Raw genomic sequence first — 56,086 nt, forward strand, 5'->3', positions numbered from 1 at the left:
TCGTCTCCGGTGGCCGGGCCCTGGGTTCACACGACAAGTTCATGGAAATCATGACGCCGCTGGCCGACAAGCTCGGCGCCGCCATGGGGGCTTCGCGCGCCGCCGTGGACGCGGGCTACGCGCCGAATGACTGGCAAGTCGGCCAGACCGGCAAGATCGTCGCGCCCCAGTTGTATGTGGCGGTCGGCATCAGCGGCGCCATCCAGCATCTGGCCGGCATGAAGGACTCCAAGGTCATCGTGGCGATCAACAAGGACCCGGAGGCGCCGATCTTCTCGGTGGCCGACTACGGGCTGGAAGCGGATCTGTTCGTGGCCGTGCCTGAACTGGTTGCAGCCCTGTAAGCCAGGCATCAATAGGGCATCGCTTGCGATGCCCTTTTTTTTCGCGCCACGTTTGAACAATTCGACCCGCGCACTTTCCCTCACCCTTTCGGAGACTCGACATGAGCTACGTTGCCCCCCTCAATGACATGCTTTTCAATATCAAATATCTCGCTGATATTGAGCAGGTGGCGCAGCTGCCAGGCTTCGAAGACGCCGGTTTCGAGACGGCGCAAGCCGTGCTGGAAGAAGCCGCCAAGTTCACACAAGGCGTGTTGAGTCCACTGAACTGGGAGGGCGACAAGAACCCCTCCAGCTGGAAAGATGGCGTCGTGACCGCCACCCCGGGTTTCAAGGAGGCTTTCCAGCAGTTTGCGCAAGGGGGTTGGCAAGGCCTGCAACACCCGGTCGACTTTGGCGGCCAAGGTTTGCCCAAGACCATTGGCTCGGCAGTCGGCGAAATGCAAAACTCGGCCAACATGAGTTTTGCCCTGTGCCCCTTGCTGACCGACGGCGCCATTGAAGCGCTGCTGACGGCCGGCTCCGACGCGCTCAAAGCCACTTACCTTGAAAACCTGGTGAGCGGCAAGTGGACCGGCACCATGAACCTGACCGAGCCCCAGGCCGGCAGCGACCTGGCCGCCGTGCGCAGCCGGGCAGAGCCCCAGGCGGACGGCAGTTACAAGGTGTTTGGCACCAAGATATTCATCACCTGGGGCGAGCACGACATGGCCGAGAACATCGTCCATCTGGTGCTGGCCCGCGTCACCGGTGCGCCGGAAGGCGTGAAGGGCATCAGCCTGTTTGTCGTGCCCAAGTTCATGGTCAACCCCGATGGCACCCTGGGCGCTCGCAACGACGTGCATTGCGTCAGCATCGAGCACAAGATGGGCATCAAGGCCAGCCCGACCGCCGTGCTGCAGTTTGGCGACCATGGCGGCGCTGCGGGCTATCTGGTGGGCGAAGAAAACCGCGGCCTGGAATACATGTTCATCATGATGAACGCCGCCCGCTTTGGTGTCGGCGTGCAAGGCATTGCGATTGCTGAGCGGGCTTACCAAAAGGCCGCGAGCTTCGCCAAGGAGCGCGTGCAAAGCCGCCCGGTGGATGGGTCTTTTTCCAGCAGCGCCGCCATCATTCACCACCCTGACGTCAAGCGCATGCTGATGACCATGCGCGCCTACGTCCAGGGTTGCCGCGCCATGGCCACGGTGGCCGCCGCCGCTTACGACGCGTCACACCATCATGCTGACGCGGACGTGCGCAAGCAAAACCTGGCGTTTTATGAATTCATGGTGCCGCTGATCAAGGGCTACAGCACCGAAATGAGCCTGGAAGTCACCTCGCTCGGCGTGCAGGTGCACGGCGGCATGGGCTATATCGAAGAAACCGGGGCGGCCCAGTATTACCGCGACGCCAAGATTCTCACGATTTATGAGGGCACCACCGCCATCCAGGCCAATGACCTGGTCGGGCGCAAGACGGCGCGTGACGGCGGGCAAACCGCCAAGGCACTGGCAGCGCAGATTGAGGCGACCGAGGCCCAGCTGATCCACAGCGGCAGCGCCGACGCCGTGGCCGTGGCCAAGCGCCTCAAGGCGGCACGCGAAGCCTTCCTCGATGTGGTGAACTTTGTGGCGGCCAACACCAAGTCCCAGCCCAACGCCGTGTTTGCCGGCAGCGTGCCTTACCTCATGCTGGGCGGCAATCTGATGGCCGGCTGGCAGCTGGCCCGCTCGCTGCTGGTGGCGCAGGAAGAGCTGGCCCAAGGCGTGGATGTACCGTTCATGAAAGCCAAGATCAGCACGGCACGCTTTTATGCCGACCATCTGCTGACCAAGGCGCCTGGCATGCGCGACGCCATTGTGGAAGGCGCCGAGAGCGTGACCGCGCTGGCGCTGGATGCCTTCTGATTTGCTATTTATCTAATAGCTACTGTCGCCCGGTTGACAAGGGCTAGAGGCCTATTTGGCTAATAATAATCAGATACATATCGGAGACTCCATGTCCAAGCTGCCCGCGCCTCTTAACAACCTGCCTTTTCCCGTCATCGGCTCGCCACTGTTCATCATCAGCAACCCCACGCTGGTGATCGCCCAGTGCATTGCCGGGGTGGTGGGCGCCATGCCTTCGCTCAACGCCCGCCCGGCGGCGCAGCTGGAAGACTGGTTGATAGAAATCACCGAGGCGCTGGCCGCGTACAACAAGGCCAACCCGGACAAGCCGGCTGCGCCCTTCGCCATCAACCAGATCGTGCACAAAAGCAACGACCGGCTGGAACATGACATGGCCATGTGCGCCAAGTACAAAGTGCCGATCATCATCACCAGCTTGGGTGCGCGCGAAGACATCAATGCCGCCGCGCATTCCTATGGGGGCGTGGTGCTGCATGACGTCATCAACAACAAGCACGCCCACAAGGCGATCGAGAAGGGCGCCGACGGATTGATCGCCGTGGCTGCGGGGGCCGGAGGCCACGCCGGCGTGAAGAGCCCGTTCGCGTTGATCCAGGAAATTCGCCAATGGTTTGACGGGCCGCTGGTCTTGAGCGGTTCCATTTCCTCCGGCGACGCCGTGCTGGCCGCGCAGGCCATGGGCGCTGACTTTGCGTACATTGGCTCCGCCTTCATCGCCACCGAAGAAGCGCGGGCGGCCGAGGCCTACAAGCAGGCGATTGTGGACAGCAACTCGGACGACATCGTCTATAGCAACCTCTTCACCGGCGTGCACGGCAACTACCTGGCGCCCAGCATCCGCAACGCGGGCATGGACCCGGACAATCTGCCGGTCAGCGACCCCAGCAAAATGAATTTCGGCGGCGACAAGTCCAAAGCCTGGAAAGACATCTGGGGCTGCGGCCAGGGCATTGGCGCGGTCGACAAGGTTCAGAGCACGGCCGACTTCGTGGCCCAGCTCAAGCGCGAGTACGCCAGCGCACGGCAACGATTGTTAGCAAAAAATTATGCCTAATTGAGCTGTAGCCCGCGTGGAATATGCGCAGGCAGCTATCTATATGATAGTTAAAGCAGATCTGGAAAAAGCACGGGTGACTGGTCCGGCATCCACGGGGCATATTTCGCCATGACCTGCTGGTAGGCCGGCGAGTGTTCAAACGCCGCGAGCCAGGCCTGCAGTGCTGGCCAGGCTTGGGCGGCAAACCAGACCGGGTCGGTGTGGGCGAACTGGCGTACAAAAGGGGCGATGGCCATGTCGGCCAGGCTCTCGGACTTGCCCGTCAAATGGGCGTGCGCCAGCAGCCGGCTATTGAGCGCGCTTAAATAATGAGCGCCTTGCTCCCGGGGGACAGACGCGTCGCTGAGACCAAAGCGATTGGGGTATTTGTAGCGGTCCAGATGGAACTTGAATTCACCGTCACATGGGGCGATGAGGGCCAGGATCTGCTCCAGCGCCACGCCTTTGGTGCCCAGCCACTGCCGGGGATCATGGCGGCGCAAGGCCCACAGCATGATGTCCAGGCTCTGGTCGATGACTTGTCCATGGGTGTCAATCAGCACCGGCACGGTGCCCTTGGCGGAGGCTTGCAGCAGGGCCGCCGGCTTGTGGGCCAGCACTACTTCCCGCAATTCGCAGACCTGACCGCTGACCGCTAGGGCCAAGCGCGCACGCATCGCATAGGGACAGCGGCGAAAGGAATAAAGAACAGGGTAGGGCGAAGACGTCATAGCGGGGGTGTCTGCTTCAGGGCGTGATGCCCAAGCCGGTGTGCCACAGCCTATGAAGATTTCGGCAGCGGCAGCCGCGCGCCAATGTGGTCTTGATCCCGGGCCTTGGCCAGCTCCCACTGGCGCTGGCGTTCGCGCGCGCTGTTTTTTTGCGTTTCGCGGGTCGTGGCATGGCATTTGGGGCAGCTCACGCCGGCCTCAAACAGAGGCGACGCGAGGTTGGCATCATCCAGCGGTTGCCGGCAGGCGCGGCACAGACCGTGCTGCCCAGGGATCAAGCCGTGGCCCACCGACACGCGCTCGTCAAACACAAAACACTGGCCCTGCCAGAGACTCTGTGTCTCCGGCACCGTCTCCAGGTATTTCAGGATGCCGCCTTCGAGGTGATAAACCTCGTCAAAGCCTTGCGCACGCAGATAGGCCGTGGATTTTTCGCAACGGATGCCGCCCGTGCAAAACATGGCCACCTTGGGCTTTTTGCCAGAAACGGGGTTCAGGGCCGGCGCTTGCTGCACCCAGTCGGGCAGCTTCGCAAAACTCTTGATGTCCGGGTTCACGGCACCGACAAACGTGCCGATGCCGACCTCGTAATCGTTGCGTGTGTCGATCACCACCACCCCGGGGTCGCTGATCAGCGCGTTCCAGTCTTCCGGTTTGACATAGGTGCCCGCCATCAGGGTCGGGCTGATGCCCGGCACGCCCAAGGTGACGATCTCACGCTTGAGGCGCACCTTCATCCGGTAAAACGGCGATTTGCTGGACCAGGCCTCCTTGTGTTGCAGGTCGGCCAGGCGCGGATCACGCCGCAGGTAGGCCAGTACGGCCCGCACGCCTTCCGCCGGCCCGGCGATCGTGCTGTTGATGCCCTCGGTTGCCAGCAGAATAATGCCTTTAACTTCGTTCTCTTCGCAACAGGCCAGCAAGGGCGCTTTGAGCGCCTCGAAGTCGGGCAGTTCAACGAACTTGTAAAAGGCGGCGGTCAGGAATTCAGTCATTTTGATATTTGTGCACGGCGCGCCAGGCTGTCGGCAGGCCACATCTGCGAGGCCTTGTAGTACGCCTCAACTGCCGGAATGTCCGGCCCGAGCACGACCCAGGGCTGCTTGGAGGCCGTGAAGATGTGGATGTCGGGTGGTAGACGGTCGGGTTCATCAAGCGTTCCTACGCGAACAAAGCGAATCGCGTCACCAGCGCCAGCGTAATTGCTCCAGACAGCGATTCGGCATTGAGGACAGCGCGAAATCTTCTGCCCTTTGCCACTGAGGGACGGCGTGTTGACGATCTCAACGTCGCCTTGCAACAGCTGAACGCGATCAGCTTCGATCATCGCGTTCAGCGCGAACGAGGCCCCAGTTTCCCGCTGGCACCAACGGCAATGGCAGCAATGCACGAACAGGGGCTTTGTGCTCATTCGGAAGCGTACAAAACGGCAAGTGCAAGTGCCGTCGTAGATCGTAGATTCCGGCGTATTCATGGCGCTATTTTCGCTTCACTTGTGAGTTGTTGTGCCATCAAACGACTGCACCAAACAGTGCACCCACACCTGCAGTGATCGCCATCGCCAGCGCACCCCAGAAGCTGACCCGCCAGGCACCCAACAAAACGCCGGCGCCACCGACCCGGGCGGCCAGGGCGCCCAACAAGGCGAGGAAGAGCAGTGAAGTGCCGGACACCCAGGCAATCAGACCCATCTCCGGCGCCAAGGCTGTGACGGCCAGCGGCAGTGCCGCCCCAATCGCGAAACTGGCGGCCGATGCCAGCGCGGCCTGGACCGGCCGCGCACTGAGCGTCTCGGAGATGCCGAGCTCATCGCGTGCATGGGCACCGAGGGCGTCATGTTTCATCAGTTGTTCGGCCACCTGCTGCGCCAGGTCGGGCTCAAGCCCGCGTGCCATGTAGATGGTGGCCAACTCACGCCGTTCCGCAGCCGGGTCAAATGCGAGTTCGGCGCGCTCACGCGACAGGTCGGCGGATTCGGTATCGGCCTGCGAATGGACCGAGACATATTCGCCTGCCGCCATCGACATGGCACCCGCCACCAGCCCCGCGATGCCGGTCACCAAAATGCTGCCGTGGCTGGCACTGGCAGCCGCTACGCCGACGACCAGACTGGCGGTTGAGACAAGGCCGTCGTTGGCGCCTAGCACGGCGGCGCGCAGCCAGCCGACGCGGTCAGTGCGGTGACGTTCAGTATGGCGGCGTGGTATTTTCATGGTGCAGTGCTGTCCTGGGGCAAGGTGGTTTAAGCGCTCCCGTGATTATCGGTTTGTGACGAGCATCCTCGGTGCGCGGGCGCACAGACGGTGAATGCCTTATGTTTTAGTCTTTGGCCTTACGCAAAGGAGTCAGCATGACCACTATTTCACTATTGTTTCGCAATCTTGCCCTTGTCGCAGCGGGCACCCTGATAGGCGCCACCGTTACGCTGGCGGCCAGCGCCGGCGCCTTGACCGAAGCCCAGGCGCGCTATCGGCAAGACATGGCGGTGTGCAACAGTGGTCAGTCCAACCAGGACGCAGCCACCTGCCGCCGGGAAGCACAAAATGCCCTGGCCGAAGCCAAGCGCAACGGCCTGAACGCGGCGCGCCCAGACGAGCAACAACAGAACGCGCTGCGACGCTGTAGCGTCCACCAAGGTGACGATCGCACCGATTGCGAAGCGCGCATGCGCGGCGAGGGCCGTGTCGAAGGCAGTGCCGCCAGTGGAGGTGTCTTGCGCGAACGCGAAACGGTCGTGCCGGGCAAATAAGGTCTGGGATTTCGCTGATGTGGCCGCCTAATCAAACCCGTCTTTCTTCAACTGATCGAGAGCCCAACCTTTGTCAGTGGTGAAGAAGAACATTTTCCAGACACCATTCTCCTTTCTCCATCGACTGATAGCCGGTTCGTCCTCAAACACGACCCGGTAGTTGCCGTTGGTCTTGGGCAAGTAGGAGGTGACCACACGCATGGCAACGGTGGCCGTGCCGTCCGCCATGGGCCGAATCCGGATAACGGTCAAGCTCAGGTCTGAGTCCAGAAAGTTGGAGTTGAACAAGGTCACCGCGCTATCCCGACCTTTTTGACGACCATAGGAATCCCAGGCCTGGGTGACCCACGCGTCCTCAGTCAGGAAAGACGACCACGCCTTGGTGTCGTGAAGATTCCAGGTTCCCTCGAAGTCGCGCAGCACATCTTGCAGTTCCACTTCCGTCGCGACGGAAGACGGTTGCGCATGAACCCCAATCGCTGAGGTCAGTATCGAGACGACCCCAAGAAGAAGCGTGCGGCGCGTGTTCATGCTGTGCCGTCCTGTGGTGCTGGCCAACGCAATGCAATGCTCAAAAACAGAGCTTTACTCTCTTCACCGAGGTTCAATCTGATCATGAAATCCTCCTGAAAATGGCTTGCAGCCGATTTATTGATCGAGTAGACTGGTTATTTATACAGTTATAAGTTAACCATGAAACCCGACCTCTCTCCGTTGCAATTCACCCGCCTGACGGAACAATTGCGGGAGCGCATTCGGTGTTTTTACTATAGCGTCAGTGCCAGGAATGTGGGCCTTGAAGGGTTGCGTTTTCTCAATTACGGTTACCGATCTTGCACATGCAAATGCGGGCCGTTTTCGTATGATCGAAACCACAATTCCCGTCCACGCGATTAAGGGCCGGGGTGCGGCCACGCGCATGGCGCATCGCTTTGAATCGGTCGAGCGCGTTGCGTTTGATGATGGTTGGGGCACGCTGCAGGCCTCCACGCCCGATGGGCCTGTGCCCTTGGTCACGGAGGTCACTTTTGAAGACATCAAGAGTGCCATCAGCCGAAACGACTCGCCCGACATTCACTTTGACTACGGTCTGAATCCGTACCGGGGTTGCGAGCACGGCTGCGTTTACTGCTATGCGCGGCCCACGCACAGCTATCTGAACCTCTCGCCCGGTCTGGACTTTGAGTCCAAAATCATCGCCAAGCGCAATCTGGCTGAAGTGCTGGCGCGCGAGTTGTCCGCACGCAGCTATGTGCCCCGGCTGATTGCCCTGGGCACGGTGACCGACGGCTACCAGCCGGTTGAGCGCGAGTTGCGCATCACCCGCAAGGTGCTGGAGATCATGGCGCGCTGCCACCAGCCGTTGGCCATCGTGACCAAAGGCAGTGGCGTGGAGCGCGATCTGGACCTGCTGGCTCCCATGGCGGCGCGCAACCTGGCGGCGGTTTACATCACCATCACTTCGCTGGATGCTGAGCTGACGCGCAAGCTGGAGCCTCGCGCGGCCGCGCCGCACCGGCGTTTGCGCACCATCCGCGCGCTGGCCGAGGCGGGTGTGCCGGTGGGGGTGAGTGTGGCGCCGCAAATTCCGTTCCTCAATGAGGACATGGAGCAGGTGCTGGCGGCGGCGTTCGAGGCGGGCGCACGCAGCGCTTTTTATACCGTTCTGCGTCTGCCGTGGGAAGTGAATCCCCTGTTTCAGCAATGGCTGGCGCTGCACTACCCGCAGCGCGCTGCCCGGGTGATGGCGCGCATACACGAGATGCGCGGCGGCAAGGACTACGACAGCAGCTACGCCACGCGCATGAAGGGCCACGGCCTGTGGGCAGAGCTGATTCACCAGCGCTTTGAGAAAACCTGCGCCAGGCTGGGTTTGAACCGGGAACGGCTTGAACTGGACGTGAACCAGTTTCGCGGTTCACTGCTGTCCGGGCAGGCCGATCTGTTTTGAGGCGGCTCAGGTGGGCCAAGTCGACCCATGTTCCGGCACCATCGCGCGCCAGCCCAACTCGTGCTTGATGCGCTTGCGCAGTTCGTCTGACGGCCCCAACTCGCCGTGAACCACATAGACCTGGTTGGGTGCCTCGGGCATGGTGCGTAACCACGCCAAAATCTGATTCGCGTCGGCATGGGCTGAGGCCGACTGCAATTGAACAACTTCGGCTTTGACATCTACATCGCGCCCGTGAATACGCATAGATTTGGCGCCACTGGCCAGCGTGGCACCGCGCGTGCCCGGGGCCTGGAAGCCGGTCAGGATGATCATGTTGCGGTGATTGCCCGCGTAAAGGGCGAGATGGTGCAATACGCGCCCGCCGGTGGCCATGCCGCTGGCTGACAGAATCACCATCGGGCCATGCCGATTGGCCAGGGCACGTGACTCGTCAGTGCTGCTGACCATGGTGGCCGTGTGCGTCAAGGCGTGCGCATCCTTGCTGCTCAAGCGGTGTTCGCCCTGGTGGTGTTCAAACAAATGGGTCGTGCTCACCGCCATGGGACTGTCCAGAAAAACCGGCAGTGACGTGGGCAGCTCTCCACGAACTTTCAGCAGGTGAATGGCGTGGAGCAAGGCCTGCGCCCGGCCAACGGCAAACACGGGCACAACGGCCACACCGCCACGCTTGGCCAGTTTTTTCAAAGCCGGCCCGAGTTCGGCGAGCACGTCTTCCTTCGGATGCTCCCGGTCGCCGTAGGTGGACTCGATCAATACCGTGTCCGCCACCGGGGCCTTGGCCGGGGGATTCATGATGAGGTCATCGGGGCGACCCAGGTCCCCTGAGAACAGAATGCGCCGACCCGCTACCTCCAGCAGCACGCTGGCCGCCCCCAGGATATGCCCGGCCGGAGAAAAGGTGGCCCGCCAGCCCGGAATAGGCTGAAATGTCTTGTCGAAGTCCTTCGCCTTGATCAACGGCAGGCAATCCAGTGCGTCCTGGCGTGTATACAACGGCAGGGCGGGCGCGTGTTTGGAAAATCCGTGACGGTTGGCGAACTCAGCATCCTCTTCCTGGATATGGCCACTGTCTGGCAGCAGGATGCGGCACAGGTCGCGCGTGCCGCTGGTGGCGTACACAGGGCCCGAGAAGCCCTGTTTGGCCAGCAAAGGCAAATAGCCGCTGTGGTCGAGATGGGCGTGGGTCAGCAGCACCGCATCAATCTGGTCAGGCGCTATCGGCAACGGGGTCCAGTTGCGCAGGCGAAGCAGTTTGTAGCCCTGAAACAGGCCGCAGTCCACCAGCAGACTCTCATTGCCATGGCGCACCAGGTATTTGGAGCCGGTGACGGTGCCCGTGCCGCCCAGAAAAGTGATGTTGACACTCATACGCTTTGCTCCCGGTGGGTTGATGCCATGACGCCACTATGCACAAAAAAATGCCGCGAAAGAAGCAAATCTTTCACGGCATTTTTTGAGGTGGCCCTTATTCAGGCGCTACATGATTTTCATCAACTGAAGAAACTCTTTAACCGATTGGTCCAGGTTTCCCCGCTGGGAGAATGCTTGCTACCGCCTTTTTTCAGGGATTCGTCGAGTTCACGCAGCAGTTTGCGCTGATGTTCGCTGAGCTTGACCGGTGTTTCCACCACGATGTGGCAGTACAGATCGCCCGGGTAGCTGGCGCGCACCCCTTTGATGCCTTTGCCTCGCAGCCTGAATTGTTTGCCGGTTTGTGTGCCTTCCGGTATGTCAATGGCAGCCTTGCCGGCCAGCGTCGGCACATCGATTTCGCCACCCAGGGAGGCGGTGACGAAGCTGATGGGCACCGAGCAATGTATGTCATCCCCATCGCGCTCAAAAATATCGTGCTTTTTGAGGCGAATTTCGATGTACAGATCACCCGCCGGGCCGCCATTGGTGCCAGGCTCGCCGTTGCCGGCGCTGCGGATGCGCATGCCGCCATCGATGCCTGCCGGAATTTTGACTTCCAGCGTTTTCTGCTTCTTGATCTTGCCTTGCCCGTGGCATGTCATACACGGTTCCGGAATGACCTTGCCGGTGCCCCGGCAGGTGGGACAGGTTTGCTGCACACTGAAAAAGCCCTGACGCATCTGCACCGAGCCGGTGCCCGTGCAGGTGCCGCAGGTCTTGGCTTGCGTGCCGGGTTTGGCGCCGCTGCCATGGCAGATGTCGCACGCGTCCCAACTGGGGATGCGAATCTGGGCATCCTTGCCCTTGGCCGCTTCTTCCAGCGTCACTTCCATGGCGTAGCTCAGGTCGCTGCCACGAAAGACCTGACGTCCACCTCCGGGTCGTCCACGTTGCTGACCAAACATGTCGCCAAAAATATCGCCGAAGGCCTCAGCAAATCCGCCATAGCCTTCACCGCCAGGACCGGCCGCGCCACGCATATTCGGGTCGACACCGGCAAAGCCGTGCTGGTCGTAGGCCGTACGTTTTTGAGGGTCCGACAGCATTTCATAGGCTTCCTTGGACTCCTTGAATTTTTCCTCGGCCACCTTGGAAGCGTCGCCCTGATTGCGGTCAGGGTGGTGCTTCATCGCGTGTTTGCGATATGCCTTTTTGATTTCCTCGTCCGAGGCGTTCTTGGGCACGCCCAGAACTTCGTAGTAATCTCTTTTAGCCATTTTCTTTCAGTGCCCGGTTTCAATACAAACGCCGCGTTGAACATTTGAGTGTTCAACGCGGCGCGTATCAACAGTGTTCAGCGCAAGTGCTTAACCCTTTTTGACTTCTTTCACTTCCGCATCAACGATGTTGTCGTCCTCGGCCTGCGTGGACGTGTCCTGTGCGCCAGCGGCACCGGCGTCGCCACCGGCTCCCGCTTCTGCGGCCTGCTTGGCTTGCATGTCGGCATACATCTTCTCGCCCAGTTTCTGGCTAACAGTCATCAGAGCCGTGCTTTTTTCGTCAATGGAGGCCTTGTCGTCGCCTTTGAGCGCGGTTTCAAGATCCCTGATCGCGGTTTCGATTTTTTCCTTTTCACCCGCGTCGAGCTTGTCGCCGTATTCGGTCAGGCTCTTCTTCACGCTGTGCAGGCTGGCATCGGCCTGGTTCTTGGCTTGCACGAGTTCAAGCTTCTTCTTGTCCTCAGCGGCATTGAGCTCGGCATCTTTCACCATTTGCTGGATCTCGGCTTCGGTCAAGCCCGTGTTCGCCTTGATGGTGATCTTGTTCTCTTTGCCGGTGCCCTTGTCCTTGGCGCCCACATGCAGAATACCGTTGGCGTCGATGTCGAACGACACTTCGATCTGCGGTGTGCCACGGGCAGAGGGTGGAATGCCTTCCAGGTTGAACTCACCCAGCATCTTGTTGCCAGCAGCGATCTCGCGTTCGCCCTGGAACACCTTGATGGTCACGGCCGGCTGATTGTCTTCAGCAGTCGAGAAGGTCTGGGCAAACTTGGTCGGGATGGTGGTGTTCTTGGTGATCATCTTGGTCATGACACCGCCCATGGTTTCGATACCCAGGCTCAGTGGCGTCACGTCGAGCAACAAGACGTCCTTGCGGTCACCGGACAAGACCTGGCCCTGGATGGCAGCGCCCACGGCGACGGCTTCGTCCGGGTTCACATCCTTGCGTGGCTCTTTGCCGAACAATTCCTTGACCTTTTCTTGCACTTTGGGCATGCGGGTCATGCCGCCGACCAGAATCACGTCATCAATATCAGCGACGTTCACACCGGCGTCCTTGATGGCGGTGCGGCACGGTGCAATGGTGCGTTCGATCAACTCTTCCACCAGGGCTTCGAGCTTGGCGCGCGTGAGCTTGATGCTCAAGTGCTTCGGACCGGAAGCATCGGCGGTCACGTAGGGCAGGTTGATGTCGGTTTGTGCGCTGCTGGAGAGCTCAATCTTGGCTTTCTCGGCTGCCTCTTTCAGGCGCTGCAGGGCGAGCACGTCTTTGCCCAGGTCAACGCCTTGTTCCTTCTTGAACTCGGCAATGATGAAGTCGATGATGCGCTGGTCAAAGTCTTCACCGCCCAGGAAGGTGTCACCGTTGGTGGACAGCACTTCAAACTGCTTTTCGCCGTCGACGTCGGCGATCTCGATGATGGATACGTCAAATGTGCCGCCACCCAAGTCATAAACCGCGATCTTGCGGTCACCTTTATGCGTTTTGTCCAGGCCGAAGGCCAGGGCCGCAGCCGTCGGCTCATTGATGATGCGCTTGACATCCAGGCCGGCAATGCGGCCGGCATCTTTGGTGGCCTGGCGCTGTGCGTCGTTGAAATAAGCCGGCACCGTGATGACGGCTTCGGTCACTTCTTCGCCGAGGTAGTCTTCGGCGGTCTTCTTCATCTTGCGCAGCACGTCGGCGCTGACCTGTTGAGGCGCCATCCGCGTACCACGGACTTCCACCCAGGCGTCGCCATTGTCGGCGGCGGCAATCTTATAGGGCATCAAATCGATGTCTTTCTGGACTTCCTTCTCGGCGAACTTGCGGCCAATCAAGCGTTTCACGGCATACAGCGTGTTCTTGGAATTGGTCACGGCCTGACGCTTGGCCGAGGCGCCGACCAGTACTTCGCCGTCTTCCAGGTAGGCAATGATGGACGGCGTGGTGCGCGCACCTTCAGAGTTCTCGATGACTTTGGGCGTGTTGCCCTCCATGATGGACACGCAGCTGTTGGTGGTGCCCAGATCGATACCGATGATTCTTCCCATGATGTACTCCAGTTTTTAGATGTTGTTAACTTGCGGATAACTCGAAAATATTCAAGTCGCAAGAGTGGTTATTTCGGCGCGGCTACCGTGACGAGTGCCGGACGCAGCACACGGTCGGCAATGGAGTAGCCCTTTTGCAGCACGGTCACGACGGTGTTGGCTTCGTTTTCTGACGGCACCACACTGATCGCCTGATGTTGATGGGGGTCAAACTTGGTCCCGGAAGCCGGGTTGATGGCAATCACCTTGTTGCGTTCCAGTGCTGCGAGCAACTGGCGCAGTGTGGCTTGGGCCCCTTCGCGAATTTGTTCGGAGGTGGCGTCCTTGATGATCAGGCCGGCCTCCAGGCTGTCCGCCACGGGCAGCAGGCTTTCGGCAAAACTTTCAACCGCGAACTTGCGGGCCTTGGAGATTTCTTCTTCGGCACGGCGGCGAGCATTGTCAGCCTCGGCTTTGGCGCGCAGAAACTGGTCCGCCAGATCGGCGCTTTTGGCCTGCAATTCAGCCAGATCGGCCTGCGCCCGCGACAAGGCGTCGGACTCGTAGCCGGATTGAGCGGCGACCATGTCTTCGGTGCTTTGGAAGTCGTTTGGCGTTGGATTGTTTTGGGTTTGATTGGATTCAGACATGCGGATAAGCCAATTTTCAGATACTAAGCCCATGAAATGGGGGTGTGCGCAGCCAATTCAAGAGCCAACAAGGGTGAACAAGTGGGGCGCATAGGCGCCCCGCAGCGCAAAAATCAGTTGGAAACGCCCAGCAATTCAACGTCAAACTTCAAGGTGGCGTTGGGTGGAATCACGCCACCGGCGCCACGTGCGCCATAGCCCAGCTCGGCCGGGATAATGAGGGTGCGCGCGCCGCCGATCAGCATGCCCGCCACGCCTTCGTCCCAGCCGCGAATGACCATGCCGGCACCGAGAGAGAAGACAAATGGGTCGCCACGGTCTTTGCTGGAATCGAACTTGACACCTTGAACGCCGTCGTTGTACAGCCAGCCGGTGTAGTGAACGGTCACGCTCTTGCCCTTGGTGGCTTCAGCACCCGTGCCGATAACGGTGTCTTCATATTGCAGGCCGGAGGGAGTGGTAGTCATGATGCAATCCTTGTGTGCTATTAAATGGATAGCTGGGTGCGCTCGCTCGATAAGGGCTACACCCAGAAAACCGTAAATTATGCCAGCAGACCATGACATGCAATGTCTGCCAATGGCGTATCAGTGGGTTCAGTGGGGTAAAAAACAGCGATAAAAAAAGACAGGCCTGACCTGTCTTCTCGATGCCGGATCAGCATGTCACCCCTAGTCTGCCAGGGTGAACGCGGGTTACTTAAGCGGGCTTTTTGGCCTGGTTGGCCACCCATTTGGTCGCAAACGCCGGGAGATCGGCCAGTCGTTTGAGCAGGTCCGCACCCAAAGGGGTGACAACGTAGCCTTCACTGCCGTGCGTGACCAAGCCGGATTCGCGCAATTCCTTGATCCGTGTGTTCAGCGTGTTGGGGGTAATGCCGCCAACACTGTCCTGCAACAGTCGAAAGGTCTGGGCATGACCATCCCTCAAGGCCCACAGCACGCGGATGGCGTAACGGGATTCCAATAGCCCAAGCAGTTGGCCTATTGCGGTATTTTCTTTGGAACTCATTAAACGGCTCTCCTCAAAGCGTTGATTGATCGCTGGTGTGTTTTAACTTTTGGGCGGCATCAACTTGAGATGCCATCAGTTTTCCAGCGCGGCACGAAACTATAGCGCAAATTTGTATCTGCTACAAGTTTCATAGCTGGCATAGTACGTCATACGTGTCAATAAGCGGAGAAAATGAGCGTTGGGAGATTGCTGCGGACTATTTGTAGATCTTTTTCAGCAACTGCATCAAGGTCTTGCGCTCTGCGGTATTCAGACGGGACGTCGTCTCGATCTCCAGCTTGGCGGCAGTTTTTTCCGCCTCCCGCATCATTTCCTCCCCGGTGGGGGTCGGGTGCAGGCCCATGGCCCTGCCATCATGGGGATGGGGACGCCGGACAATCAGGGCGCGTTTTTCCATGGCATTCACCATGCCGACCAGGTTGGGCGCCTGGATGCCCAGGGTGCTGCACAACTGGCGGGAGGTGATGCCGGGATTGTGCGTGACCAGCGACAGCACGGAGAAGTCAACCGGCCGCAAGTCATAGACCGCCATGCGTTCCAGGAACACTTCGATGATGACCAGAGCCGCCCGGCGCGAGTTGTAACCCATCAGGCTTTCCAGATAACTGGTGTCAACTTTGTCGACGAAAGGTATTGGCGTCTTGGCGTCCATGGCATTCAGGAATGAAAGGGGAGGAGCATACCCAGGTCATTTACATGCACATGCGCAATCCCAGGCGGGACTCGATGATGTGCTGGCGCATCCCGAATTCCGGCAGAACCCAGTGGCGCAGGGCCTCGGAGGGCTCGGTCCAGCGTGCCGGATTGACGCTTGACGATTCTGGTTGTGACGCAGCACTGATTTGAAGCCAGGCCCAGGCCAGAAGAGTCAGCGCCAGGGCGCGAAGGTAGTCATCGGCTACCCAGTAAGGCAGTTCCTGATCTGCTTTGGCCGCCTCCACCAAGGCACTGGTGAGCTGGTTCAACCCGGCCACCTGCGTGCCCAATTGGGCGTGTGCAGGCACACGGTTGTCCAGTCCCTCGCACAGCGCCAGCAACAGGCTGGACAAGCCGGCACCCCCGTCGGGCAGCACCTTGCGCACCAGCAGGTCGATGGCCTGAATTTCGTTGGTGCCCTCGTAAATCATGCTCACTCGCGCGTCACGCACGATTTGCTCGATGCCCCATTCGCGCACATAGCCATGGCCACCAAACACCTGCAGGCATTCGCTGCTGCCACTAAACGCTTGCGCGGTCCAGGCGGCTTTGAGCACTGGCGTCACCAGGCTGCACCAAAGCTGCGCACTGTGTCGTCGGGTCGCGTCGGGATGCTGTTTTGCGATGTCGAGTTCGATGGCGGTACGGTAGGCCAGCACACGACCACCGTCTATCCAGGCGCGCTGCGTGGCCAGTATGCGGCGCATCGCCGGGTGCTCGGCAATCGGGTCGGGCGTGCTGCTCATCGTCGGCTTGGGCGCGCGCATTTGCCGACGTTCTTTGGCGTAGGCGTCGGCCTTTTGCCAAGCCGCCTCCAGCAGGCCAATGCCTTGCAGGCCGACATGCAGTCGGGCCGCGTTCATCATCACGAACATGGCATTGAGCCCGCGCTGGGGCTCGCCAATCAGCCAGCCGGTGGCCCAGTCAAAGCGCATGACACAGGTCGGGCTGCCGTGCAGGCCCATTTTTTCCTCGATACGTTCGCAGTGAATAGCGTTGCCCGTGCCGTCCGGCAGCACCTTGGGCGCGAGGAACAAGGAGAGGCCTTTGGGTCCGGCCGGCGCATCGGGCAGGCGCGCCAATACCAGATGGACAATGTTGTCGGTCAGGTCGTGTTCGCCGCCCGAGATAAAGATTTTGGTGCCGCTGAGGCGGTAGCTGCCGTCCGTCTGAGGCAGCGCCTTGGTGCGGACCAGCCCCAGGTCGCTGCCGGCGTGGGGTTCGGTCAGGCACATGGTGGCGAGCCATTCGCCGCTGGCCACTTTTTCAAGATATTGAGCCTTCAGTGCCTCGCTGCCGTGGTGCCTGATGCACTCATAAGCGCCATGCAACAGGCCGGGCGCCATGGTCCAGCCGTGGTTGGCCGCGCTGAGCATCTCGAACAGCACGGCTTCGAGCACCGCAGGCAAGCCCTGGCCACCGTCTTCGGGTGCGCACGCCAGCGCTGGCCAGCCGCTCTGCCAAAAGTCCTGGTAGGCATCCTTGAAACCCGGTGGGGTGGTGACTTTGCCGCCCGCAAACTTGCAGCCAATGGTGTCACCGACACCTTGCAGGGGCGCAATTTTCTGGGCCGTGAACTTACCAGCCTCATCCACGACCTGGCGCATCAGTTCTGCATCGGTGTCGGCCAAGGACGGCAGCGCCTGCAACTGTGCAGGAGCTTTGAGCACATCGTGAAGAATGAAGTGGATGTCGTCCAAACGAGGCTGGTAGTTCATGATGAAAAGACTTCTGGCTTAGAACGCGTGGTTCATGCCGACCATCGTTCCGGTCTGCGATCCACCCAAAGCGGGATTGCTACCCGGTGCGCCACCACTGACGGAAATGTTGCTCAGGCTTTCGTTGTTGATCGCGCCGATTTGGGTATACAGAGTCGTGCGTTTCGACAGTTTGTACAGCGCTCGGACCGCCAGCAGGGTGGCGTCAAAGTTGTCGGCATCCTTGTAGCTGAGCTTGGCAACAGTTCCGTCGATCGTCAAAGCCGTCGTGACGGGGTAAGCGGCGCCAAGGTACCAAAGGTCGCTGTTGGGTCGCGTGGCGCTGCCATCGTTCTTGCGGCGAATGACGCCGCCGCCGATTTTAAAATCCGCAAATTTCACATAACCGTTCACCATCAGGCGGGCATCGGATTTGGAACTGCTGGTCAGGCCGGCGGGCAGCACCACATCCGTGGCGTTGGCCGGGGTGCGGCCGTTCAGTACGTCATAAGCCAGTGCGGCGCCCCAGGCCTTGGTGTCGTACTTCACCAGGGCCGACCACTCGCGGCAGGCTTGCGCGTCAGCGCCGCTCTCGCCCGCGCAATTGGTGCCCGCCGGTGAGGGGCCTGCGTTGACGGTGTCACGGCCCAGGCTGTAGGTCGCGCCGACAGTGACGTCGCCGAATTTACCTTTGTACGCAATCGAATTGTCGACGCGGGAATTGGGGATGTAGCTGTCCAGAGAGCCGAGTCCATAGACGGCGGGACCCACAATGTCCGAATCCAGGACGGACCAAAATAACATGGTCCATTGGCGACCCAAGGTGACGGCGCCCCAATCACCACTGAGCCCGACGGTCGACTGGCGACCAAACAAGCGCCCGCCCTGTCCCGAAGCACCAGTGTCCAGGCCCAAGCCCATTTCAAGCGTGAAGATGGCGCTCAAGCCACCGCCGAGATCTTCCTTGCCGCGCATACCCACCCGCGAAGGAAGAATGCCGGTCGTGGACGGCATGCGCGTGATGCCGCCACCCGCTGCGGCCACGTTGCTCACATATTCAATGCCGGTGTCAACCATCCCGTAAAGGGTGACGCTCTGAGCGTGAACTGCGCCTGTGGCGACCAGTCCGGTCAGGGCGATGAGGGAGGAAAATTTCATGCGTATCTCCAAAGTAATAACCGTTAGTTTTATGACAACACCATTCGCAGAATTTCGTCGCCTCGTGGCAACTGAATCTTTCAGCGGACTCGTTAACTCGTGGAATGTGGTTGTTCTCTCGCTGCTGAAATCAGTTCGTAAGGGCGCTGACCGCTTCCACTTTCTTGCGCGCGGCGCCCAGGTAGGTGTCGATCACGCGCGGGTCGGTGGCCAGGTCTGACGCGCGTCCTTCCAGGGCGATTTCGCCCATCTCCAAAACGTAGCCGTAATCGGCGGTCTCCAGCGCGGCGCGGGCGTTCTGCTCCACCAGCAGGGTGGTGACGCCAGTTTTTCGCAAGGCGTCGATGGTGCGGAATATTTCCTTCACCACCAGGGGGGCCAGACCGAGGCTGGGCTCGTCCAGCATCAGCAGCACCGGGCGCGACATCAGCGCCCGACCAACCGCCAGCATCTGCCGTTCGCCACCGGACAGGGTGCCGGCCAACTGCGTGCGCCGTTCCTTCAGGCGCGGGAAGAGCTCGAACACCACATCAATCTGCTCGCGCCATTGCTTGTTGTGCTGCCTGACCTGGCGAAACGCGCCCAGCACCAGGTTGTCTTCCACCGACATGGTGCCAAACAGCTCGCGTCGTTCCGGCACCAGCGATATGCCGCGCATCACGCGCTCTTCGAGCGTGAGCGCACCCACGGCCTCGCCATTGAATTCAATGCTGCCGCGCCCGGGCAGGATGCCCATCAGTGTATTGAGCAGCGTCGATTTGCCGGCACCATTCGGGCCGATCACCGTGATCACGCTGCCTTTTTCTGCCTGCAGGGTGATGCCGTGCAGCACTTCGGCGCGGCCGTAGCCGGCACGAAGATTCTGGACGCGAAGAATGGGTGTTGTCATCTCAAGAGTCCTCAATGTTCGGTGCCGAGATAGGCGGCACGCACTTGCGGGCTTTGCTGGATTTCAACCGGCGTGCCCTCGGTCAAAAGGGTGCCGAATTCCATCACCACCAGGTGGTCGCAGACGTCCATGACCAGGTCCATGTCGTGTTCGACCAGCAGAATGCTCATGCCTTCGCCCTGCAGTTGGCGCAACACACCGGCCAGCGCCTGCTTTTCCTTGTGGCGCAGGCCGGCGGCGGGCTCATCCAACAGCAACAAAGCCGGGTCGCTGCACAGGGCGCGGGCGATTTCCATCAGGCGCTGCGGCCCCATGGCCAGGTTGCCGGCCTGCTCGTGCAGGTAGGCGCCCATGCCAATGCGCTCCAGCTGGGCCTGTGCCTCGCGGAACAACTGGCGTTCTTCCTCGCGATTGAAGCTCGTCATGGCCGACACCACACCTTTTGTACCCCGCAGGTGCGCGCCCAGGGCCACGTTCTCCAGCACCGTCATGTCGGGAATCATCTTGACGTGCTGGAAGGTGCGTGACATGCCCCGGCTGGCAATGTCGCGTGAGCGGTGCCCGCTGATGGGCTCACCCCGGAACATGACCTTGCCGCTGGTGAGCGAGAGCACGCCGGTGATCAGGTTGAAGGTGGTGGATTTGCCGGCGCCATTGGGCCCGATGAGTCCCACGATTTGCCCGGCCTTGATCTGGAAACTGATGTCGTTGACGGCGACCAGGCCGCCAAACGCCTTGCGGATGGCTTGCACGTCCAGCACCAGTTCACCTGCGGCGGGCATGGCCCGTTCCGCCAGCGCCGGGGCGTTGGCCCAGTCCACCGGGCGCTGCGGACGCGGCAGCTTGCGCTCGACCAGGGACCACAGGCCGTTGGGCAGGAACTTGAGCGTGAGCACCAGCACGATGCCGAACACAATCGTTTCGTAGCTGCCGCTGGTGCCGATGAGCTTGGGCAGCAGCACTTGCAACTGGTCTTCCAGCAGCTTGGTCAGCAGGGCACCGGTGATGGCGCCCCAGACATGGCCGATACCGCCCACCACCGTCATGAACAGGTACTCGATGCCCATCTTGAGGCCGAAGGGCGAGGGGTTGACGGAGTGCTGGAAGTGCGCAAACAGCCAGCCCGAGAATGAGGCCAGCAATGCGGCGATCACGAAGATGATGATCTTGTAGCGCAAGGTGTTCACGCCCATGGCCTCGGCCATCTGGGTGCCAGTGCGCAGTGAACGCATGGCGCGTCCCGGACGGGAGTCGAGCAGGTGGAGGATGGCGACCGCCGCCAGCACCACCACGCCCCAGGCCAGCAGGAAAAAGCCGCGGCCCTGGCCGACATCCCAGCCGAACACGGACAGGCTCTGGATGCCCAGCAAGCCGTCGTACTTGCCCAGCGCGTCGAGATTACCCATGAGGTAGTACAGCGACAGGCCCCAGGCGATGGTGGCCAGCGGCAGGTAGTGGCCCGACATGCGCAGCGTGATGCCGGCCACTATCAGGGCCGAGACCCCGGTAATCGCCAGACCGATGAACAGCGTGAGCCAAGGCGACAAGCCGGTATTGAGCGTCAACCAGGCGGTGGCATAGGCACCAATGCCGACAAACGCAGCCTGTCCAAACGAGGTGAGGCCGGCCACGCCGGTCAGCAGCACCAGACCGATGCCGACCAAGCTGTACAAGGCAATGTAGTTGAGCTGGGTGATCCAGAAATCGGGCAATGGCAGCACCGCGATCAGCACGATGACGATGACCAAGGCCAGCAATCCATAACGCCTGGCCAGCATGTCGGTGCCCGCCCGGGGCACCTCGAATGAGGAGAGTGTGGGGGCTTTCATGTCAATGCTCCTCGTCCGAATGGCCGCCCTGCAGCGAACGCCACAGCAGGATTGGCAAAATAAGTGTGAACACGATCACTTCCTTGAAGGCACTGGCCCAAAACGAACCGAAGGACTCCACGATGCCGACGAACAGCGCACCCAGCAAGGCGCCCGGGTAGCTGGACAGGCCGGCGACCACTGCCGCCACGAAACCCTTGAGGCCGATCAGGAAACCGGAGTCGTAAAACACGGTGGTGGTGGGCCCGATCAACAGGCCCGACAAGGCGCCGATCAGGGCCGCCATGGCAAAAGTCAGCTGGCCCGAGGTGTGGGACGAAATCCCCATCAGACGCGCACCCAGGCGGTTGACGGCGGTGGCACGCAATGCCTTCCCGTACAGGGAGCGCTCGAAAAACAGCCACAGCATCACGATCAGCGCCAGTGACGCCATGAAGATGATGATGGTTTGCCCCGACAGCGAGACCGGTCCCAGCGCCAGGCGCAGATCCCAGAACGAGGGGTTGCGAAAGCCCTCGGCGCCGAAAAACAGCAGACCGAGTCCGGTCATGGCAAAGTGCACGCCGACCGAGACGATCAGCAGCACCAGCGGCGTGGCGTCTTCCAGCGACTGGAACGCCACCCGGTAAACCAAAGGCCCGAAAGCGGTGACGATGGCCACGCTCAGCAGGGCTTGCACGGCCAGCGGAAACTGATGCGGCGCCGCCCAGGCCGTGAGGCCGGCCACCACCGCAGGAATGATCAGGGTCTTCAGACCCGCCTTCAAGGCGGCCAGCACCTGGTGCTGACGTTGCCAGGCACTGGCGAAGTCCATCAGACCGGCGATGCCGGCCAGAATCAACAACAGCCAGACCGTGCCGGGAACTTTCCCGGTTTGCAAAATGGCCAGTGTGAGCGCGCCATAGGCGACAAACTCACCTTGCGGAATAAAAATGACCCGCGTGACCGTAAACACCAGCACGGTGGCCAGACCCAACAGGGCGTAAATGGCCCCGTTGGTCAGGCCGTCCAGTAACAAAATACTGGCGATCGAGGTATCCATGATCGAACCTTGGTAGAGAAGAAATGAAAATTGCCAAGCCCGCGGGACCGCCAACCAGGTCGGCTCCGCGTGTCATGCCGACGAAAGAGTTACTCGATTTTCCAGTCGCCGTTGACGACCTTGACAATCACACCGGTCTCGTTGGTGTAACCCCAGTGGTCGTCCTTGGTCCAGTTCATGATGCCGTGGGCAAAGCTGGTGCGGCCCATGGTTTCAATTGCATCGCGCAGCGCAATGCGGAATTCCTTGGTGCCAGGCTTGGCCTTCTTCAGCGCCACGGGAATCGTCTTCTCGAGCACAATGAGGGCGTCGTAGGAATGGCCGGCAAACTGGTTGCGGCTACCGGGGCCATAGGTTGCTTCATATTTCTGCACGAAGTCCAGCGCCAGCTTCTTCGACGGGTGGCTCTCGGGCAATTGTTCTGGCGCGATCACGGGGCCGGACACCACGTAGGCACCTTCCATGTCTTTGCCCCCCACACGCATCAAGTCGCGTGTAGCGGCGGCGTGGGTCTGGTAGATCTTGCCCTTGAAGCCGCGCTCGATCACGGCCTTGTGCGGCATGGCCGCGCCGCTGCCAGAGGCGACGATCAACATGGCATCCGGATTGGCGGCGGTCAGCTTGAGGGCCTGGGCGGTGACGCCGGTGTCGGTGCGGGCAAAGCGCTCGGTGGCCACCACTTTGATGCCGGCTTTTTCGGCGATGGGGGTGAAGTCTTTCAGCCAGCCTTCACCGTAGGCATCGGTGTAGCCTAAAAAGCCGACGGTCTTGACGCCTTGCTTCTTCATGTGCTCGACCACGGCGTGCGACATGACGGCATTCGATTGCGGCAGGCGAAAGCTCCAGGTGTCCTTGCCGGGCGGCAATTGGGCGGGGGAGGCCACGAGTTGCGGGGTCTGGCCCTCCATCGCGACGGCGGCCATGGCGATGGCCACGGGAGTGGCGGCGGAACCCAGGATCAGATCGACTTTCTCGTCGGTGATGAAACGGTTCGCGTTCTTCACGCCGTTGGTCGGGTCGGTCGCGTCATCCAGCACAATGACCTTGAGCTTTTCGCCGCCGATGGACTGGGGCCACAGGGCGAGCTGGTTTTTCATCGGAATGCCCAAGCCGGAGGCCGGGCCGGTCAGCGGCAGGCTGACGCCGATGGTGATGTCGGCTTGCGCCACGCCGGCCGCCAGGACCGCGACGGCGGTGGCGATAAGTGTCTTGATTTTTTTCATGAGTTTGTCTCCAGAGTGGTTGTAATGGCAAGGGAACGAAAAACGGGGTAGGGCGAACGGGGTTGGCGGGTTGCTGGTGTTAGCTGCACAAGGCCTTGATGTCTTGCGGCACCGGGATGGCCTTGATGCGGTCGGGGTTGTCGACCTGGCGCATGCAGAAGGCGCGGGTTTCCGTGCCTTCGCACAGCAGATCGTCGCCGCGCATGACCACATGCTTGTGCATGAAGACCTTGTCGCGCCATTCGATCACGCTGGTGTGAATCTGCAGCGTCTCGCCGTAGGTGGCGGGGCGCAGGAACTTGGTGTTGATCTCCAGCAGCGGCGTGCCGATGATGCCGGTGGTCTTGACCAGTTCGCGCCAGGGCGGCACGCCGCACTTGACAAAGAAGTTCAAGGACGAAGCGTCCATCCACTTGGAGAAATTCGGAAAGAACACGATGCCGGCGGGATCGCAGTCGCCAAACATCACGTTCACTTCAAAGACAACGGTTTTGCTCATGGGGTCAAGGCGTCCGCTCAGCGCGGCGCCATGCGCAGCGCGCCATCGAGGCGAATCACTTCGCCGTTCAGGTGCATGTTGGTGACGATGTGGCTGGCCAGTTGCGCGAACTCTTCCGGCTTGCCCAGGCGCGCCGGGAACGGAATACTGGCGGCCAGCGAGGCCTGCACTGGCTCGGGCAGGGTTTTCATCAGTGGTGTCGCGAACAGGCCGGGGGCGATGGTGCAGACCCGGATGCCGTGCTGCGCCAGATCGCGCGCCATCGGCAGCGTCATGCCGACCACACCGCTCTTGGAGGCGCTGTAAGCTTGCTGGCCGACTTGGCCATCAAAGGCCGCCACCGAGGCCGTGAACACCATCACGCCGCGCTCGCCGTCTTCCAGCGGGTCCAGCTTGGCGCATTCGGCGGCGAACAGGCGGGCGACGTTGTAGGTGCCGATCAGGTTGACGTTGATCACCCGCACAAAGTCTTCCAGCGGCGCCGGCGAGCCGTCCCGGGCGATGATGCGCTTGGCACTGCCGATGCCGGCGATGCTCATCAGCATGCGCGCCGGACCGTGGGCCGCGGCGGCCTGGACGATGGCGGCCTGCAGGCTGTCGGTGTTGGTGATGTCGCACTGGCAGGCGACGGCGCTGCCCGCGCCTTGCGCTGCATTGATGTCACTCGCCACCTTCTCGGCATTCGCGAGATTCACGTCGAGCACGGCTACGCGTGCGCCCAGGCGGGCCAGTTCGCGTGCGGTGGCTTCGCCGAGACCGGAGCCGCCGCCGGTCACGAGAGCGGCTTGTCCTTGAATATTCATGTCAGGCTTTCAGAATACGAATTGCTATTTAATTAATAGCTGCTTGCGCAGATATTACGGGGGCTAGAGGCCTATTTCTTATATAAATACTTCCATAAACCCGTCATTGCGAGCGCAGCGCGGCAATCCATGACTCTTGGATTGCCGCGCTGCGCTCGCAATGACGGCTGGGCCGTGGCCATCAAACCGCCTCCGGGTTTTCCAGCAGCAGGGCGATGCCCTGGCCGCCGCCAATGCAGGCCGAGGCGATGCCCCAGCGCTGATTAGCGCGTTGGAGTTCGCGTGCCAAGGTGAGGGTCAAGCGCACGCCGGTGGTGGCGAGCGGATGGCCCAGCGCGATGGCGCCGCCATTGACGTTGAGTCGGCTCAGGTCCAGGCCCAGCTCGCGGCCCACGGCCAGCGTTTGGGCACCCTGGGCTTCGTTGATTTCGAAGCGGCCAATCTGGTCCAGCGTCAGGCCGCTGCGTTCCAGCAGCAGGCGAATCGCCGGCGCCGGGCCGATGCCCATGATCTCGGGCGGCACGCCCACCACGGCGCAGGCCACCACACGCGCCAGCGGTTTTTTGTTCTGGGCCTGGGTCCACGTTTTTACATACCGACCCGAGGCCACGATCGCGGCCGCTGCGGCATCGACCAGGGCGGCGCTGTTGCCGCCGGTCTGTACGCCGCCGTCATACACCGGCTTGAGCTTGGCCAGCACCTCGGCGGGGGAGAGGCGCGCATGGGTGTCCTGTGCCACTTCCGTGACTTTGCCTTGCAGTTTGATGCCGCGCGCCTTGTAGCCTTCCAGCTCGAACTTTTCGCTGATCACCGGCACGATCTCGCCGGCATGAAAGCCGCTCTCCTGGGCGGCCACCGCCTTGGCAAACGAGCTGGAGGCAAATTCATCGACCTGCTCGCGCGTGACGCCGTATTTCTTCGCCAGGTTCTCGGCGGTCTGGATCATGTTGATGCCGGCGGCCGGGTCTTTCAACGCCTCCCACATGTAGTCCTTGAAGCCGACTGGCGCGCCGAGCTTGAAGCCGGTGCGGTGGTCAAAGGCGGCAATTGGGTTGCGCGTCATGCTCTCGGTGCCTACCACCAGCGCGGCCTCGCAGGCGCCGCTTTGGATCTGTTCGCCGGCCTGGCGGAACAGCTCGAAACCGGTGCCGCAGATGCGCTGCGCCATCAGGGCCGGCACCTCGACCGGCACGCCGGCGTACAGGCCGATGTGGCGCGGCAGGAAGAACTGGTCGAAGTCACCGGGCGCCATATTGCCGGCGATGACCGAGCCGATGTGCTCGGGCGAAACCCCGCTGCGCTCCAGTGCGGCGCGTGCTGCCTTGATGCCCAGATCGGTCGGCGAGATGTGGCCGAGGGCGCCGCAGTAATCGACCATGGGCGTGCGCACGCCGTCGAGCATCCAGATGTCGTTGAAGAGGGAGAAAAATCCTGGGGCGGCCATGGTTCGGGTCCTTCAGAGGGGACGGGGTTTCAGGATGGTGTGCAGGGTGTCGGCATGCAGCGCCTCGACCGTTGCGGCGCGGTGCGTGAGCACGGCGCGCTGGTTGATCGAGCCCTTGTCGGTGACCTCACCGCGGTCGATGGTGGGCGGCTCGGCCAGCAGGCACATGCGCGCGATACGGCCGGCGCTGCCGGTGGCGCTCAGGGCCAGTTCGTCAATCACCTTCTGAAATTGTGCGATCACGGGGGCGCTGGCCAGCACATCGGCCATCGGCGCGTTCGCGTCAAGATCGCTCAAGCTCCGCACCGCCTGGGTCGGGAACACCATGGCGCCGACTTCTTTCAGGTTGATGCCGGTCAGCACCACGTCCTGGATATAGGGCGCACCCGCGGCCACGATCTTGGCCCGCAGCGGCCCCACGCTGACAAAAGTGCCGGTGGCGAGCTTGAAGTCTTCGGCGATGCGGCCGTCGAATTTCAGGCCCTGGTGCACATCGGTTTCGTCAATCCATTTGACGGCATCGCCCGAACAGAAGAATCCTTCCTCGTCGAAGTGCTCGGCGGTTTCTTCGGGTGCGCGCCAGTAGCCTGGCGTGATGTTGGGGCCGCAGTAGCGCACCTCGGTCTTGCCACCCATGTCGACCAGCTTGAGCTCCAGGCCCGGCGTCGGCACGCCCAGGTCGCCAGCTTTGACGTTGGGGTTGGTGACAAAGATCGCGAACGGGCCAGATTCGGTCATGCCCAGGCCGGTGCTCATCACGATGCGCTCGCCCACCTCTTTTTCCTGCGCTTCATACAGACCATCCCAGATGGGCTGGGCCAGCGAGGCGCCGGCATAGAAGAACATCTTCACGCGCGACAGCAGGTTTTTGCGCAGGATGCCGTCGGTCTTCATGGCGCTGGCAATAACCTCGAAACCCGTGGGCACGTTGAAGTACACCGTGGGTGCAATCTCGCGCAGGTTGCGCAGGGTTTCGGCCATGAGCGTCGGTGTTGGCTTGCCATCGTCGATGTACAGCGTGCCGCCGTGGTAGACCACCATGCCGAAATTGTGGTTGCCACCGAAAGTGTGGTTCCAGGGCAGCCAGTCGACCAGCACCAGGGGTTCTTCAGCCAGCACCGGCATCGATTGCGCCATTTGCTGCTGGTTGGCGCACCACATGCGCTGGGTATTGATCACCGCCTTGGGCAGCTTGGTCGAGCCGCTGGTGAAGAGGAACTTCACAATCGTGTCCGGCCCGGTGGCGGCAATGGCCTGATCGACGGCCGGTGAGGCGGGGGTGGCGAGCAGCTCGGCAAACGGCGTGCTCGCACGGCCGTCGAGCTGGCCGTTCGTCAGCACCACTTCGATGTCGGTCCCGACGGCGGTCGTGATGGCTTTGCCGTAACGTGTGGCGTCCGCCGCAAACATCAGTCCGGGTGTGACGGTCTTGAGCACATGGCGCAGTTTGTCGTAGTCCTGGCTGATCAGCGAGTAGGCGGGAGAGGTCGGCACAAAGGGCACCCCCGCCACCACACAGCCGAGTGACAACAAGGCGTGTTCCAGGTCGTTCTCGGACAGGATGACGACCGGACGCTCGGCGCTTAAGTTGCGGTTGATCAGGGCCTGGGCGATGTTGCGGGCACTGGCCCAGGCTTGCGCGTAGCTCACCTTGATCCAGTCGCCCGTGCCGCCGCCGGCCAGTTTTTCGCGGCGCGCCATGAAGAGGCGATCGGGCGCCGTCTCGGCCCAATGTTGCAGGCGATCCGTCATGCGGGCGGGATAGTCCTGCAGCGTCTGCTCGGCGCTCAGGTAGTGCACGCCAGGGGCTCCGTCACGCAGATTGACGCGAGTGACACCAAAGGTCAGGGGACGAAATTTTGGAGCGGTCATGTGGGTCTCTTCGGGTCAGGCCTTTTGCACCTTGGCGGCGCGGCCGTCCAGGAAGGCGCGCACGCGCTCCTTGGCCTCCGGCGCGCTCTGGGCAATCGCGGCCATCATGGCTTCGGTCATATAGCCCTGGTCCGCTGGCTGCTCGGCAATGCGCGGTAGCACGTGGGTCAGGGCGTAGTTGGTCAGCGGCGCGTTTTGCGCGATGCGCGCGGCCAATTCCAAGGCCTTGTCGAATGCCGTGCCTTGGGGCACCAGGTACTGGGCCAGACCGATGCGCTCGCCGTCCTGGGCGTTGAACACGCGACCGGTCAGCATCATGTCGGTCATGCGCGCCGCACCGATCAGGCGCGGGATGCGCACGGCGCCGCCGCCGCCGACGAAGATGCCGCGCGAGCCTTCGGGCAGGGCATAAAAGGTGGTGTCATCCGCAACCCGGATGTGGCAGGCGCTGGCCAGTTCCAGCCCGCCGCCGACCACGGCACCGTGCAAGGCCGCAATGACGGGCACCGGGCCGTACTGCACACACTCCAGTGCAGCGTGCCACATGCGCGAGTGGTGCAGGCCCTGGCCAGCGTCCCGGTCCTGCAGCTCACTCAAATCCAGGCCGGCACAGAAGTGCTCGCCTTCGCCGTCAATGACGGCGGCGCGCACGCCGATCGGCATCTTTTCGAACAGGTCGCGCAGTGCCAGAATGAGGCCGTCGTTGAGGGCGTTGCGCTTGGCGCCGCGGGTCAGACGGATGACGGCGATTTCGTTTTGTTCGCCGCGGAGTTCGAAGTGGAGGTCTTTGTTGCTCATGATTAATTTCTTTCTGTGGGCTCAATTATGGTTATAAGATATAACCAGTTCAAGCGCATTTCCGGCTCTTTTTCTCGGTGTTTACCCTAGGCTCTCAACCACTATCAGGAGACTTTCATGGACCACAAAAACCTCGTTGCCATCGACATTCACACCCACGCCGAAGTGAGTTGCTGGAATCCGTTTGACAACTATGGCGAGGAGTACGACCGCGCCGCGGACAAGTACTTTCGCAACAGTCGCCGCCCCACGATCCAGGAGACGATTGCTTACTATCGGGAACGAAAAATTGGGCTGGTGATGTTCACGGTCGATGCCGAAGCGCAGATGGGGCGCAGGCGAATTCCCAACGAAGAAATTGCCGAGGCGGCCAAGGCCAACTCGGACATGATGATGGCGTTCGCCAGCATCGATCCGCACAAAGGCAAGATGGGTGCACGCGAGGCGCGTCGCCTGATCGAGGAGTTTGGTATCAAGGGCTTCAAGTTCCACCCCACCGTGCAGGGCTACCACCCCTACGACAAGATGGCCTGGCCCATCTACGAGGTGATCAACGAATACAAGCTGCCCGCCATTTTTCATACCGGGCACAGCGGTATCGGCAGCGGCATGCGTTGCGGCGGCGGCTTGCGACTGGCGTACAGCAACCCCATGCATCTGGACGACGTGGCGATTGATTTTCCCGACATGCAAATCGTCATGGCCCACCCCAGTTTCCCGTGGCAGGACGAGGCCCTGAGCGTGGCCACGCACAAGCCCAACGTGTGGATTGACCTGAGCGGCTGGAGTCCCAAGTACTTTCCCAAGCAACTGGTGCAATACGCCAACACCTTGCTGAAAGACCGCATCCTGTTCGGCAGTGACTATCCCTTGATCACGCCCGATCGCTGGATGAAGGATTTCGAGGACGCCGGTTTCAAGCCCGAAGTGATGCCCGGCATCTTGAAAGGCAACGCGGTGCGCCTGCTGGGATTGGGCTGACAGGGCCACACAATGTTCTTGTCACGCTCCATGGGAGCTGCTAAGGTTCTCCACTGACCAGCGGCACCGCTGGCAATCATGGGGGAATTTATGGTTTTCAATTTCGAGCAGGTTCACAACTATTACGAACGCCTGGTGTTTGAGGACGTGGCCCGGATGTTCTCGTCCCATCAAGACTTCACGGCCGACATGCTGGCCGATGTGGCTTGCGTCGCCTTGAACCGCTTGCCGGCCCGTTATGTGCGGCACGATGTGGACATGATGTTCTACCTGACCGAGCATGAACGCCATGCCATCGAGCAAGCCATGGCAGAAGCCTTGAGCTTCGCGTTTACCTTTGTGGGCGAGCGCGCGGCCAAACGCCAGGCACTGGGCTAGATCGCCCGAATTGCAGAATCGCCGCCACCTGCTGCAGCTGCTATGCGCCGGTGCAGGCACTTTGTGCTTGCCGCGCAGCGCGTGGAGTCAGACCCGATTCACCAGCAATCCTTTCACGCTGGGCGTGGCGAGTGGATCACCCCTGCATGATTCGGTCGTGTTGTGGACACGCCTTATCGCTCCGGATTCCTTGAACCTCAGCTTGGGGAGTGATCCGGTCACGGTGCGTTGGGAGGTGGCGCACGACGAGAAATTCACCCGCTTGGTACAAAACGGGCAGGCGTTGGCCAGCCATGAGCTGGCGCATTCGGTGCATGTGGAGGTCGCCGGTCTGGACGCTGACCGCTGGTACTTTTACCGCTTCAGGGTGGGGGAGTTTGTCAGCCCGTTGGGGCGTACGCGCACTTTTCCGAAACCAGAGGCCAGGGTGGGGCGACTTCGGCTGGGCTACGCCTCCTGTCAAAAGTGGGAGGACGGCTACTTCACCGCCTGGCGGCACATGCGCGATGAAAACCTGGACGTGGTGATGTTTCTGGGCGACTATATTTATGAATACCCAGCCAAAAATAGCAAAATCAGAACCCCTTCAGGCGGCTGGGTGCTGAGTCTGGATGACTATCGCCAGCGTTATGCTTTGTACAAAAGTGACGCGGATCTGCAGGCGATGCACGCCGCCTGTCCCTGGCTAATGACCTGGGACGACCACGAGGTACAAAACGACTATGCTGGTCTGCAGACCGGCTACAGCAGTGATTCAGATCCCGCCGAACCGGCCAATTTTCTGGCACGCCGGGCCGCTGCCTACCAAGCCTATTACGAGCACATGCCAATTCGCGCCTCGGTGCTGACGCAAGGACTGGCCGGATTGGTGAATGCTTCACAGAAGGGGGCTGAGATGCGCATCTTCACCCACCTGCAATACGGCCAATTGGCGTCTCTGTATCTGCTGGATGCTCGGCAATACAAAGATCCGCAGGTCTGCAACACCGGCGACGCGCCGGGCTCCAGCCGCTTGAATCCGGCCACCTGCCCGCAATGGATTGACCCCAAACGGAGCTTGCTGGGCGCGCAGCAAGAGCAGTGGCTCAATGACGAATTTTCCAGCACCCGGTCCCGCAACACCGGCTGGAATGTTCTGGGTCAGCAATCGCTGTTTGGCCAGCGTGATTTCAAAGTCGGCCCCGGGCAGACGCTCTGGAATGACGGCTGGGACGGCTATTCTGCCGCCCGCACCCGGCTGACCGATTCATTGCGCAAGAATCAGGTGGCCAACCCGGTGTTGTTGGGTGGCGATGTGCACGAAAACTGGGTAGGCCACGTCAAGGCCGACTACTCCGACCCGGGCAGTGCCAGCGTGGGCGTGGAATTTTGCGGCACCAGCATCACCTCGCGCTCGGGCGGCAACGCCAAAACGGCGGAGCGGCTGGCCGAGAATCCACACTTTTTGTTTGCCGACGCACAACGCAAAGGATATGGCGTGGTGGAGTTAACGCCCAGGCAACTCACCACCACTTTGCGCGTGGTGGACAACGTGACAAGCCGGGATACCAGGATCGAGACGCTGGCAAGCTTTGTCGTACAAAGTGGTCGTCCTCTGATCGAACGGGCCTGACCTCAACGGCGTATGCGCCCTCAGGGGCTCGCTACGGCGCGGCCGGTGCGCTTTTCTCGCATGCGCTCCGCAAGCAGGGTAACCTTGCCTTCACTGTCCTGACCCTCAATGCGCACCGTGAAACCCCATAGGTAGGCCACGTGCTCCAGCACTGCCTTGCTGGATTCATCCAGGGGTCTGCGCTGCTGGGCAAAGTGACGCAGGGTCAGTGACCGGTCGCCACGCAGGTCCACGTTCCATACCTGAATATTGGGTTCGCGGCTGCCCAGGTTGTATTGGTCAGAAAGCTGGCGGCGCAAAGCACGGTAGCCGCTGTCGTCGTGAATCGCCTTGATCTCCAACTTGTCACGGGCGTCGTCATCAAGAACAGAAAAGAGGCGAAACTCGCGCATCAGTTGTGGGGAAAGATACTGGGCCACAAAACTTTCGTCCTTGAAGTTCTGCATCGCAAATTCAAGCGCCTCGCGCCAGTTGGATCCAGCGATGTCAGGGAACCATTCGCGGTCCTCGGGGGTGGGGTGTTCGCAGATGCGTCGAATGTCGCGCCACATGGCAAAACCCAGGGCGTATACGTTGATGCCTGAAAAATGCGGGCTGTTGTACGGGGGCTGGTACACCACATTGGTGTGAGACTGCAGAAACTCCAGCATGAAACCGTCGGACAGAGCCCCTTGATCATAGAGGGTGTTGAGCAGTGTGTAGTGCCAAAAGCATGCCCAGCCTTCGTTCATGACTTGCGTCTGGCGTTGCGGGTAAAAGTATTGCCCGATCTTGCGTACGATCCGGATAATTTCCCTTTGCCACGGCTCCAGCAAGGGCGCGTTCTTCTCAATGAAATAGAGCAGGTTTTCTTCGGGCTCGACAGGAAAGCGTGTTTCCTGCTCTGTCTGGCCAATTTCCATGTGGGGCGGCAAGGTTCGCCACAGGTCATTGACCTGGGCCTGGAGATAGTCCGCACGCTCCATTTGCCGAAGCATTTCCTTTTCCAGTGAGAGCCGCGGCGAGCGCTTGAAACGGTCCACGCCCAAATTCAGCAGCGCGTGGCAGGCGTCAAGCATTCGCTCGACGGCAGGAACACCGTGCTGTTCTTCGCAGCGGGCAATAAACTGTTTGGCGAACACCAGGTAATCCACAATGGCATCGGCGCTGGTCCATTGCTTGAACAGGTGGTTACCCTTGAAGAAGGAATTGTGACCATAGGCCGCGTGGGCGATGACCAAGGCCTGCATGGGCAGGGTGTTTTCCTCCATCAGGTAAGCGATGCAGGGGTCGGAGTTGATGACGATCTCATAGGCCAGACCCATCTGCCCGCGCTTGTAGCGATTTTCGGTGGCCAGGAAATGCTTGCCGAAGGACCAGTGGTTGTAATACACCGGCATGCCGATTGAGGCGTAGGCGTCCATCATCTGCTCGGCGCTGATCACCTCCAGGACGTGGGGATAACAGTCGAGCTGGTAGTCGGCAGCAACGCGGCCAATAGCCTTGTCGTACTGCTCCAGGGCAGTGAAGGTCCATTCAGAACCAAGGGGCAGGCGGACGCTTTGTTTTTGTACCATGTGGAGCCCAGCTAGACCTGTCGTTTGAAAAGATCACGAAACACCGGATAGATGTCGGCGACCGTGGCGATGCGTCGCATGGCAAAGTGGTCTGCGTAAGTGGCCTCCAGCTTCGCGTATTCCTCCCACAGGTTCTGCGGTGGCCCCTCCGTGATTTCGATGTAGGCAAAGTACTGCGTCAGCGGCAACAGCGACTGCTCCAGCAGTTCGCGGCAGCGCGGGGAGTCGTCACTCCAGTTGTCGCCATCAGAGGCTTGGGCGCCGTAAATATTCCACTGGCTGCTCGGGTAGCGGTCGGCAACGATCTTGTGCATGAGATCCAGGGCGCTGGAGACCACCGTGCCGCCCGACTCCCGCGAGGTGAAAAACTCGTCCTCATCAACTTCGCTGGCCACCGTATGGTGGCGGATGAACACGACATCAATGCGCTCGTAATTGCGGGTGAGAAAAAGATAAAGCAGCATGAAAAAACGCTTGGCGATGTTCTTGCGCCCTTCGTCCATGGAGCCTGAGACATCCAGCAAACAGAACATCACCGCCTGCGTGCTGGGTTGGGGCACGCGAATGCGGTTGTTGTAGCGCAGATCGAAGGTGTCCACGAAGGGAACCTGTTCAATCCGGGCGCGCAAATGGGCAATCTCGCGGCGCAGGCGCTCCAGCTCGGGGTCATCGTCGGCCAGCTTGTTTTTTTGTTCGTCCAGCTCGGCGGCAAGGGCGCGCAACTGGGCCGCGTAAGGACCGCCCACGGCAATGCGGCGCCCTGCCGCACCGCGCATGGTTCGCGCCAGATTGATGTTGGTGGGCACGCCGCTCTGGGTGTAGCCAGCGCGCACCCGGCGGTACTGTTCAACATGGGCCAGCTGCTGTTTGATGAGGTTGGGCAACGCGAGCTCGTCGAAGAAGATGTCCAGGAACTCATCCTTTGTCAGGGTGAAGATGAACTCATCGAGTCCTTCGCCTTCCTGACTGGCCTGTCCCCTGCCTTGGGCGCCGCTCCCGCCCTGGGGGCGCTCCACCTGGTCTCCGGTACTGAAGCGGTCATTGCCGGGACGAACCGTCTCCCACACACCACCGTGACTGTGTTCAAACTGGGGCTCGGCAATGTCCTTGCCGGGAATGCCGATCTTTTCGCCGTTGTCGATGTCGCGAATGCCACGCTTGTTGAGGGCGTCGGCGACGGCTTTGCGAATCTGTCCCTTGTAACGATCAATAAAGCGGCCTCGATTGACAGAGCTTTTGTGCTTGCTGTCGAAGCGCCGGTCAATGATGCGAACCGTCATGTGATGAGCTCGTTCAGTTTCGCTACCTCTGGCCTATGATGATTTGCGCACGCGCAAGTACCATTCGCACAACAGGCGCACCTGTTTCTCGGTGTAGCCTTTGGTGATCATGCGGTTCACAAAATCCTTGTGCTTCTTCTGTTCGTCGCCGCTGGCTTTGGTGTTGAACGAGATAACGGGCAGCAGTTCTTCGGTGTTGGAGAACATCTTTTTCTCGATGACTGCGCGCAATTTCTCATACGACGTCCAGGCCGGATTCTGGCCATCGTGTTTGGCTCGCGCACGCAACACGAAATTCACCACCTCGTTGCGGAAGTCTTTGGGGTTCGAGATACCAGCAGGTTTCTCGATTTTCTCAAGCTCGCTGTTAAGCGCGCCACGGTCCAGAATTTCACCGGTGTTGGTGTCTCGATATTCCTGATCCTGAATCCAGAAATCGGCGTAGGTCACATAACGGTCAAAGATGTTCTGGCCATATTCCGAGTAACTCTCCAGATAGGCGGTCTGGATTTCCTTGCCAATGAACTCGGCGTAACGTGGCGAGAGATATTCCTTCAGGTAGCGCATGTACCGCTCGGCCACCTCGGCCGGAAACTGCTCTTGCTCGATTTGCTGTTCCAGCACATACATCAGGTGCACTGGGTTGGCCGCCACTTCGCGGTGGTCAAAATTGAACACACGCGAGAGAATCTTGAAGGCAAAGCGGGTCGACAGGCCGGTCATGCCTTCGTCCACGCCTGCGAAATCACGATACTCCTGGTAGCTCTTGGCCTTGGGGTCGGTGTCCTTGAGGTTTTCCCCGTCATACACCCGCATTTTGGAAAAGATGCTGGAGTTTTCCGGCTCTTTCAAGCGCGACAACACGGAAAACTGCGCCATCATCTTGAGCGTGTCCGGCGCACACGGCGCCTCGGCCAGCGAGGAGTTGGTCAGCAGCTTTTCGTAAATGTGGATCTCGTCCGATACCCGCAACGAGTAGGGCACCTTGACGATGTAGATCCGGTCAAGAAAAGCTTCGTTGTTGCGATTGTTCTTGAAGGTCAGCCATTCCGCCTCGTTGGAGTGGGCCAACACCAAGCCATCAAAAGGAATGGCACCAAAGCCTTCCGTGCCTTTGTAATTGCCTTCCTGCGTGGCGGTTAGCAACGGATGCAGCACCTTGATGGGCGCCTTGAACATTTCCACAAATTCCAGCACCCCGCGATTGGCCAGACACAGGCCGCCGGAATATGAGTAGGCATCCGGGTCGCTTTGTGAATAGGTTTCCAGCTTGCGGATGTCGATCTTGCCAACCAGCGAGGAGATGTCCTGGTTGTTTTCGTCGCCCGGCTCGGTCTTGGATACCGCGATTTGTGACAGCACCGAGGGGCGCAGCTTGACGACCCGAAAGCGCGTGATATCGCCGCCAAATTCATGCAGGCGTTTGACCGCCCATGGACTCATGATGGTGCCCAGGTAGCGCCGCGGAATACCAAAGTCGTCCTGCAGCAGCTTGGCGTCTTCCATCGGATTGAACAGACCTAGCGGCGACTCATGCACCGGCGAGCCCTTGATGGCGTAGATGGGAACGTTTTCAATCAGGTACTTGAGCGTTTCGGCCAGCGATGATTTACCGCCACCGACCGGGCCTAGCAGGTACAGGATTTGCTTTTTTTCTTCCAGGCCTTGTGCGGCATGCCGGAAGTAGGAGACGATCTGCTCAATCACTTCCTCCATGCCGTAGAGGTCGCGAAAGGCGGGGTAGCGCCTGAGCATTTTGTTGGCAAAAATGCGGGACAGCCTGTGATCGCTCCGGGTGTCGATCAACTCGGGCTCGCCAATGGCCATCAAAATTCGCTCTGCCACGCTGGCGTAGGCGGCAGAGTCACGCTTGCAGAGTTCCAGGTAATCCTGGATTGACATTTCCTCTTCCTGAGCGGCTACGAACCGACCCTGGTACCGTGCGAAGACATTCATGGCGAACCTCCCTTGATAGGTGCATTTCACCGGGGAGGCGAAACGCATTTTTCAAATGATGCAATTAATGATAGCCCTTTCGTAATTTTATTGCAGAGAAATTTAGGCGCAAAAAAACCACCTAAAAAGGTGGCTTTTTGATCTAAAGGCCGACTTGCTACTTCACGCCCGCATCGCTGTCGGCGAAAACCTTTCCCATGACCCGCATTTGCGCGCCCAAGTCGGGCCCAACCAAATCCTTGAGGGTTTGAGTGTCACTCTGGCTCGGCACGCCTGCGGTACTCAGGCGTTCTCGCGTCTGGGCGGTCGTCAGGCCGGCCACTTGGGCCACGATGGAAAGGGGTGCATCGGCCAAGGCTTGTACGGGTGCGACAAAGGGTGGTTTGCCAGCTGCGCCACCCAAGGGAACAAAGCTTAAACCCAACGCGACTGCACACACGCCCATCACCCAACGACCGGTTTTATTGGCCAGGTGACGTTTGAAAGCGTTGACGTTGAGCAACACATGCAGCAGCACACCCGCCACCATGGCCCATCCCAACCATTCGTGGGCGGTTTTGTTCAAGCCGGAGTCGAGGTGGAAGAACAACAGGCTGCCTGTGACGGCCATGAGGGCGAAGATTCCCGCAACCAGCGGGGTTATCCAGGGGCGTTGTGCGTTCAGGTTCATTTGAAATACTTTCATGTCGGGTTCGAGTGAACCCTTGAAAAGCATTATTCAATAGCCCCTTGAAGTTCGATGAAGCCTGCGTTAATGCGGCGTAAAGCCAGTTCAGGCCAGCACTTCAAGCAATCGGTCCAGCCCGCCCGAATTGATCGCCACCATCGCCTGCTCGCGCACCTTGGGCTTGGCGTGATAGGCCACGGACAAGCCGGCTTCGCCCATCATGGGCAGGTCATTGGCGCCGTCGCCCATGGCGATCGCCTGACTGGGACGGATGCCGAGTTGCGCGCAGGTTTCCAGCAGCATTTTTCGCTTTTCAGCGCCATCGCAGATGTCGCCCCAAGGCTGGTCCAGCATGCGGCCCGTGAGCACACCGTCGTGTATTTCCAGAACGTTGGACCGTGTGAAGTCAATGCCCAGCCGGTCGCGCACCCGATCGGCAAAAAACGTGAAACCACCCGACACCAGCAGCACCTTCATGCCCACCTTTTTGCAGGCCGTCACCAGCTCGGCGGCACCGGGGTTGAGCTGCAGCCGTTGGGCGTAAACAGCTTCCATGCTGGCCAGGCTGACGCCTTTGAGCAAAGCCACGCGCTGGCGCAGGCTCTCTTTAAAGTCGGCAATCTCACCGCGCATGGTGGCCTCGGTGATGGCGGCCACCTCAACCTTGCGGCCGACCGCATCGGCGATTTCGTCCACACACTCGATGTTGATCAGGGTGGAGTCCATGTCGAACGCGATCAGTTTGAAGTCGCTCAGTTTCAATGGCGGGGCGAAGCCTTGGATCACTAGGCCGGCGGAGATTTCTGTTGTTTGCATAGGAATAAATTTACTATTTATTTGATAGCTACTTGCGCAATGTGGACGGGCGCTAGAGGCCTATTTGTCTTCGATAAGTTGGCGTCTTCAAGATTTTTCGTGTTTCATTGGGCTTGGTAGAAATCGCATTCAAACGTTACAGGTGCAGTTTTGAGTTCATACGCTTATCCCGGCCAGCCAGTTCTCCACCCGCAAGCCCGGCACGCGGCGGAATTCGGTTTCGTTGTCGGTCACCAGCGTGCAGTCAAGTGCCAGGGCATGGGCGGCGATCAAGGTGTCGTTGGGGCCGATGGGGGTGCCTTGGCGTTGCAGGTGGGCGCGGATGGTTGCGTAGTGGGGAACCACGTTCTGCGCCAGCGCCACCACCGGTATGAACTGAAGAAGGTCGGTGATTTTTCTGGGAAGCACCGTTGATTCGACGCGTGCTGCGCCAAACATGAGCTCACATTCAACAATCATGCTGGTGACCAATGCGCCGGGTTGTTGGTCAAACAGGTCGCGCAGTCGTTGGCCCAATAGATCGTGGGGATACTTGATGACCCTGGAGAGAATGTTGGTGTCCAGCAGCCACTTGGGTTTGACGATCGTGCTGGTCATAGAACGATGTCGTCGAGAGGCAATAATCCTTCATCGACATCAGGGAAATCTTCTTCCATCGGCTCCCAGGAATCAAGCAGCTCCCGTAGTGAGGCTTTTTTAGGCTCAATGGGCGTGATCACAAGTGTGTTTCCTACTTGTCGAATTTCCGCCTCTTTACCCGGCAGCTCAAACTCTTTTGGAATTCGCACCGCCTGGTTCGCTCCGTTGCGAAACAGGCGGACGTGGCGGGCGGGGGCTTCCGCCAGATAGTCAGCGGTCTTTTCTGAAGCGATAGGCATGATGATTCTCCAGAAGCGTTGGGTGATTCCAAGTTTAGCCTATGCCTCGGCATATGTCACGCCACTTCCGCTACCGGCTGCCCCAAGCCCCGCAGCACATCGCGCACCATTTGTGCCCGGTCCTTGGCCTCCGGCAACTCGCGTTCAATGCGCAGCTTCTCGCTGCCGGCCAGTTTGATGTGCTTGTTTTTCTGGATCATGGCAATGATCTTCATCGAGTCGATCGGCGGGTTTTTCTTGAAGGTGATGGTGATCACGCCGGGCGCGGCATCGACCTTGAGCACACCAAAAGGCTTGGCGATGACGCGCAGGCGGTGCACATCGATCAGCGTTTGCGCCTGGGTCGGCAGTTTGCCGAAGCGGTCCACGATCTCTTCGAGAAGGCTGTCGATCTGGTCGGTGTTTTTGGCCGTAGCCAGCTTTTTGTAAAAGCTCAGGCGCAGATGCACATCGCCGCAATAGTCGTCCGGCAGCAGGGCCGGGGCGTGCAGGTTGATGTCGGTGGTGACGTTGAGCGGGCTGAGCAAGTCGGGTTCGATGCCGGCTTTCAGGCAACGCACGGCCTCGGACAGCATTTCGTTGTAGAGCTGAAAACCGACTTCGAGCATATTGCCGCTCTGGTTTTCGCCCAGCACCTCACCGGCACCGCGAATTTCCAGATCGTGCATGGCGAGGTAAAAGCCGCTGCCCAGCTCTTCCATCTGCTGAATCGCGTCGAGCCGCTGCGTGGCCTGTTTGGTCAGGCCTTCCAGGTCGGGCACCATTAAATAGGCATAGGCCTGGTGGTGGCTGCGGCCAACCCGGCCGCGCAACTGGTGCAGCTGGGCCAGGCCAAACTTGTCGGCGCGGCTCATGACGATGGTGTTGGCGGTGGGCACGTCAATGCCGGTTTCGATGATGGTGGAGCACAGCAGCAGGTTGAAGCGTTGCGCCACGAAGTCGCGCATCACGCTCTCCAGCTGGCGCTCGGGCATCTGGCCGTGGGCGACGGCGATGCGGGCTTCGGGCAGCAGTTCTTCCAGCTTGGCGCGGCGGTTTTCGATGGTCTCGACCTCGTTGTGCAAGAAGTACACCTGGCCGCCGCGCTTGAGTTCGCGCAGCACGGCTTCACGGATCACGCCATTGCCTTCGGTGCGCACAAAGGTCTTGATCGCCAGGCGGCGCTGCGGCGCGGTGGCAATCACGCTCAGGTCGCGCAGGCCTTCCAGCGCCATGCCCAGGGTACGCGGAATGGGGGTGGCGGTGAGCGTGAGCACGTCAACTTCGGCACGCAAGGCCTTCATTTGCTCCTTGTGGCGCACGCCAAAGCGGTGTTCTTCGTCGATGATGAGCAGGCCCAGGTCCTTGAACTTGGTCGATTCACTCAGCAGTTTGTGCGTGCCGACCACGATGTCGATGGTGCCGTCGGCCAGGCCTTTCATGGCGGCGGTGATTTCCTTGGCGGAGCGGAAGCGGCTCATTTCGGCCACTTTGACCGGCCATTTGGCAAAGCGGTCCACCAGCGTCTGGTAATGCTGCTCGGCCAGCAGCGTGGTCGGCGCCAGCAGCGCGACCTGTTTGCCGCCGGTGATGCCGATGAAGGCAGCGCGCAAGGCGACCTCGGTTTTGCCAAAGCCCACGTCGCCGCAAATCAGGCGGTCCATCGGGCGCGGGCTGATCATGTCCTGAATGACGGCGTGGATGGCTGCGCTCTGGTCCGGCGTCTCCTCAAAGCCGAAATCGTTGGCAAAGGTTTCGTAGTCGCTGGGCGAGTAGCGGAAGGAATGCCCTTCACGGGCGGCGCGGCGGGCGTAGATGTTGAGCAGCTCGGCAGCCGAGTCGCGCACCTGTTCGGCCGCTTTGCGTTTGGCTTTTTCCCACTGGCCGGAGCCCAGGCGGTGCAGCGGTGCTTCGTCGGCGCTCACCCCCGTGTAGCGGCTGATGAGCTGCAGCTGGCTCACTGGCACATACAGCGTGGCCTTGTCGGCGTATTCCAGATGCAAAAACTCCTGCATCTCGGGTTCGCCGTTGGGCAGCTTGTTGCCCAGATCGAGGTTGATCAAGCCCTTGTAGCGGCCAATGCCGTGGGACGAATGGACGACCGGGTCGCCGATATTGAGCTCGCTCAGGTCCTTGATCAGCGCTTCAACGTCGCTGACTTGTTCCTGCTTTTTGCGCCGGCGCGTGGTGGGGCCGGCGGCGAACAGCTCGGTCTCCGTCACGAAGTCGATGCCGGCTTCCAGCCAGGCAAAGCCGGTGTTCAGGCTGGAGGTGGCAATGCCGACTTTCTCAAGGCTACGCTCGAATTCGGCGAGCGAATCGAAGGAGGGCGGGCTCAGGTGGCTGGCGTGCAGAAAGTCCAGCAGGCTGGTCTTGCGGCCTTCGCTTTCGGCCAGCACCAGCACGCGCCGCGTGGTCTGGCGAATGTGGGCGTTCAGGCGGGCCAGCGGGTCTTCGGCACCGCGTACCACGGTGAGAATGGGCAGCGTGCCGAGTTCTGCAAAGTCGGTCGGGTTGCAGTCCGACAACGCGCCACTTTCGTCATTGCGAGCGAAGCGTGGCAATCCATCGACGCCGGGTGCACTGTCTTGCGTCGGCGCTTTGATCGCCAGCTGCGGATGCTGATTGACCCGGGCGTAAAACTGCTCGATGCCCAGAAATAGCGATTCCGGCGGCAGCGCCGGGCGCTCCGGGTCGCTGCGTACCAGCCGGTAGCGCTCTTTGGTGTCCTGCCAGAAATGCTGGAACGCCGGCTCCAGGTCGCCATGCAGCACCACCGTGGCCTCGGCGCCCAGGTAGTCAAACACGGTGGCGGTTTCTTCAAAGAACAGCGGCAAGTAGTACTCGATGCCGGCCGTCGCCACGCCGTTGCCGATGTCTTTGTAGATGCGGCTCTTGGTCGGGTCGCCCTCCAGCAGCTCACGCCAGCGGCTGCGAAAGCGGGTTCTAGCCTCGTCGTCCATCGGGAACTCGCGCCCAGGCAGCAGGCGCACCTCGGGCACGGGGTACAGGCTGCGCTGGCTGTCGGGGTCGAAGGTGCGGATGCTGTCGATCTCGTCGTCAAACAAATCGACGCGGTAGGGCACGGCGCTGCCCATCGGGAACAGGTCAATCAAGCCACCGCGCACCGCGTATTCGCCCGGGCTGACCACCTGGGTGACGTGGCTGTAGCCGGCCAGGGTCAACTGGGCCTTGAATTTGGCTTCGTCGAGCTTTTGCTTGACCTTGAAGTGAAAGGTGTAACCGGCCAGAAAACTGGGCGGCGCGAGCCGATACAGCGCGGTGGTGGCGGGCACAATGACCACGTCGGCGCCGGTGGCCTTGTCGCGCTGGCTGATGCGCCACAAGGTGGCCAGGCGTTCGCTGATCAGGTCCTGGTGCGGCGAAAACGTGTCATAGGGCAGGGTTTCCCAGTCCGGGAACAGCACGCAGCGCAGGTCGGGGGCAAAAAACGCCATCTCGTCGATCAGGCGCTGGGCATCGGTGGCGTTGGCGGTGACGATGGCGGTCAGCTTGCCGCTGGCCTTTTCGCGCAGGCCCAGTTGGGCCAGCAGCAGGGCATCGGCCGAGCCGGTTGGCCGGGGCAGGGTGTAGCGTTTGCCAGGGTGCAGTTTGGGTAAATCCATGAATCGCCTGATACCTATTAACAACGCATGCCTGCGCGTTGAGTTTGAAGACACAAATACAAAACACCCCACGCGGTGAGGCGGGGGGTGTCTTAAAGCAGTTACGCCCATTTTAGAATGGGGCCACGCCTATGACTAACCTACACCCCAATTCCCCCGCCAGACTCCCCGCCGATGCTCTCTGTTGGGCCTTAATTCCCTGCGCGGGCACCGGCTCGCGTTCTGGCGCCGACGGCCCCAAGCAGTACCAATTGTTGGCGGGTAAGCCGATGGTGAGGCACACACTGGCCGCTTTTGCCGGGGTCGCCAGAATTTGCAAAACTGCTGTGGTGGTCACCGCCGGAGACGATTTTCTTGAATCCCAGTCTGCTACTGTTGTGATAGCTGCTTGCGGAGGTCCGACAAGGGCTGCAAGTGTTTTTAATGGTCTGAATTTTCTGCTGGAGCAAGGGGCGGCCCGGCACGACTGGGTTTTGGTGCATGACGCGGCGCGTTGCCTGATCACGCCGGGGCAAATCAACGCCTTGATCGACGCCTGTGCCACGGACGAAGTCGGGGGGCTGCTGGCGCACAAGCTGCCCGATACGCTGAAATCTGAAGTGGATGGCCGGGTCGCCGGCACGCTGGACCGCAGCGACAAATGGCTGGCCCAGACGCCGCAGATGTTTCGCCTTGGCGCGCTGATGGAGGCGCTCCGCCTGACGGGTGACAAGGTCACCGATGAATCCAGCGCCATGGAGGCCCTGGGCTTGCACCCCATGCTGGTGCCGGGCAGCGCGCAGAACTTCAAGGTGACTTACCCGGAAGATTTTGCGCTGGCCGAAGCGGTGCTGAATGCACGCACAAGTCCAAGATAGTGGGCAGGGGGATCAAATAGGCATGAAACGAATCGACAACATCAACGATCTGGTTGAACAAATCTTCAAGCTGATGCCCCCCAACACCGACGTCAAAACGATTTAAGGTAGCGACCATGAGCGAGATCACCAGACATAGCGATTACCGTCAGGCCCTAGCCGATATCAAGCTGCGCATTCAAGCGGCCCAAGTACGGGCAGTATTTGCCGTCAATAGCGAGCTTTTGGGTTTGTATTGGGATATCGGGCGCAGGCTGTTGCAGTGGCAAAGTGAGCAGGGTTGGGGTGCTGCGGTGGTGGAGCAAATGGCAAGCGATTTGCATGCCACCTACCCTGAAATGAAAGGCTTTTCACGTTCAAGCCTATTTGCCATGCGCCAGATGGTTGCGTTTTTCAGCCCGCAGTTTGAATTTGTCCCACAGCCTGTGGGACAAATGCCGTGGGGCCATGTACGCACCCTGTTGACCAAGGTGAAGTCGGTTGACACCGCCTTGCTGTATGCCCAAAATTGCATCGAAAACGGTTGGAGCCGATCAGTGTTGGAGTGGCAGATTGAGCAGCGTTTTCATGAGCGCGCAGGCAAGGCCACTGGCAATTTCACCAAAACACTGCCCGCGCCGCAGTCGGAATTGGTACAGCAAAGCCTGAAAGACCCTTATGTTTTCGATTTTTTGACACTGACACCGCAGGCGGTCGAGCGCGATATTGAAAACCAGTTAATGGCGCAGATCACCCGTTTCCTGCTGGAACTGGGCAAGGCCCCGGATGACCAGCCCACCATCGGCCTGATTTTGTGCAAAGACAAAGATAAGCTGGATGTGGAATACGCCTTGCGTGATATCAATAAACCGATGGGCGTGAGTTCATTCATTGGCAAAGACATTCCGCTGTCGGTGCAGTCTCAACTGCCCAGCGTGGAAGACATTGAAATTGAGTTGGCTGCCCAGGTGCGCCACGATAACGGGGCCGCTGAATGAAGTACGACGTGGTAGATGGTTACGGCAAGCTGATGGAGTTGGTCGTCCAAGACCATGCCAATGAAGTTTTCAAGGTTAGCAATGAATTTCAGAATCGGTGAAGGCTGGGATGTGCATGCTCTGGTGACGGGGCGAAAACTCATCTTGGGCGGCGTGGAAGTTCCTTTTCACTTGGGGTTGCTGGGTCACTCGGACGCGGACGTGCTGCTGCACGCCATCATCGACGCCTTGCTAGGCGCGGCGGCCTTGGGCGACATAGGCACGCATTTTCCGGATACCGATGTGCGTTTCAAGGGTGCGGATTCTCTGGTGCTCTTGACCGAAGCGGCACGGCGCGTGCGCGAAAAAGGCTTTGAGATCGGTAATGTGGACAGCACGGTGATCGCCCAGGCGCCCAAATTGATGCCCCACATCGCCGCCATGCGCGCCCAAATTGCGCTGGCGCTGGCGCTGGATGTGGATCAGGTCAACGTCAAAGCCAAGACGGCGGAAAAAATGGGGCCAGTGGGCCTGGGCCAAGCAATGGAGGCCCGGGCCATAATTTTGCTCTCAAAATTTATGTGAAATAGGCCTCTAGCCCTCGTCGAATAAGCGCAGACAGCTATTATTTTTGTAGTGTATAGAGCGGAATGTCTTTTTCCGTCGCCAGCTTGTCCAAGGCCCTGCGCGTCATGGTCAGCAGGTAATCGGCGACCAGTTGATGGGTGGCGGGTGACATCATGGTGGTGATGTCGGCGGTCTGCACCCCGGCTGCCGCACACAGGGCTTTGGTAAAGTGCGGCTCCAGCGCGGCCATGGCAACGCGGCCATCCCGGCAGGCATACACCCGGTAACCAGCATGACCACCACCGACGGCAGCGCCCGGTTTTGTCAGCCCCCAGGTGCGCGGCAAAGCCACATAGGCCGCGGCTTCCGACAGGGCGACCTCGATGTAACTGCCTTTGCCTTTTTGCCGCTGCATCAGCACGGTTTGCAACACCGCCTCCGAAGCCATGAGTGAGCCGCCCATGTCGGCATACAAGGTCGGCGGCATGTCCAGACCGTTCACCAGGTCGTTTTCCGCCAGATAGGTTAGATCGTGGCCCGGCTCTTCGGCGCGGGCACCGGGCGCGCCCACGATGGCCACCTGCGACAGGGCTGGGTAGCGCTTGTGCAGCCCTTTCCAGTCCAGGCCAAGTTTGCGCAAGGCAGAAGGGCGGAACGAGGTCAGCAACACATCGGCCTTGGTCAGCTCCCGGTGCAGGGCTTTCTGGCCTTTTTCGGTTTTGAGGTCGGCGACTGCGATGCGAACGCCCAAGTGCAATGCATCGTAGGCGGCGCGCTGGTACCAGCTCATGGGGTCGCCCGAGGCACCGGCCACAGAGCCTGCGGGTGCTGGCGGTTCCAGCTTGACGCAGGCCGCGCCCATTTGCCGGCAGCGCATCAGGGCCGCCGGGCCGGGCAGGTTGAGCGCGAGGCTGAGCACGCGCACGCCGCGTAGCGGGCGCAGCGCGGGGGGAACGGAAATAGCGGCGTTTGGGGTGGATGTCATGCCGCTATTAAAACAGGGCTCCTCAGTGGCCGAAATCCAGCGGCAGGCCGACGTAGTTTTCCGCGATGGTGCGCGAGCCCGCTTCGGAGTGGATCAGGTAGTCGAGTTCGGCTTCCTGGAACTTGGCGACGATGGCGCCGTCATCGGGAAAGCGGTGCATCAGCTGGGTAAACCACCACGAGAAGCGCTCGCCCTTCCAGATGCGCTTGAGGCAGCGCTCGGAGTAGCTGTCGATGCCGGCCTCTGTCTTGTCCTGGTAGAACTCGATGATGGCGCTGGATAGGTATTTCACATCGGTGGCGGCCAGGTTCAGGCCCTTGGCGCCGGTCGGCGGCACGATGTGACCGGCGTCGCCCGCCAGGAACATGCGGCCAAAGCGCAGCGGCTCGGTGATGAAGCTGCGCAGCGGGGCGATGCTCTTCTCGATCGACGGGCCGGTAATCAGCTTGTCCCGGCCTTCCTCGTCCAGGCGCAGGCGCAGTTCCTGCCAGAACGCATCGTCGGTCCAATCTTCCACATGCTGGGTCAGCGGCACTTGCAGGTAGTAGCGGCTGCGCGTCTTGCTGCGTTGCGAGCACAGGGCAAAGCCGCGCGGGCTGTTGACGTAGATGAGTTCGTCATGCACCGGCGGCGTGTCCGACAGCAGGCCCAGCCAGCCGAAGGGATAGACCTTTTCAAACTCGGTGATCGCGCTGCGCGGCGCGCTGGCGCGGCATACGCCATGAAAACCGTCGCAACCGGCGATGAAGTCGCACTCGATCTCGAACTTCTGGCCGTCCTTTTCGTAGGTGACGCGCGGCTTCTTGCTGTCAAAGTCGTGCACCGCCACGTTGTTCGCCTCGTACACCGTGGGCAGACCGGCGCTGGCACGCGCGTCCATCAGGTCCTTGGTCAGCTCGGTCTGGCCGTAGACCATCACGTTCTTGCCGCCGGTGAGCTTGTTCATGTCGATGCGGTGGCGCTTGCCGTTGTAAAGCATCTCGAAGCCGCCATGCACCAAGCCTTCCTTGTGCATGCGCTGGCCCACACCGGCTTCGTCCAGCAGGTCGATGCAGACCTGCTCCAGAATGCCGGCGCGGATGCGGGTCAGCACGTAGTCGCCGGTCTGGCGCTCCACGATGATGGCGTCGATGCCGGCCTTGTGCAGCAATTGACCCAGAAGAAGACCGGAGGGGCCGGCGCCGATGATGGCTACTTGTGTACGCATGTTTGCTCCTGTTATGAATGCTTCAAGCTTAGGCGGTCGGACAGCTTTTACAACGCGTGATGCTCATCAAGTGTGCGATCATTGCACCAAATGCGCGATCATCGCGCAACATATCGGAGTTGTTCAATGACCATTGCCAAAGCGGATTTCATCGAGGGCATGGCCAAAGGCATGGCGGTGCTGGAGAGTTTTGACACCGAGCGCCAGCGCTTGAACGCCACGCTGGCGGCGGCTCGGGCCGGCATCACGCGGGCGGCGGCGCGGCGCCATTTGCTCACACTGGCGCACCTGGGTTACCTGGAGAGCGACGGCAGCTATTTCTGGCTGTCCAGCAAGGTATTACGCTTCTCCGGCAGTTATCTGGCCTCGGCCCGGTTGCCGCGTGCGCTTCAACCCACCTTGAACCGGCTGGCGGTGCAGGCGCAGGAGTCGTTCTCGGCGGTGGTGCTGGACGCCGACGAGGTCGTGATCGTGGCGCGCAGCGGCAATGACCGCAATTCATCGGTGACCGGGTCCGGCCGCGTGATCGCCTATGGGCTCCACATGGGCGCTCGCCTGCCGGCGCATGCCACTTCCACCGGGCGGGTGTTGCTCGCCGCCAAAACCAAAGCCGCTTTCAGCGAGTGGATGAAGGCGCGCAATCTGGCCCGCATGACACCCCTGACCACCACGGATTCCAAGGCGTTTCGCGCCCTCATTGACAAAGTTCGCCAGGACGATTTTTGTCTGGCCAGCGAAGAACACGAGCTGGGGGTGCATGCGCTGGCTGTGCCGCTGCGCAACACCAAGGGGGTCACCGTGGCGGCGCTCAATGTGGTGGCCTCGCAAAGCCGGCTATCAACCTTGGCGATGCAGCGGGATTTGCTGCCTTTGCTGTTTGAGGCTGCGCGGGAACTGCGGCCGCTGCTCTGAGCCGCGACTTAGGGCCGCGTTACTTCTGCAGGGTGCCGCTGGAATTGATGATGGACAAGTCAACGCCGCCCCAGCCCTTGCGCTGGGCGGGGCTGTAATTGACGTAGATTCCGCCGAGGTCGTATTCGCCCAAGTTGGAGATGGCGGCCAGCACGTTGGCCCTGGTCGGTGATCCAGTCGTTCTGCGCACGGCCTCCACGGCAATTTTGGAGCCCAGATAACCTTCCAGACTGGAAAAAGAAATGGCTTCGCCGGGCGCAAATTTCTTCATGTCCGCCCGGAACTGGGTAATGACGGGTTTGGTGGGCACGAAGGGATAGGGCACGGCCTGGCTCAAGACAATGCCGCGAGCCTTGTCGGCGCCGATTTCCTTGACCAGAGCCTCGTGCAGCAGGACCGACAGGCCGTAAATCTGCACAGCCCCCCCTGAGGCGTCACGCACCGCCTTGATGAAATCGCTCGCCGGCTTGCCGGCGGCTAGCACGAGAATGGCTTTCGGCTTGCTTTCCGTGATGGCGGTCACTGCGGCTTTGACACTGGCGTCCAGTTTGTCCGGCGTTGCCAACAACACGGGGTTCGCCGCGATCTTGATGCCGAGCGTGCCGCTGAGTTGGGTGGCCACCTGGGCCAGTGCCGGCCCGAAGGCAATATTCATGCTGACGATGGCGATCGAGTCCTTGCCCCAGTTTTTGGCTTCCTTGAGCAGGGTGCTCAGTTCATCGGCATAGCCACTGCGCAGCGGAAACACGTTGTCCGCGCCGACCACGTTCTGGTCGCCCTGCAAGGGCGCAATCAGGGCTATCCCATTTTTCGCCGGCAAGTCTTGTTTGGCGATCTCCGCCAATCCGGCGCTATTGAGAAAGCCCAGCAGGCCCACGACGGATTTGTCAGCGATCAGCTGCTGGGTCAATTCCAGCATTTTGGGGCCCTGCAGACCATCGTCGAGCGTCACCAGCTTGAGCCTGTTGCCGGCGATGCCGCCATTGGCGTTGACTTTGTCAAAATATACCTGGATGCCCACAGCGAGGCCCTTGGCGTTGGCGGCCGACGCAGGGTTGGACTGCGACGCGATCTGGCCAAAAACGATCTCCTGCGCAGCGTGGCCTGGTACGGAAAAACCGCAGAGCATGCTTAGGAAAAGAGCAGGTACGATGCTCGAGAACATTTTTTTCATGCAAAAGCCCAAATTAAACTCAAAATCAAAAGAGTGGCATTAAACACCAAAGCCCTGTTCCTGCAACTTGGGTGTTATGCGTGCCGGCGCACCATGAGCAAAACGCCGCCCATGGTGGCGAAGAGGCTGCCGCACACCCGGTTGACCCAGCGTATCCGCGCGCCGGACGCCAGCAGCGGCGCAAGGCGCGCGGCGCTCAGCGCACACAGGCTCAGCACACACAACTCCATGGTCACAAAAGTGGACGCCAATACCGCAAACTGGGGCGCCCAAGCGGCTTGGGGTGTCAAAAATTGGGGAAAGAAGGCTGCAAAAAACAGCAGCGCCTTGGGATTGCTGCCGCCCACCATCAAGCCCTGGATGAAGCTGTTGCTGCGGGTCACAAGAAGCGGGCCGGGTTTGCCCGTCGTCTGAAAACCCACCGACGGGCTGCGCCAGGTTTTGATGCCCAGATAAATCAGGTAAGCGGCGCCGCCGATCTTGAGGAGGGTGAAGGCGGTCTCAGAGGCTGCCAGCAGAGCGCCCAATCCCATGGCGGACAGCAACATGACGCCCAGAACGGCGGTAACGCTACCCAGCGCAGAACAGATGGCCATGCCCGCGCCGCGGTGAATGGCATTGGTGATGCACATCAGCATGGTGGGGCCGGGCGACAGAATCAGCACGGCAACGGCGGCGATGTACAAAAGGTAGGTGGACAGTGTCATGGCGGTGAAGAAAAGGTTTAAGACGGCTAGTTTGCCATTGTCCACGCTGCAAGGCCAAACGCCTTGGCGGGCAGAGTGCGGTGTAATGCTCGCCTGAATAAATTTTCTCCTGAAAGCATCCCGTGACCGACCCGCAACTCCAGCTTGGCTTTGATACTTTCGACGTTCCGATGGCGTCCGGGGTGACGCCAAAACCCCGGTCAAAAGCCCGTCGCGCCTCGGCGCCATCCTCTGTCGCGATGCCGGACCTGGAAACCATGGCCGTAACGCTTGCGCGCCATCCCGACTACCGTGTGTTGCGTCGTCTGGTGCCCATCCGCCATTTCGAACGTGTGGCGCAAGGCCCGGTCATCCGCGTTCTGGTCCTGGATACGGAGACCACCGGTCTGGACCATGCCAACGACAAGATCATTGAATTGGCCATGTTGCAGGTCGATGTGGATACCGTGACCGGGTTGCCGGTGGGCGATGTAGCGGTCTACGACGGCCTCGAAGACCCCGGCATGCCGATTTCCAAAGAAATACAGGCTATCACCGGTATTTCCAGCGAGATGGTCCGGGGGCAGCGCCTGGACGAGGTCCGTATTGCCGGCCTGCTGGCGGGAGCCGATCTGGTGATTGCCCACAATGCGGGCTTCGACCGTCCTTTTTGCGAGGCACGCATCCCCGCGTTTGCTCAAATGGCTTGGGGCTGCTCCTTTGCCGATATCGACTGGAAGAAGGAAGGCCACGGGTCGGCGAAGCTGGAATATCTGGCGCTGGATAAAGGCTGGTTTTATGACGCCCACAGGGCAGAGGTGGATTGCCATGCGCTGCTGGCGGTGTTGGGTGAGCCCTTGCCTGCTTCCAGTCAAAGCGGTTTGGCAAAAATTATCGCCATGAGCAGCATGCCCACCTACCGGCTGCAGGCGACGAATGCCCCGTTTGAGGCCAAAGATCTGCTCAAAGCCAGGGCTTACCGCTGGAACGCGGAGCAGAAAGTGTGGCACACGCGACTTGCTGACGAGGCTCAATTGGCCGCTGAATTTGAATGGCTGAAATCTGCTGTCTACGGTGGCCGCGCCGCCCGCGTCCAGGTGGAAAAACTGGATGCCGAAGTCAAGTACTCAAGCCGGGCAGGGGAATTGTCAATGCAGCAGATTTGAAATACGGGCAGGGTAGAATTATGGATACGCAAGGCCGGTCTGGCTTGCGATTTTCTGCTCTCCCTGGCTCTGCTTGGGCCTTCGGCCAAGACGGTTACCAGGGTTGCGGAGCGTCCAAGGATTTTGATGAAACGTGTTGATGACTTCCGCCTGAAGTTCGGGAAAAAAGAGTTCGTACCGATCATGGTTGGCGGCATGGGAGTTGATATTTCCACTGCCGAATTGGCTCTTGAGGCCGTGCGACTCGGTGGTATCGGTCATATCTCCGACGCTATGGTGCCCGACGTCTCCGACCGACGCTTTGACACCAGTTTCGTCAAAGACAAAACCCGCTTCTATAAACACAACATAGACAATTCTGACAAGTCCACGATCAAATTTGATTTGGCCGTGTTGGCTGACGCCACCCGACGCCACGTCGATGCCACCATGCAGGCCAAGCGTGGCGAGGGCCTGGTTTTTGTCAACTGCATGGAAAAGCTGACCATGAACGCGCCGCGTGAAACGCTGCAAGTGCGCATGGCGTCGGCGCTGGATGCGGGTATTGATGGCATTACCTTGAGCGCGGGCCTGCATTTGGGTTCCTTCGGGCTGATTGCAGACCACCCCCGGTTTCGGGACGCCAAGCTGGGCATCATCGTCTCGTCCGTGCGTGCCCTGCAACTGTTTCTGCGCAAGAACGCAAAACTGGACCGTCGGCCTGATTACGTGATCGTGGAAGGTCCTCTGGCCGGAGGCCATCTGGGTTTCGGCATGGACTGGGCGCAATACGATCTGGCCACCATCATGGCCGAAATCGTGCAATTCATGAAAACCGAGCAGCTGGACATTCCCGTGATTGCCGCAGGCGGAATCTTTACCGGCAGCGATGCGGTGTCATTTCTGGAGCAGGGTGCGGCGGCTGTGCAGGTTGCAACGCGGTTTACCGTGGCCAATGAATGCGGTCTGCCGGACAAGGTCAAGCAGGAGTATTTCAGGGCCAGTGAGGAAGACATCGTCGTCAACACCATTTCGCCAACGGGCTACCCGATGCGCATGCTCAGGAACACCCCTGCCATCGGCGCCGGCATCCGTCCCAATTGCGAAGCCTACGGCTACCTGCTGGATGGCAATGGCAACTGCGCTTACATCACCGCCTACAACCAGCAAGTGGCCCTGCACCCGGATTCCAAAACGATTTCGGTCATGGACAAAACCTGCTTGTGCACCCACATGCGCAACTTCAATTGCTGGACCTGCGGCCATTACACCTATCGCCTGAAAGACACGACACGTCGTCTGGAAGATGGCAGCTACCAGTCCTTGAGTGCCGAGCACATTTTCAAGGATTACCAGTTCAGCGTCGACCAGCAAGTCGCCTTGCCGGGCTAAGCACAAGGTCGCAGAAGAAAAAAAGCCCCGCATTGCGGGGCTTTTTCATTATTGGCAAGACGTCACTCCGGTGTGATCCCGGCTGCCTTAATGATCCGCCCCCACTTTTGCGACTCGGCCTGCTGGAACGCGCCCAGCTCGGCTGGCGTGGTGGTGTAGATCTCGGTGCCAGTGCTCTGGTAAAAGGACGCGGCGCCAGGCGATTTGGTGGCGTGAGCCAGCAGTTTGTTGAGCTCGGCGACCACCGGCGCCGGGGTGCCGGCGGGCACATAGGCGGCGAACCAGTAGCCCATCTCGTAGCCCTTCACCGTTTCGCCGATGGTGGGCACGTCGGGGGCCAGCGGCGTGCGCTTGGCACCCGAATAGCCCAGCGCGCGCAGCTTGCCGGAGTTGACTTGCGGCAGGCCCGTGGCGTTGTCGGTAATCATCATGTTGATCTGTCCGCCCAGCAAGTCGGTCACGGCCAGCGGGTTGCTTTTGTAGGGGATGTGCAGCAGCTTGATGTCCGCCATCTGCATCAGCAATTCACCGGCAATGCGGCTTGACGAGCTGCCGCTGCCAAACGACAGTTTGCCCGGTTCCTTTTTCGCCAGGGCGATGAATTCACTCACCGTCTTGACCGGCAGGCTGGGGTTGACGACCATGATCTGGCCGCCCTTGCCCAAAGCGGTCACGGGGGCGAAGTCTTTTACCGGGTCGTAGGGCAGTTTTTTGTACAGGTGCTCGTTCGCGGCGTGCGTGGTGTTGGTGGTGATGAGCACGGTGTAGCCGTCGGGTGCGGCCTTGGCCGCTTGCTGCGCGGCAATGAAGCCGAAGGCGCCGGGCTTGGTGTCAACCACCACACTCTGCTTGGTATCGGTCGCAATACCTTGGCCCAATGCCCGGGCCAGCTGGTCGGTGGCGCTGCCGGCCGCAAACGGCACGACGAAAGTGATCGGTTTGGCCGGGTAGGTTTGTGCACTGGTCTGCAGTGCCGGAAAGGCCAACAGGACGGCGCTGAGGGCCAGCAGGGGGCGGCGGGGGATTGAGGTCATGGGTTGTCTCCGGTAGTTATGGGTGTGGTGTGAAAGTCAGGGGCCGGTTTCTTCGGCGATGAGGAACTGGGTGAGCGTGGCGGGCACCTGAATGCGCAGGTCCAGCAGGAAAAATGACAAAGCCTTGCCGTGACTGTCGAGGTTCAGCGAATCGTTGACGCCGCCATCCAGCACCTCATCCAGGACAAAGTTCATGGCGTGCAGCGTGGGCAGCAGGTAGCGCTTGACGGCGCTGGGCTGGCGGTGCGCAAAGTGCTGGGCCACCCGCTCTTCGGTGAGCTGCTTCACCAGCAACGGGTAGAGCTCGGGACACCAGGCGATGACGCTGATGTTGGAGCGGTTGCCTTTGTCGCCGGTGCGGCCGTGGGCCGCGCGGTAGAGGGGATGGGAAATTGTGTTTGACATGGTGTTAATCCAGCATCGAGTAACTGGCCGGCACCGCGTCACGCGGCACCAGACAGGAGAGTGTGTTGAGCCGCGTGCGCAAGGCGGTGCGCACACCGCCGCCGCCGGCCGGGCCACAGGTGTAGAGCGCATTGACCTCGCGCGCCAGCCGCTCGGCCGCCGCGCGGTCGGCGTGGGTGGCGGCGACGCGTAGGCGGATGTCTTGTCCGTGGCCGGCCGGCGTGGCGGCCAGCAGGCGATCGGCGTCGTCACCGAACACACTGACGGCGCCGATCAAGTCCACCCGCAGCTTTAGCGTGTCGCCCAGGCGGCGCTGCAGCACATCGGCGGCGAGGCGGGCACGTGCTTCCGCGCGCGGGCCGGCATAGGAGATTTCGCCTTCGGCAAACCAGCCGCCCTGGTAAAACACATTGACTTTGAGATCGGCCGGGCGCGCGTGGCCGCGCACGCCGGTCAGCTGCACCCGGTCCGGCCCGACCTGACGTACGGCGGCGTGGCTGATGTCCGCGATGACGTCCGGCGTCAAATAGGCGCTGGGGTCATGCAGCTCGTACAGCAGTTGCTCCTTGACGGTTTGTTCGCTCACCAGCCCGCCGGTGTGGGCAGCTTTGCCGATGACGCAGTCGCCGTCCGCATCAATCTCGGCAATCGGAAAGCCCACGTTGTGCAGGTCCGGCACCTCTTTGTAGCCGGGGTCGGCGAAATAACCACCGGTCACCTGCGCGCCGCATTCCAGCAAATGGCCGACCATGGTGGCGCGACCCAGGCGCATCCAGTCGTCGGCCCGCCAGCCGTAATGCGCCATGGCCGGGCCGACCGTCAGCGACGGGTCGGCGACACGCCCGGCGACGACGATTTGCGCCCCGGCGCGCAGGGCCATGGCGATCGGCTCGGCACCCTGGTAGGCATTGGCGCAGACGATGTCCTGCTCATCGCAGACGGCGCCGAGCCGCTCGCGCAGCAGGGCGCGGTGTTCGGGCCCTGACACGTCGTCACCCGCCAGCACGGCGATGCGCGGCACCGGCAGGCCCAACTCGCGCGCCAGCGCCCGGATGCGCAGCGCAGCGGCGGGCGGGTTGGCCGCGCCAAAATTGCTGACGATGGGGATGCCGTGCTGCAGGCACAAACCCAAAATCGGGCTCAGCAGTTCGTCCAGCAAGGGCTCGTAGCCGCGCGTCGGATCGGCCCGGCGCGCCAGCTGGGCCAGCGCCAGGGTTCGCTCGGCCAGGGTTTCGAAGATCAGTGCCGAAGGGCCGCCGTGGGCAATCAAACTGCGCACCACCGGCAAGGCCGCATCCGTGCGGTCACCCGAGAAGCCGGCGGCTGAACCAATGTGAAGAATGTCTGTCATGGCGCAATTCTGGACAAGCATGATAAAAATGAGAAATGGATTATTTGAATCAACTAATCGGATAAACAGGTGAATCTCTCCGTCAAACACTTGCGCGCCTTCCTGGCGCTCGCCCGGCTCAGCAATTTCACCCGCGCGGCCGAGACCTGCTACCTGTCGCAGTCCGCTTTCAGCGCCCTGATTCAGGGGCTGGAAGAAGATGCCGGCGCGCGCTTCTTCGACCGCAGCACGCGCCGAGTGGAGCTCACGGCCGAGGGGCGCCTGTTTGAGCAATCCGCCGCACGCTTGCTGGCCGACTTTGAGTCGGCCTATACCGAGCTCAGAGACCATGTGGACCTGCGCAAGGGCCGGGTGGCGGTCGCGGCCTTGCCCTCCTTGGCGGCGGGCACCTTGCCCAAGGTGCTGGCGGCGTTTCATGCGCGTTTTCCGGGCATTGAGATTCAGTTGTTCGACGGCCTGTCCGATACCTGCATCGCGCTGGTGCAAAGCGCACGCGTGGACTTTGCATTGGCGTCGGCGGGCAGCGCCCTGGCCGGTCTGCAGACCGAACTCTTGTGCTCGGACACCTTTCATGTGGTGTGCCATGCCTCGCACCCGCTGGCCCAGGCTGACACGGTGCTGCCGGCCGATCTGGCCCCCTATCCCTTCATTCACCTCGCGCGCAGCACCAGCATCCGCCAGCATCTGGAGCAGGCGCTGCACCCCTTGCGGCTG

General features: G+C 60.7%; 53 protein-coding genes (1 of these 53 cut by a window edge). 15 read left to right on the forward strand and 38 right to left on the reverse strand.

From position 1 onward, the window contains the following. The 3 genes from C5P05_RS12935 to C5P05_RS12945 all read left to right on the forward strand — a co-directional run. On the forward strand, positions 1–344 hold a 344-nt coding region (locus tag C5P05_RS12935), incomplete at its 5' end, for an electron transfer flavoprotein subunit alpha/FixB family protein (protein WP_198674713.1). A 101-nt stretch (positions 345–445) separates the two neighbouring features. Continuing rightward, entirely contained in the window at positions 446–2,236 is a 1,791-nt protein-coding gene (locus C5P05_RS12940) for an acyl-CoA dehydrogenase (protein WP_114970265.1), read from the forward strand. A 91-nt stretch (positions 2,237–2,327) separates the two neighbouring features. Continuing rightward, positions 2,328–3,293, forward strand: a complete 966-nt coding sequence (locus C5P05_RS12945) for an NAD(P)H-dependent flavin oxidoreductase (RefSeq protein ID WP_114970266.1) — start codon at positions 2,328–2,330, stop codon at positions 3,291–3,293. Positions 3,294–3,343: 50 nt separating this feature from the next. Here C5P05_RS12945 and C5P05_RS12950 read toward each other — a convergent pair whose 3' ends face one another. The 4 genes from C5P05_RS12950 to C5P05_RS12965 are packed head-to-tail and all read right to left on the reverse strand — an operon-like array spanning position 3,344 to position 6,219. Continuing rightward, positions 3,344–4,006, reverse strand: coding sequence for a glutathione S-transferase (locus C5P05_RS12950; RefSeq protein ID WP_114970267.1), 663 nt, complete (start codon positions 4,004–4,006; stop codon positions 3,344–3,346). 50 nt (positions 4,007–4,056) lie between these two features. Then, complete coding sequence (locus C5P05_RS12955) at positions 4,057–5,001, reverse strand: rhodanese-related sulfurtransferase (protein ID WP_114970268.1); 945 nt, start codon at positions 4,999–5,001, stop codon at positions 4,057–4,059. Then, a complete protein-coding gene (locus C5P05_RS12960; protein ID WP_114970269.1) occupies positions 4,998–5,480 on the reverse strand; it encodes a GFA family protein in 483 nt (160 codons plus the stop codon). The genes C5P05_RS12955 and C5P05_RS12960 overlap by 4 nt, the downstream gene beginning before the upstream one ends. A 37-nt stretch (positions 5,481–5,517) precedes the next feature. Further along, entirely contained in the window at positions 5,518–6,219 is a 702-nt protein-coding gene (locus C5P05_RS12965; protein ID WP_114970270.1) for a VIT1/CCC1 transporter family protein, read from the reverse strand. Between the two features lie 137 nt (positions 6,220–6,356). Here C5P05_RS12965 and C5P05_RS12970 point away from each other — a divergent pair, with 137 nt between their 5' ends. Further along, positions 6,357–6,755 (forward strand): hypothetical protein, encoded by a 399-nt coding sequence (locus C5P05_RS12970; protein WP_114970271.1) that lies wholly within the window; start codon positions 6,357–6,359, stop codon positions 6,753–6,755. Between the two features lie 27 nt (positions 6,756–6,782). On the opposite strand, the gene C5P05_RS12975 is transcribed toward C5P05_RS12970, so the two are convergent. After that, on the reverse strand, positions 6,783–7,286 hold the full coding sequence (locus C5P05_RS12975) for a nuclear transport factor 2 family protein (RefSeq protein ID WP_114970272.1): 504 nt from the start codon (positions 7,284–7,286) through the stop codon (positions 6,783–6,785). A 331-nt stretch (positions 7,287–7,617) separates the two neighbouring features. On the opposite strand from C5P05_RS12975, the gene C5P05_RS12980 reads away from it, so the two are divergent. Then, positions 7,618–8,706 (forward strand): PA0069 family radical SAM protein, encoded by a 1,089-nt coding sequence (locus C5P05_RS12980; protein WP_114970273.1) that lies wholly within the window; start codon positions 7,618–7,620, stop codon positions 8,704–8,706. Between the two features lie 6 nt (positions 8,707–8,712). Here the strand turns inward: C5P05_RS12980 and C5P05_RS12985 are convergent, their stop codons facing one another. From C5P05_RS12985 to C5P05_RS13070, 18 genes are all read right to left on the reverse strand, one after another. Then, positions 8,713–10,077 carry an MBL fold metallo-hydrolase gene (locus tag C5P05_RS12985; protein WP_114970274.1) on the reverse strand — a complete coding sequence of 455 codons (1,365 nt, stop codon included), beginning with the start codon at positions 10,075–10,077 and terminating at the stop codon, positions 8,713–8,715. Between the two features lie 122 nt (positions 10,078–10,199). Beyond that, positions 10,200–11,339 (reverse strand): molecular chaperone DnaJ, encoded by a 1,140-nt coding sequence (dnaJ, locus tag C5P05_RS12990; protein ID WP_114970275.1) that lies wholly within the window; start codon positions 11,337–11,339, stop codon positions 10,200–10,202. A 90-nt stretch (positions 11,340–11,429) separates the two neighbouring features. Then, entirely contained in the window at positions 11,430–13,379 is a 1,950-nt protein-coding gene (gene dnaK / locus C5P05_RS12995) for a molecular chaperone DnaK (protein WP_114970276.1), read from the reverse strand. 68 nt (positions 13,380–13,447) lie between these two features. Continuing rightward, on the reverse strand, positions 13,448–14,008 hold the full coding sequence (gene grpE / locus C5P05_RS13000; protein ID WP_114970277.1) for a nucleotide exchange factor GrpE: 561 nt from the start codon (positions 14,006–14,008) through the stop codon (positions 13,448–13,450). A gap of 113 nt (positions 14,009–14,121) precedes the next feature. Beyond that, positions 14,122–14,475, reverse strand: coding sequence for an FKBP-type peptidyl-prolyl cis-trans isomerase (locus tag C5P05_RS13005; protein ID WP_114970278.1), 354 nt, complete (start codon positions 14,473–14,475; stop codon positions 14,122–14,124). 232 nt (positions 14,476–14,707) lie between these two features. Next, positions 14,708–15,019, reverse strand: coding sequence for a winged helix-turn-helix transcriptional regulator (locus C5P05_RS13010; RefSeq protein WP_114970279.1), 312 nt, complete (start codon positions 15,017–15,019; stop codon positions 14,708–14,710). 199 nt (positions 15,020–15,218) lie between these two features. Further along, the gene (locus C5P05_RS13015) at positions 15,219–15,611 is read right to left on the reverse strand and encodes a MarR family winged helix-turn-helix transcriptional regulator (RefSeq protein ID WP_332871352.1); all 393 of its coding nucleotides are present in this window, start codon (positions 15,609–15,611) and stop codon (positions 15,219–15,221) included. Between the two features lie 103 nt (positions 15,612–15,714). Then, positions 15,715–17,436, reverse strand: a complete 1,722-nt coding sequence (locus C5P05_RS13020) for an acyl-CoA dehydrogenase family protein (RefSeq protein ID WP_114970281.1) — start codon at positions 17,434–17,436, stop codon at positions 15,715–15,717. 18 nt (positions 17,437–17,454) lie between these two features. Then, positions 17,455–18,573, reverse strand: coding sequence for a porin (locus C5P05_RS13025; RefSeq protein WP_114970282.1), 1,119 nt, complete (start codon positions 18,571–18,573; stop codon positions 17,455–17,457). A gap of 130 nt (positions 18,574–18,703) precedes the next feature. Beyond that, positions 18,704–19,462 (reverse strand): ABC transporter ATP-binding protein, encoded by a 759-nt coding sequence (locus C5P05_RS13030; protein WP_114970283.1) that lies wholly within the window; start codon positions 19,460–19,462, stop codon positions 18,704–18,706. An 11-nt stretch (positions 19,463–19,473) separates the two neighbouring features. Further along, a complete protein-coding gene (locus tag C5P05_RS13035; protein ID WP_114970410.1) occupies positions 19,474–21,240 on the reverse strand; it encodes an ABC transporter permease subunit in 1,767 nt (588 codons plus the stop codon). 52 nt (positions 21,241–21,292) lie between these two features. Next, complete coding sequence (locus tag C5P05_RS13040; RefSeq protein ID WP_114970284.1) at positions 21,293–22,333, reverse strand: branched-chain amino acid ABC transporter permease; 1,041 nt, start codon at positions 22,331–22,333, stop codon at positions 21,293–21,295. A gap of 89 nt (positions 22,334–22,422) precedes the next feature. After that, on the reverse strand, positions 22,423–23,556 hold the full coding sequence (locus C5P05_RS13045) for an ABC transporter substrate-binding protein (RefSeq protein WP_114970285.1): 1,134 nt from the start codon (positions 23,554–23,556) through the stop codon (positions 22,423–22,425). A 79-nt stretch (positions 23,557–23,635) separates the two neighbouring features. Further along, positions 23,636–24,055 (reverse strand): acyl-CoA thioesterase, encoded by a 420-nt coding sequence (locus C5P05_RS13050; RefSeq protein WP_114970286.1) that lies wholly within the window; start codon positions 24,053–24,055, stop codon positions 23,636–23,638. Between the two features lie 17 nt (positions 24,056–24,072). Then, positions 24,073–24,858 (reverse strand): SDR family NAD(P)-dependent oxidoreductase, encoded by a 786-nt coding sequence (locus C5P05_RS13055; RefSeq protein ID WP_114970287.1) that lies wholly within the window; start codon positions 24,856–24,858, stop codon positions 24,073–24,075. Positions 24,859–25,039: 181 nt separating this feature from the next. Beyond that, entirely contained in the window at positions 25,040–26,302 is a 1,263-nt protein-coding gene (locus tag C5P05_RS13060) for a thiolase family protein (RefSeq protein WP_114970288.1), read from the reverse strand. Between the two features lie 12 nt (positions 26,303–26,314). Continuing rightward, positions 26,315–28,174, reverse strand: a complete 1,860-nt coding sequence (locus tag C5P05_RS13065) for a feruloyl-CoA synthase (protein WP_114970289.1) — start codon at positions 28,172–28,174, stop codon at positions 26,315–26,317. 15 nt (positions 28,175–28,189) lie between these two features. Beyond that, positions 28,190–28,972 carry a crotonase/enoyl-CoA hydratase family protein gene (locus C5P05_RS13070; RefSeq protein ID WP_114970290.1) on the reverse strand — a complete coding sequence of 261 codons (783 nt, stop codon included), beginning with the start codon at positions 28,970–28,972 and terminating at the stop codon, positions 28,190–28,192. Between the two features lie 117 nt (positions 28,973–29,089). Between C5P05_RS13070 and C5P05_RS13075 the strand changes: the two genes are divergently transcribed. The 3 genes from C5P05_RS13075 to C5P05_RS13085 all read left to right on the forward strand — a co-directional run bounded on the left by C5P05_RS13075 (position 29,090) and on the right by C5P05_RS13085 (position 31,943). Next, positions 29,090–29,953 carry an amidohydrolase family protein gene (locus tag C5P05_RS13075; RefSeq protein WP_114970291.1) on the forward strand — a complete coding sequence of 288 codons (864 nt, stop codon included), beginning with the start codon at positions 29,090–29,092 and terminating at the stop codon, positions 29,951–29,953. Positions 29,954–30,043: 90 nt separating this feature from the next. Further along, the gene (locus C5P05_RS13080) at positions 30,044–30,331 is read left to right on the forward strand and encodes a late competence development ComFB family protein (RefSeq protein ID WP_114970411.1); all 288 of its coding nucleotides are present in this window, start codon (positions 30,044–30,046) and stop codon (positions 30,329–30,331) included. 10 nt (positions 30,332–30,341) lie between these two features. Next, positions 30,342–31,943 (forward strand): alkaline phosphatase D family protein, encoded by a 1,602-nt coding sequence (locus tag C5P05_RS13085; RefSeq protein ID WP_232834476.1) that lies wholly within the window; start codon positions 30,342–30,344, stop codon positions 31,941–31,943. Positions 31,944–31,963: 20 nt separating this feature from the next. Here the strand turns inward: C5P05_RS13085 and C5P05_RS13090 are convergent, their stop codons facing one another. From C5P05_RS13090 to mfd, 8 genes are all read right to left on the reverse strand, one after another. Further along, positions 31,964–33,499, reverse strand: coding sequence for a SpoVR family protein (locus C5P05_RS13090; RefSeq protein WP_114970293.1), 1,536 nt, complete (start codon positions 33,497–33,499; stop codon positions 31,964–31,966). Between the two features lie 11 nt (positions 33,500–33,510). Next, positions 33,511–34,779, reverse strand: coding sequence for a YeaH/YhbH family protein (locus C5P05_RS13095; protein WP_114970294.1), 1,269 nt, complete (start codon positions 34,777–34,779; stop codon positions 33,511–33,513). 33 nt (positions 34,780–34,812) lie between these two features. Beyond that, positions 34,813–36,735 carry a PrkA family serine protein kinase gene (locus C5P05_RS13100; protein ID WP_114970412.1) on the reverse strand — a complete coding sequence of 641 codons (1,923 nt, stop codon included), beginning with the start codon at positions 36,733–36,735 and terminating at the stop codon, positions 34,813–34,815. A gap of 157 nt (positions 36,736–36,892) precedes the next feature. After that, on the reverse strand, positions 36,893–37,420 hold the full coding sequence (locus tag C5P05_RS13105) for a DUF4405 domain-containing protein (protein ID WP_157979318.1): 528 nt from the start codon (positions 37,418–37,420) through the stop codon (positions 36,893–36,895). A gap of 87 nt (positions 37,421–37,507) precedes the next feature. Further along, positions 37,508–38,218 carry a phosphoserine phosphatase SerB gene (gene serB / locus C5P05_RS13110; RefSeq protein WP_114970296.1) on the reverse strand — a complete coding sequence of 237 codons (711 nt, stop codon included), beginning with the start codon at positions 38,216–38,218 and terminating at the stop codon, positions 37,508–37,510. Between the two features lie 156 nt (positions 38,219–38,374). Then, the gene (locus C5P05_RS13115) at positions 38,375–38,815 is read right to left on the reverse strand and encodes a type II toxin-antitoxin system VapC family toxin (RefSeq protein WP_114970297.1); all 441 of its coding nucleotides are present in this window, start codon (positions 38,813–38,815) and stop codon (positions 38,375–38,377) included. Further along, on the reverse strand, positions 38,812–39,096 hold the full coding sequence (locus C5P05_RS13120; RefSeq protein WP_114970298.1) for an antitoxin: 285 nt from the start codon (positions 39,094–39,096) through the stop codon (positions 38,812–38,814). The genes C5P05_RS13115 and C5P05_RS13120 overlap by 4 nt, the downstream gene beginning before the upstream one ends. A 56-nt stretch (positions 39,097–39,152) precedes the next feature. Next, positions 39,153–42,701 (reverse strand): transcription-repair coupling factor, encoded by a 3,549-nt coding sequence (gene mfd / locus C5P05_RS13125; protein WP_114970299.1) that lies wholly within the window; start codon positions 42,699–42,701, stop codon positions 39,153–39,155. A gap of 131 nt (positions 42,702–42,832) precedes the next feature. Between mfd and ispD the strand changes: the two genes are divergently transcribed. The 3 genes from ispD to ispF all read left to right on the forward strand — a co-directional run bounded on the left by ispD (position 42,833) and on the right by ispF (position 45,099). Next, entirely contained in the window at positions 42,833–43,558 is a 726-nt protein-coding gene (ispD, locus tag C5P05_RS13130) for a 2-C-methyl-D-erythritol 4-phosphate cytidylyltransferase (RefSeq protein WP_114970300.1), read from the forward strand. A 116-nt stretch (positions 43,559–43,674) separates the two neighbouring features. Further along, the gene (locus C5P05_RS13135) at positions 43,675–44,535 is read left to right on the forward strand and encodes a PDDEXK nuclease domain-containing protein (RefSeq protein WP_114970301.1); all 861 of its coding nucleotides are present in this window, start codon (positions 43,675–43,677) and stop codon (positions 44,533–44,535) included. An 81-nt stretch (positions 44,536–44,616) separates the two neighbouring features. Further along, a complete protein-coding gene (gene ispF, locus C5P05_RS13140) occupies positions 44,617–45,099 on the forward strand; it encodes a 2-C-methyl-D-erythritol 2,4-cyclodiphosphate synthase (protein WP_114970302.1) in 483 nt (160 codons plus the stop codon). 40 nt (positions 45,100–45,139) lie between these two features. Here ispF and C5P05_RS13145 read toward each other — a convergent pair whose 3' ends face one another. Together C5P05_RS13145 and pobA are read right to left on the reverse strand one after the other, a co-directional pair. Continuing rightward, on the reverse strand, positions 45,140–46,066 hold the full coding sequence (locus tag C5P05_RS13145; RefSeq protein ID WP_114970303.1) for a CoA transferase: 927 nt from the start codon (positions 46,064–46,066) through the stop codon (positions 45,140–45,142). 22 nt (positions 46,067–46,088) lie between these two features. Next, positions 46,089–47,273: a 4-hydroxybenzoate 3-monooxygenase gene (gene pobA, locus C5P05_RS13150; protein WP_114970304.1), complete on the reverse strand. Its 1,185-nt coding sequence runs from the start codon at positions 47,271–47,273 to the stop codon at positions 46,089–46,091. A gap of 126 nt (positions 47,274–47,399) precedes the next feature. Between pobA and C5P05_RS13155 the strand changes: the two genes are divergently transcribed. Then, positions 47,400–48,185: an IclR family transcriptional regulator domain-containing protein gene (locus C5P05_RS13155; protein WP_114970305.1), complete on the forward strand. Its 786-nt coding sequence runs from the start codon at positions 47,400–47,402 to the stop codon at positions 48,183–48,185. Between the two features lie 19 nt (positions 48,186–48,204). On the opposite strand, the gene C5P05_RS13160 is transcribed toward C5P05_RS13155, so the two are convergent. Together C5P05_RS13160 and C5P05_RS13165 are read right to left on the reverse strand one after the other, a co-directional pair. Beyond that, positions 48,205–49,359 carry an ABC transporter substrate-binding protein gene (locus tag C5P05_RS13160; RefSeq protein WP_114970306.1) on the reverse strand — a complete coding sequence of 385 codons (1,155 nt, stop codon included), beginning with the start codon at positions 49,357–49,359 and terminating at the stop codon, positions 48,205–48,207. Between the two features lie 74 nt (positions 49,360–49,433). Next, positions 49,434–50,066 (reverse strand): LysE family translocator, encoded by a 633-nt coding sequence (locus C5P05_RS13165; RefSeq protein WP_114970307.1) that lies wholly within the window; start codon positions 50,064–50,066, stop codon positions 49,434–49,436. Between the two features lie 170 nt (positions 50,067–50,236). Here C5P05_RS13165 and C5P05_RS13170 point away from each other — a divergent pair, with 170 nt between their 5' ends. Beyond that, complete coding sequence (locus C5P05_RS13170; RefSeq protein WP_114970413.1) at positions 50,237–51,211, forward strand: 3'-5' exonuclease; 975 nt, start codon at positions 50,237–50,239, stop codon at positions 51,209–51,211. A 126-nt stretch (positions 51,212–51,337) separates the two neighbouring features. Beyond that, positions 51,338–52,582 (forward strand): nitronate monooxygenase, encoded by a 1,245-nt coding sequence (locus C5P05_RS13175; protein ID WP_114970308.1) that lies wholly within the window; start codon positions 51,338–51,340, stop codon positions 52,580–52,582. Between the two features lie 62 nt (positions 52,583–52,644). Here the strand turns inward: C5P05_RS13175 and C5P05_RS13180 are convergent, their stop codons facing one another. From C5P05_RS13180 to C5P05_RS13190, 3 genes are read right to left on the reverse strand one after another with little or no spacing between them, the layout of a single operon-like run. Next, positions 52,645–53,616 carry a Bug family tripartite tricarboxylate transporter substrate binding protein gene (locus tag C5P05_RS13180; protein ID WP_114970309.1) on the reverse strand — a complete coding sequence of 324 codons (972 nt, stop codon included), beginning with the start codon at positions 53,614–53,616 and terminating at the stop codon, positions 52,645–52,647. Between the two features lie 36 nt (positions 53,617–53,652). Continuing rightward, the gene (locus C5P05_RS13185) at positions 53,653–54,021 is read right to left on the reverse strand and encodes a hypothetical protein (RefSeq protein WP_114970310.1); all 369 of its coding nucleotides are present in this window, start codon (positions 54,019–54,021) and stop codon (positions 53,653–53,655) included. A gap of 4 nt (positions 54,022–54,025) precedes the next feature. Continuing rightward, positions 54,026–55,372 carry an acyclic terpene utilization AtuA family protein gene (locus tag C5P05_RS13190; RefSeq protein ID WP_114970414.1) on the reverse strand — a complete coding sequence of 449 codons (1,347 nt, stop codon included), beginning with the start codon at positions 55,370–55,372 and terminating at the stop codon, positions 54,026–54,028. Positions 55,373–55,441: 69 nt separating this feature from the next. On the opposite strand from C5P05_RS13190, the gene C5P05_RS13195 reads away from it, so the two are divergent. Then, positions 55,442–56,086: the 5' portion of a LysR family transcriptional regulator gene (locus tag C5P05_RS13195; RefSeq protein WP_114970311.1), read on the forward strand. Its footprint extends 243 nt past the window's final position; 645 of the gene's 888 nt are visible here — the first part of the coding sequence; it begins with the start codon at positions 55,442–55,444; its stop codon lies beyond the right edge, outside the window.

Source organism: Rhodoferax ferrireducens (assembly GCF_003347515.1).
In the GTDB taxonomy this organism is placed as follows: domain Bacteria; phylum Pseudomonadota; class Gammaproteobacteria; order Burkholderiales; family Burkholderiaceae_C; genus Rhodoferax.

Bases quoted from the DNA above. Each gene is read 5' to 3' on its own strand.
- C5P05_RS12940 (WP_114970265.1), top strand. From the start codon at position 446: ATGAGCTACGTTGCCCCCCTCAATGACATGCTTTTCAATATCAAATAT.
- C5P05_RS12945 (WP_114970266.1), top strand. From the start codon at position 2,328: ATGTCCAAGCTGCCCGCGCCTCTTAACAACCTGCCTTTTCCCGTCATC.
- C5P05_RS12950 (WP_114970267.1), bottom strand. From the start codon at position 4,006: ATGACGTCTTCGCCCTACCCTGTTCTTTATTCCTTTCGCCGCTGTCCC.
- C5P05_RS12955 (WP_114970268.1), bottom strand. From the start codon at position 5,001: ATGACTGAATTCCTGACCGCCGCCTTTTACAAGTTCGTTGAACTGCCC.
- C5P05_RS12960 (WP_114970269.1), bottom strand. From the start codon at position 5,480: ATGAATACGCCGGAATCTACGATCTACGACGGCACTTGCACTTGCCGT.
- C5P05_RS12965 (WP_114970270.1), bottom strand. From the start codon at position 6,219: ATGAAAATACCACGCCGCCATACTGAACGTCACCGCACTGACCGCGTC.
- C5P05_RS12970 (WP_114970271.1), top strand. From the start codon at position 6,357: ATGACCACTATTTCACTATTGTTTCGCAATCTTGCCCTTGTCGCAGCG.
- C5P05_RS12975 (WP_114970272.1), bottom strand. From the start codon at position 7,286: ATGAACACGCGCCGCACGCTTCTTCTTGGGGTCGTCTCGATACTGACC.
- C5P05_RS12980 (WP_114970273.1), top strand. From the start codon at position 7,618: ATGATCGAAACCACAATTCCCGTCCACGCGATTAAGGGCCGGGGTGCG.
- C5P05_RS12985 (WP_114970274.1), bottom strand. From the start codon at position 10,077: ATGAGTGTCAACATCACTTTTCTGGGCGGCACGGGCACCGTCACCGGC.
- dnaJ (WP_114970275.1), bottom strand. From the start codon at position 11,339: ATGGCTAAAAGAGATTACTACGAAGTTCTGGGCGTGCCCAAGAACGCC.
- dnaK (WP_114970276.1), bottom strand. From the start codon at position 13,379: ATGGGAAGAATCATCGGTATCGATCTGGGCACCACCAACAGCTGCGTG.
- grpE (WP_114970277.1), bottom strand. From the start codon at position 14,008: ATGTCTGAATCCAATCAAACCCAAAACAATCCAACGCCAAACGACTTC.
- C5P05_RS13005 (WP_114970278.1), bottom strand. From the start codon at position 14,475: ATGACTACCACTCCCTCCGGCCTGCAATATGAAGACACCGTTATCGGC.
- C5P05_RS13010 (WP_114970279.1), bottom strand. From the start codon at position 15,019: ATGAGTTCCAAAGAAAATACCGCAATAGGCCAACTGCTTGGGCTATTG.
- C5P05_RS13015 (WP_332871352.1), bottom strand. From the start codon at position 15,611: ATGGGTTACAACTCGCGCCGGGCGGCTCTGGTCATCATCGAAGTGTTC.
- C5P05_RS13020 (WP_114970281.1), bottom strand. From the start codon at position 17,436: ATGAACTACCAGCCTCGTTTGGACGACATCCACTTCATTCTTCACGAT.
- C5P05_RS13025 (WP_114970282.1), bottom strand. From the start codon at position 18,573: ATGAAATTTTCCTCCCTCATCGCCCTGACCGGACTGGTCGCCACAGGC.
- C5P05_RS13030 (WP_114970283.1), bottom strand. From the start codon at position 19,462: ATGACAACACCCATTCTTCGCGTCCAGAATCTTCGTGCCGGCTACGGC.
- C5P05_RS13035 (WP_114970410.1), bottom strand. From the start codon at position 21,240: ATGCTGGCCAGGCGTTATGGATTGCTGGCCTTGGTCATCGTCATCGTG.
- C5P05_RS13040 (WP_114970284.1), bottom strand. From the start codon at position 22,333: ATGGATACCTCGATCGCCAGTATTTTGTTACTGGACGGCCTGACCAAC.
- C5P05_RS13045 (WP_114970285.1), bottom strand. From the start codon at position 23,556: ATGAAAAAAATCAAGACACTTATCGCCACCGCCGTCGCGGTCCTGGCG.
- C5P05_RS13050 (WP_114970286.1), bottom strand. From the start codon at position 24,055: ATGAGCAAAACCGTTGTCTTTGAAGTGAACGTGATGTTTGGCGACTGC.
- C5P05_RS13055 (WP_114970287.1), bottom strand. From the start codon at position 24,858: ATGAATATTCAAGGACAAGCCGCTCTCGTGACCGGCGGCGGCTCCGGT.
- C5P05_RS13060 (WP_114970288.1), bottom strand. From the start codon at position 26,302: ATGGCCGCCCCAGGATTTTTCTCCCTCTTCAACGACATCTGGATGCTC.
- C5P05_RS13065 (WP_114970289.1), bottom strand. From the start codon at position 28,174: ATGACCGCTCCAAAATTTCGTCCCCTGACCTTTGGTGTCACTCGCGTC.
- C5P05_RS13070 (WP_114970290.1), bottom strand. From the start codon at position 28,972: ATGAGCAACAAAGACCTCCACTTCGAACTCCGCGGCGAACAAAACGAA.
- C5P05_RS13075 (WP_114970291.1), top strand. From the start codon at position 29,090: ATGGACCACAAAAACCTCGTTGCCATCGACATTCACACCCACGCCGAA.
- C5P05_RS13080 (WP_114970411.1), top strand. From the start codon at position 30,044: ATGGTTTTCAATTTCGAGCAGGTTCACAACTATTACGAACGCCTGGTG.
- C5P05_RS13090 (WP_114970293.1), bottom strand. From the start codon at position 33,499: ATGGTACAAAAACAAAGCGTCCGCCTGCCCCTTGGTTCTGAATGGACC.
- C5P05_RS13095 (WP_114970294.1), bottom strand. From the start codon at position 34,779: ATGACGGTTCGCATCATTGACCGGCGCTTCGACAGCAAGCACAAAAGC.
- C5P05_RS13100 (WP_114970412.1), bottom strand. From the start codon at position 36,735: ATGAATGTCTTCGCACGGTACCAGGGTCGGTTCGTAGCCGCTCAGGAA.
- C5P05_RS13105 (WP_157979318.1), bottom strand. From the start codon at position 37,420: ATGAAAGTATTTCAAATGAACCTGAACGCACAACGCCCCTGGATAACC.
- serB (WP_114970296.1), bottom strand. From the start codon at position 38,218: ATGCAAACAACAGAAATCTCCGCCGGCCTAGTGATCCAAGGCTTCGCC.
- C5P05_RS13115 (WP_114970297.1), bottom strand. From the start codon at position 38,815: ATGACCAGCACGATCGTCAAACCCAAGTGGCTGCTGGACACCAACATT.
- C5P05_RS13120 (WP_114970298.1), bottom strand. From the start codon at position 39,096: ATGCCTATCGCTTCAGAAAAGACCGCTGACTATCTGGCGGAAGCCCCC.
- mfd (WP_114970299.1), bottom strand. From the start codon at position 42,701: ATGGATTTACCCAAACTGCACCCTGGCAAACGCTACACCCTGCCCCGG.
- ispD (WP_114970300.1), top strand. From the start codon at position 42,833: ATGACTAACCTACACCCCAATTCCCCCGCCAGACTCCCCGCCGATGCT.
- C5P05_RS13135 (WP_114970301.1), top strand. From the start codon at position 43,675: ATGAGCGAGATCACCAGACATAGCGATTACCGTCAGGCCCTAGCCGAT.
- ispF (WP_114970302.1), top strand. From the start codon at position 44,617: ATGAATTTCAGAATCGGTGAAGGCTGGGATGTGCATGCTCTGGTGACG.
- C5P05_RS13145 (WP_114970303.1), bottom strand. From the start codon at position 46,066: ATGACATCCACCCCAAACGCCGCTATTTCCGTTCCCCCCGCGCTGCGC.
- pobA (WP_114970304.1), bottom strand. From the start codon at position 47,273: ATGCGTACACAAGTAGCCATCATCGGCGCCGGCCCCTCCGGTCTTCTT.
- C5P05_RS13155 (WP_114970305.1), top strand. From the start codon at position 47,400: ATGACCATTGCCAAAGCGGATTTCATCGAGGGCATGGCCAAAGGCATG.
- C5P05_RS13160 (WP_114970306.1), bottom strand. From the start codon at position 49,359: ATGAAAAAAATGTTCTCGAGCATCGTACCTGCTCTTTTCCTAAGCATG.
- C5P05_RS13165 (WP_114970307.1), bottom strand. From the start codon at position 50,066: ATGACACTGTCCACCTACCTTTTGTACATCGCCGCCGTTGCCGTGCTG.
- C5P05_RS13170 (WP_114970413.1), top strand. From the start codon at position 50,237: ATGGCGTCCGGGGTGACGCCAAAACCCCGGTCAAAAGCCCGTCGCGCC.
- C5P05_RS13175 (WP_114970308.1), top strand. From the start codon at position 51,338: ATGAAACGTGTTGATGACTTCCGCCTGAAGTTCGGGAAAAAAGAGTTC.
- C5P05_RS13180 (WP_114970309.1), bottom strand. From the start codon at position 53,616: ATGACCTCAATCCCCCGCCGCCCCCTGCTGGCCCTCAGCGCCGTCCTG.
- C5P05_RS13185 (WP_114970310.1), bottom strand. From the start codon at position 54,021: ATGTCAAACACAATTTCCCATCCCCTCTACCGCGCGGCCCACGGCCGC.
- C5P05_RS13190 (WP_114970414.1), bottom strand. From the start codon at position 55,372: ATGACAGACATTCTTCACATTGGTTCAGCCGCCGGCTTCTCGGGTGAC.